The sequence below is a fragment of the Cyclobacterium plantarum genome (genome assembly GCF_011290685.1).
GTDB lineage: Bacteria > Bacteroidota > Bacteroidia > Cytophagales > Cyclobacteriaceae > Cyclobacterium > Cyclobacterium plantarum.
This window is the reverse complement of sequence record NZ_JAANYN010000004.1, coordinates 1-57671: the sequence shown is the minus strand read 5'-3', so window position 1 is coordinate 57671 and position 57671 is coordinate 1. Positions and strand designations below refer to the sequence as shown.

The 57671-nt window shown below is 43.3% G+C and carries 52 protein-coding genes and 1 pseudogene (1 of these 53 running past the window's edge); 6 read left to right on the top strand and 47 right to left on the bottom strand.

The window, feature by feature from the left end:
* The 3 genes from G9Q97_RS10545 to G9Q97_RS10535 all read left to right on the top strand — a co-directional run.
* A protein-coding gene (locus tag G9Q97_RS10545; RefSeq protein WP_166146631.1) for a heparinase II/III family protein crosses the window boundary here: on the top strand, nt 1-3445 show its 3' portion. The gene continues 497 nt to the left of window position 1, outside the view; only the last 3445 of its 3942 coding nucleotides appear in the window; its start codon lies beyond the left edge, outside the window; its stop codon occupies nt 3443-3445.
* A 27-nt stretch (nt 3446-3472) separates the two neighbouring features.
* The gene (locus G9Q97_RS10540) at nt 3473-5710 is read left to right on the top strand and encodes a hypothetical protein (protein ID WP_166146629.1); all 2238 of its coding nucleotides are present in this window, start codon (nt 3473-3475) and stop codon (nt 5708-5710) included.
* A gap of 489 nt (nt 5711-6199) precedes the next feature.
* Entirely contained in the window at nt 6200-6589 is a 390-nt protein-coding gene (locus G9Q97_RS10535) for a hypothetical protein (protein WP_166146627.1), read from the top strand.
* Here the strand turns inward: G9Q97_RS10535 and G9Q97_RS10530 are convergent.
* Both G9Q97_RS10530 and G9Q97_RS10525 read right to left on the bottom strand, forming a co-directional pair.
* On the bottom strand, nt 6579-7502 hold the full coding sequence (locus G9Q97_RS10530) for an ROK family protein (RefSeq protein ID WP_166146625.1): 924 nt from the start codon (nt 7500-7502) through the stop codon (nt 6579-6581). The genes G9Q97_RS10535 and G9Q97_RS10530 overlap by 11 nt on opposite strands.
* Nucleotides 7503-7649: 147 nt before the next feature.
* The gene (locus tag G9Q97_RS10525) at nt 7650-8477 is read right to left on the bottom strand and encodes a CvfB family protein (RefSeq protein ID WP_166146623.1); all 828 of its coding nucleotides are present in this window, start codon (nt 8475-8477) and stop codon (nt 7650-7652) included.
* A 310-nt stretch (nt 8478-8787) separates the two neighbouring features.
* Between G9Q97_RS10525 and G9Q97_RS10520 the strand changes: the two genes are divergently transcribed.
* From G9Q97_RS10520 to G9Q97_RS10510, 3 genes are all read left to right on the top strand, one after another.
* A complete protein-coding gene (locus tag G9Q97_RS10520; protein ID WP_166146621.1) occupies nt 8788-10218 on the top strand; it encodes an alanine/glycine:cation symporter family protein in 1431 nt (476 codons plus the stop codon).
* A 311-nt stretch (nt 10219-10529) separates the two neighbouring features.
* Nucleotides 10530-12827: an acyl-CoA dehydrogenase family protein gene (locus G9Q97_RS10515; protein ID WP_166146619.1), complete on the top strand. Its 2298-nt coding sequence runs from the start codon at nt 10530-10532 to the stop codon at nt 12825-12827.
* Between the two features lie 9 nt (nt 12828-12836).
* Nucleotides 12837-14606, top strand: a complete 1770-nt coding sequence (locus G9Q97_RS10510) for an SLC13 family permease (RefSeq protein ID WP_166146617.1) — start codon at nt 12837-12839, stop codon at nt 14604-14606.
* 100 nt (nt 14607-14706) lie between these two features.
* On the opposite strand, the gene G9Q97_RS10505 is transcribed toward G9Q97_RS10510, so the two are convergent.
* From G9Q97_RS10505 to G9Q97_RS10290, 45 genes and pseudogenes are all read right to left on the bottom strand, one after another.
* Complete coding sequence (locus G9Q97_RS10505; protein WP_166146616.1) at nt 14707-16170, bottom strand: arylsulfatase; 1464 nt, start codon at nt 16168-16170, stop codon at nt 14707-14709.
* Between the two features lie 203 nt (nt 16171-16373).
* Nucleotides 16374-16754: a nuclear transport factor 2 family protein gene (locus G9Q97_RS10500; RefSeq protein ID WP_166146614.1), complete on the bottom strand. Its 381-nt coding sequence runs from the start codon at nt 16752-16754 to the stop codon at nt 16374-16376.
* Nucleotides 16755-17159: 405 nt separating this feature from the next.
* Nucleotides 17160-17879, bottom strand: a complete 720-nt coding sequence (locus G9Q97_RS10495) for a Spy/CpxP family protein refolding chaperone (RefSeq protein WP_166146612.1) — start codon at nt 17877-17879, stop codon at nt 17160-17162.
* A gap of 15 nt (nt 17880-17894) precedes the next feature.
* On the bottom strand, nt 17895-18221 hold the full coding sequence (locus G9Q97_RS10490; RefSeq protein WP_166146610.1) for a hypothetical protein: 327 nt from the start codon (nt 18219-18221) through the stop codon (nt 17895-17897).
* Nucleotides 18205-18696 carry an RNA polymerase sigma factor gene (locus G9Q97_RS10485; RefSeq protein ID WP_166146609.1) on the bottom strand — a complete coding sequence of 164 codons (492 nt, stop codon included), beginning with the start codon at nt 18694-18696 and terminating at the stop codon, nt 18205-18207. The genes G9Q97_RS10490 and G9Q97_RS10485 overlap by 17 nt, the downstream gene beginning before the upstream one ends.
* 294 nt (nt 18697-18990) lie before the next feature.
* Nucleotides 18991-20460, bottom strand: coding sequence for a DUF3570 domain-containing protein (locus G9Q97_RS10480; protein ID WP_166146607.1), 1470 nt, complete (start codon nt 20458-20460; stop codon nt 18991-18993).
* A gap of 159 nt (nt 20461-20619) precedes the next feature.
* The gene (locus G9Q97_RS10475; protein ID WP_166146605.1) at nt 20620-20832 is read right to left on the bottom strand and encodes a DUF4266 domain-containing protein; all 213 of its coding nucleotides are present in this window, start codon (nt 20830-20832) and stop codon (nt 20620-20622) included.
* Entirely contained in the window at nt 20822-21805 is a 984-nt protein-coding gene (locus G9Q97_RS10470) for an FAD:protein FMN transferase (protein ID WP_166146603.1), read from the bottom strand. Before G9Q97_RS10470 ends, G9Q97_RS10475 begins: the two co-directional genes overlap by 11 nt.
* Before the next feature lie 3 nt (nt 21806-21808).
* On the bottom strand, nt 21809-22198 hold the full coding sequence (locus G9Q97_RS10465; RefSeq protein WP_317168747.1) for a thioredoxin family protein: 390 nt from the start codon (nt 22196-22198) through the stop codon (nt 21809-21811).
* A gap of 94 nt (nt 22199-22292) precedes the next feature.
* Nucleotides 22293-23483, bottom strand: a complete 1191-nt coding sequence (locus tag G9Q97_RS10460) for an efflux RND transporter periplasmic adaptor subunit (RefSeq protein ID WP_166146599.1) — start codon at nt 23481-23483, stop codon at nt 22293-22295.
* A 1-nt stretch (nt 23484) separates the two neighbouring features.
* Nucleotides 23485-27816 carry a CusA/CzcA family heavy metal efflux RND transporter gene (locus G9Q97_RS10455; protein WP_166146597.1) on the bottom strand — a complete coding sequence of 1444 codons (4332 nt, stop codon included), beginning with the start codon at nt 27814-27816 and terminating at the stop codon, nt 23485-23487.
* A gap of 93 nt (nt 27817-27909) precedes the next feature.
* The gene (locus G9Q97_RS25210) at nt 27910-28032 is read right to left on the bottom strand and encodes a hypothetical protein (RefSeq protein WP_262889470.1); all 123 of its coding nucleotides are present in this window, start codon (nt 28030-28032) and stop codon (nt 27910-27912) included.
* 14 nt (nt 28033-28046) lie between these two features.
* Nucleotides 28047-28232: a VIT1/CCC1 transporter family protein gene (locus tag G9Q97_RS25385; protein ID WP_394352988.1), complete on the bottom strand. Its 186-nt coding sequence runs from the start codon at nt 28230-28232 to the stop codon at nt 28047-28049.
* Nucleotides 28233-28433: 201 nt separating this feature from the next.
* Complete coding sequence (locus G9Q97_RS10445; protein ID WP_166146595.1) at nt 28434-29804, bottom strand: sensor histidine kinase; 1371 nt, start codon at nt 29802-29804, stop codon at nt 28434-28436.
* A complete protein-coding gene (locus G9Q97_RS10440; protein ID WP_166146593.1) occupies nt 29801-30469 on the bottom strand; it encodes a response regulator transcription factor in 669 nt (222 codons plus the stop codon). Before G9Q97_RS10440 ends, G9Q97_RS10445 begins: the two co-directional genes overlap by 4 nt.
* 80 nt (nt 30470-30549) lie before the next feature.
* Nucleotides 30550-31089, bottom strand: coding sequence for a PH domain-containing protein (locus tag G9Q97_RS10435; protein WP_166146591.1), 540 nt, complete (start codon nt 31087-31089; stop codon nt 30550-30552).
* Between the two features lie 135 nt (nt 31090-31224).
* Entirely contained in the window at nt 31225-32853 is a 1629-nt protein-coding gene (locus tag G9Q97_RS10430; RefSeq protein ID WP_166146589.1) for a phage tail sheath family protein, read from the bottom strand.
* 94 nt (nt 32854-32947) lie between these two features.
* Entirely contained in the window at nt 32948-33424 is a 477-nt protein-coding gene (locus tag G9Q97_RS10425) for a DinB family protein (protein WP_166146587.1), read from the bottom strand.
* Nucleotides 33425-33462: 38 nt separating this feature from the next.
* The gene (locus G9Q97_RS10420; RefSeq protein ID WP_166146585.1) at nt 33463-33726 is read right to left on the bottom strand and encodes a hypothetical protein; all 264 of its coding nucleotides are present in this window, start codon (nt 33724-33726) and stop codon (nt 33463-33465) included.
* Nucleotides 33727-34125: 399 nt separating this feature from the next.
* On the bottom strand, nt 34126-34542 hold the full coding sequence (locus tag G9Q97_RS10415) for a VOC family protein (protein WP_166146584.1): 417 nt from the start codon (nt 34540-34542) through the stop codon (nt 34126-34128).
* Between the two features lie 237 nt (nt 34543-34779).
* Nucleotides 34780-35259, bottom strand: coding sequence for a hypothetical protein (locus tag G9Q97_RS10410; RefSeq protein ID WP_166146582.1), 480 nt, complete (start codon nt 35257-35259; stop codon nt 34780-34782).
* A 279-nt stretch (nt 35260-35538) separates the two neighbouring features.
* Complete coding sequence (locus tag G9Q97_RS10405; protein WP_166146580.1) at nt 35539-36120, bottom strand: GDYXXLXY domain-containing protein; 582 nt, start codon at nt 36118-36120, stop codon at nt 35539-35541.
* Nucleotides 36113-37396, bottom strand: coding sequence for a DUF2157 domain-containing protein (locus tag G9Q97_RS10400; protein WP_166146578.1), 1284 nt, complete (start codon nt 37394-37396; stop codon nt 36113-36115). Before G9Q97_RS10400 ends, G9Q97_RS10405 begins: the two co-directional genes overlap by 8 nt.
* A 140-nt stretch (nt 37397-37536) precedes the next feature.
* On the bottom strand, nt 37537-37929 hold the full coding sequence (locus tag G9Q97_RS10395) for a PIN domain-containing protein (protein ID WP_317168746.1): 393 nt from the start codon (nt 37927-37929) through the stop codon (nt 37537-37539).
* A 23-nt stretch (nt 37930-37952) separates the two neighbouring features.
* On the bottom strand, nt 37953-40292 hold the full coding sequence (locus G9Q97_RS10390) for a beta-N-acetylhexosaminidase family protein (RefSeq protein ID WP_166146576.1): 2340 nt from the start codon (nt 40290-40292) through the stop codon (nt 37953-37955).
* Between the two features lie 352 nt (nt 40293-40644).
* Nucleotides 40645-41145, bottom strand: a complete 501-nt coding sequence (locus G9Q97_RS10385) for a pyridoxamine 5'-phosphate oxidase family protein (protein WP_166146574.1) — start codon at nt 41143-41145, stop codon at nt 40645-40647.
* 307 nt (nt 41146-41452) lie between these two features.
* Nucleotides 41453-42508, bottom strand: coding sequence for a linear amide C-N hydrolase (locus tag G9Q97_RS10380; RefSeq protein ID WP_166146572.1), 1056 nt, complete (start codon nt 42506-42508; stop codon nt 41453-41455).
* A gap of 213 nt (nt 42509-42721) precedes the next feature.
* Nucleotides 42722-43099, bottom strand: coding sequence for a DoxX family membrane protein (locus G9Q97_RS10375; RefSeq protein ID WP_166146570.1), 378 nt, complete (start codon nt 43097-43099; stop codon nt 42722-42724).
* A gap of 119 nt (nt 43100-43218) precedes the next feature.
* Complete coding sequence (locus G9Q97_RS10370; RefSeq protein WP_166146568.1) at nt 43219-43728, bottom strand: SRPBCC family protein; 510 nt, start codon at nt 43726-43728, stop codon at nt 43219-43221.
* Nucleotides 43725-44045, bottom strand: a complete 321-nt coding sequence (locus G9Q97_RS10365; protein WP_166146566.1) for an ArsR/SmtB family transcription factor — start codon at nt 44043-44045, stop codon at nt 43725-43727. The genes G9Q97_RS10370 and G9Q97_RS10365 overlap by 4 nt, the downstream gene beginning before the upstream one ends.
* Nucleotides 44046-44047: 2 nt before the next feature.
* Nucleotides 44048-44614: a dihydrofolate reductase family protein gene (locus G9Q97_RS10360; RefSeq protein ID WP_166146564.1), complete on the bottom strand. Its 567-nt coding sequence runs from the start codon at nt 44612-44614 to the stop codon at nt 44048-44050.
* Nucleotides 44615-44968: 354 nt separating this feature from the next.
* Nucleotides 44969-45769 (bottom strand): TPM domain-containing protein, encoded by an 801-nt coding sequence (locus tag G9Q97_RS10355; protein WP_166146562.1) that lies wholly within the window; start codon nt 45767-45769, stop codon nt 44969-44971.
* A gap of 6 nt (nt 45770-45775) precedes the next feature.
* The gene (locus G9Q97_RS10350) at nt 45776-46210 is read right to left on the bottom strand and encodes a TPM domain-containing protein (RefSeq protein ID WP_166146560.1); all 435 of its coding nucleotides are present in this window, start codon (nt 46208-46210) and stop codon (nt 45776-45778) included.
* Nucleotides 46211-46221: 11 nt separating this feature from the next.
* On the bottom strand, nt 46222-46812 hold the full coding sequence (locus G9Q97_RS10345; protein ID WP_166146558.1) for a LemA family protein: 591 nt from the start codon (nt 46810-46812) through the stop codon (nt 46222-46224).
* A 280-nt stretch (nt 46813-47092) separates the two neighbouring features.
* A pseudogene (locus tag G9Q97_RS10340) lies at nt 47093-47538 on the bottom strand (phage tail protein).
* A gap of 81 nt (nt 47539-47619) precedes the next feature.
* On the bottom strand, nt 47620-48873 hold the full coding sequence (locus G9Q97_RS10335) for an APC family permease (protein WP_166146556.1): 1254 nt from the start codon (nt 48871-48873) through the stop codon (nt 47620-47622).
* A gap of 837 nt (nt 48874-49710) precedes the next feature.
* A complete protein-coding gene (locus tag G9Q97_RS10330) occupies nt 49711-49947 on the bottom strand; it encodes a DUF2442 domain-containing protein (RefSeq protein WP_166146555.1) in 237 nt (78 codons plus the stop codon).
* 152 nt (nt 49948-50099) lie between these two features.
* Entirely contained in the window at nt 50100-50504 is a 405-nt protein-coding gene (locus tag G9Q97_RS10325) for a PIN domain-containing protein (protein WP_166146553.1), read from the bottom strand.
* A 3-nt stretch (nt 50505-50507) separates the two neighbouring features.
* On the bottom strand, nt 50508-50747 hold the full coding sequence (locus tag G9Q97_RS10320; RefSeq protein WP_014773442.1) for a hypothetical protein: 240 nt from the start codon (nt 50745-50747) through the stop codon (nt 50508-50510).
* A gap of 498 nt (nt 50748-51245) precedes the next feature.
* Complete coding sequence (locus tag G9Q97_RS10315) at nt 51246-52058, bottom strand: DUF3658 domain-containing protein (RefSeq protein WP_166146552.1); 813 nt, start codon at nt 52056-52058, stop codon at nt 51246-51248.
* A 312-nt stretch (nt 52059-52370) separates the two neighbouring features.
* Nucleotides 52371-52679: a putative quinol monooxygenase gene (locus G9Q97_RS10310; RefSeq protein WP_166146550.1), complete on the bottom strand. Its 309-nt coding sequence runs from the start codon at nt 52677-52679 to the stop codon at nt 52371-52373.
* Between the two features lie 77 nt (nt 52680-52756).
* Complete coding sequence (locus tag G9Q97_RS10305) at nt 52757-54028, bottom strand: mandelate racemase/muconate lactonizing enzyme family protein (protein ID WP_166146548.1); 1272 nt, start codon at nt 54026-54028, stop codon at nt 52757-52759.
* A 3-nt stretch (nt 54029-54031) separates the two neighbouring features.
* Nucleotides 54032-54976 carry an SMP-30/gluconolactonase/LRE family protein gene (locus tag G9Q97_RS10300; protein ID WP_166146546.1) on the bottom strand — a complete coding sequence of 315 codons (945 nt, stop codon included), beginning with the start codon at nt 54974-54976 and terminating at the stop codon, nt 54032-54034.
* Nucleotides 54977-55066: 90 nt separating this feature from the next.
* On the bottom strand, nt 55067-56104 hold the full coding sequence (gene cydB, locus G9Q97_RS10295; protein WP_166146544.1) for a cytochrome d ubiquinol oxidase subunit II: 1038 nt from the start codon (nt 56102-56104) through the stop codon (nt 55067-55069).
* Between the two features lie 6 nt (nt 56105-56110).
* Nucleotides 56111-57493, bottom strand: a complete 1383-nt coding sequence (locus tag G9Q97_RS10290; RefSeq protein ID WP_166146542.1) for a cytochrome ubiquinol oxidase subunit I — start codon at nt 57491-57493, stop codon at nt 56111-56113.
* Nucleotides 57494-57671 lie beyond the last annotated feature (178 nt).

The window sequence follows — 57671 nt, the reverse complement described above, 5'->3', positions numbered from 1 at the left end:
CTATGAGGACTGGCATGAGGAAGACATCAAAGCATTTGAACAGCTGATGCTGACCGTTTATTATCCTTATATCCGCGATTTTTTTACAGAAGCCAATGGCAATTGGGATGCTGCCATGATCCATACCATGCTTTGCATAGGCATCTTCACCGACAGACCTGATATTTTTCAGCGGGCAGCCGAACGCTTTTACTGGGGTCCTAACAACGGCGGCATAACCAAATACATTTACCCTACAGGTCAGATCCAGGAATCCACCAGAGACTGGCCCCATGTGCAACTGGGCCTGGGCGAATTGGCCAAGGCGGCACAGGTAGCATGGACCCAGGGCATGGATTTTTATCAGGTGGCAGACCGAAGGCTAGCCCTGGGCTTTGAATATACGTCAAAGTACATGCTGGGAGAGGATGTACCAGTATATGGATCCATTTCTTCCAGAGGAAGGGGGGAGTTCAGAGATATTTACGAGTCCGTTTACCAGCATTACACCAGTATCAAAAAGATGGAGATGCCCTATTCCGGTAAAGCTATTGAGAAAACCCGGCCATCTACTTCCTGGTATTTCCTGATATCCCAGAGGGCTCCATCCTCCTCCGCGATACATACAAGCTTCAATGATCCGCTGGAAAATGCCCGTACGCTTACCGGAGCGATGAAAAATCCGGACCAAAATATCAAGGAGCAGGACCTGGTTGTCAGCCCCGGAGAATCCATTCAGAAGGCTTTGGATCAAGTGGCCGGCACAGGAAGAAAAGTTTTTTTACAAGCAGGTGTCTACCCATTGGAATCAACATTACTTATCCCCGGGGAAACCCATTTGGAAGGCCTGGGGGAAGCTACCATATTGATCCTTGAAAAGGGCAAATCGGGATTGACCATGGGCAACAAAGACCCGGAGATAAACAATGTAGTCATCCGGCATTTGGTGTTGGAAGGAGCTGAATCGGTAGATCCCGGGACTGACCCCAACCAGGGCCGGAGGAAAAGGGCCCGGCAGTCGGCTTTAAGACGGGAAGGTTTGGTTTTTTCGGCAGAAAAAGAAGGGCAAATGCAAAACATCCAATTAGCTCATGTCACGGTAAGGAACTTTACCAAGCATGGCGTTTCCATCCGTGGAGCCAAAGATGTAAAGCTTATCCAATGTGATTTCAGCGACAATGGTTCCAATGTAGTTCCCGGAAAGGGACTGCACCATAACCTTCACCTGACAAGGGTAGAAAATGTTCAAGTTACCGATGGAAGGTTTAGTAATTCTCCCTGGGGTACCGGCATCCACCTTTCTTTTGGGCTGAATGTTACGCTTAGTGGAAATGAAGCCGCCAGAAACAAACTTCATGGTATTCATGTCACAGAGACCAAAAACCTCTTGGTGGAGAACAACCTCCTTGAAGGAAATGATCATCATGGCTTGTTTCTGGACCATTGGATGGCAGGTACAAATGAATTTGAGGTAAAAAATAATACGAGCAGAAATAATGGAGGTGAAGGCATCCGCAATTCAGATGAAAATCAGGGAACCATAGGATATAACTTATCCTTAGACAATAAATCCGATGAGGTCTATGGAAAATCCACCCGGGCTTTCCACCAAAAATTTCAACAGCTTTATCCCCTAATGAAATTTGATGAGGGAATCCGGGTAAAACATCCTGATAGTACCGGCAATCCATTGGTAGCCACCCGGCAAATGCTACAGTATTACAGAGAAAGAGACCGAGTGAAACACCCTGTTGACAGACAACAAATGAAAGAGCCGGAATTCAAAGCCAGTGAAAAGGAGATGGAAACCGCCAACAATGCCCTGGCCCATATTATGGTGGGGCAGCCTGCCTATCCCTCCTTTTTTGTGGGGGAAGACATTGATTGGGCAAGCCGGCCCGTAAGTGATAACGAATGGGTTTGGCAATTGAACCGCATGAGCTTTTGGGAAGCCATGGCAAAGGCCTATTGGCATACAGGTGAGGAAAAGTATGCCAGAGAATGGGTCCTTCAAATGATGGATTGGGTAGAAAAAAACCCAAGGGATGAAGCACATCAATTTGCCTGGAGGTCCATCGAAGCGGGTATCCGTGGCCACAGGTGGACCAACCTTTTCCAGTATTTCCTGGACTCCCCTTCCTTTACCCCCGAAGCGCTGGTAAGCTTTATGCTTGCTGTCCACGAACATGCCGATTACCTCATGAGCAAATACTCTGCAGGCAGCAATTGGGCGCTGATGGAGGCAGAAGGCCTGGCTTTTATTGCCATGAGCTTTCCAGAATTTAAAGCATCAGAGCTTTGGTTACAAGAAGCAGTAAACAGATTCAACCAGGAAATCGAAAACCAGGTGTATCCTGATGGCCTCCAAAGGGAGTTGGCTTTCGGTTACCATATGGGCAGTATCCGCTGGTTTTTACGCAGTTATGAAATGGCCAAAATGAATAATCTTGGCCACCTATTTTCTGATGATTACCTCCGGTTAATAGAAAAAATGTTTGAGGTCCCCATGAAACTTGCCTTCCCGGACGGTACCACGCCCCAATTTGGAGATGCCTGGACCGGAAAGCCAGGTCAATATTACGACCGGCTGAAGGAATGGGCCGAATTATTCGATCGTCCTGACATTCTGTATGTAGCCAGCGAAGGTCAACAAGGCGAAAAACCTGATGCAACCGCTTTTGCTTTTCGGGAAAGTGGCCTGTATTCCATGCGAAGCAGTTGGGATAAGGAAGCCATTTGTATGGTTTTAAAGTGTGGGCCTGATGGCGGCGGCCACAGCCAACCCGATAATGGCACCTTTGAACTGTATGCCGGGGGACGCAACCTTACCCCCGATTCAGGAAGCTTTATTTACAGTGGAGATCCTGATAACCGGTCCTGGTTCCGGCAAACAAAAGTCCATCAAACACTTACACTGGATGGTGCAAATGCCGCATACGCTCCCCAATTATTACTTTGGCAACCGGGTGAAAAACACGATATTCTGGTAGTAGAAAACCAGAGTTATCCCGAACTGGCTCACCGCAGGGCCGTAATATTCGTCAATAAGTCATTTTTTATCCTTATCGATGAGGCTATAGGAAAAGCCACAGGCCAATTGGACCTCAATTTTCAATTGGCACCGGGACCAGCTGATATGAGTCGCACTACCCTGTCTGCCAATACGAATTTTGAGCAGGGCTATAACCTTGCTATCCAAGCCCTTTCCCAGGATGGACTTTCACTCGCAGAGGCGAAAGGTCAGGTTTCTTTTGTTTACACAAAAAAAGAACCCCGGCCCGCTTTTTCATTCCAGATGGAGAAAACAAAAAGCAATAAAAGGTTCATCACCAGCCTGATTCCGTACCAAATGGAAAAGCCGGAAGTACAAGTTGAAATTTTGAATGGATCCCGCCCGGGAGCCAGAAACATGCGTCTCAGCGTTAAGTATCAAGGTAAAAGTGAGGTCATCCAATTTCAATTTTAAAAAACAAATCCTGAAAAAAATCAAGCCATGAAAAAATATCTTTGGTATAAAGTTGTCTTTTTGTTCTCTCTTTTTTGCTTTAGTCTGACTGAGATTTATGCCCAGGAAACAAGGCTTCCCGAACTACCCTTTCACCTGACGGCAAAACCCTGGCAGGCCTCCCTTCAAGATAAATCTGCCTTTTTAGATGCCATTGCAGCCACCTGTCAGGTTGTAGCCCGACACCAGGATGCATCAGGGGCCATAATCGACCCTTACCTGAATAGGGAGCACCAATATGCCACCCCCTATTTTGCTTTTGCGGTTGGGGTATTGCTGAAAGCAGGAAGAGGAGAAGGTTTAAAAGAAGCAGGCATCCTTGCCATGGAGCACAGCACCGGCAATTTTGCTGCGGGAACAAAGTCCATTCCCGATGAGCATGGAGAATTCTTTATCAGCCCTTTGGCCCATGCCCTGGAGCTTTACCGACCCCATATTTCTTCCGATAAATACCAATTATGGGAAGATCGCATGAAGACACCACTGGCTGTGGTCATGCAGAACTTTGATGGGAGGATCAATAACTGGAGGACCTATGCCATGAAAGGGGAATGGAGCCGTGTAAAATTGGGTTTGGTCGATAGAGATCAGGCAGTAGATTTTATCGAAACAGCCTGGCATGAGCTTTCTCAGCGTGTAAGGATAATGAGTGACAAGTGGAATTTATACCAGGATTGGAGCAGTGACCCCCAATCCCTGGCTGTGGAGGCGGTAGGCCGGGGCAATCTGATTGGTCTGGTAATGGAAGGCTATGATGGTCCGTCTGCCGGAGAAATGAAATCTGCTATCCGGAGAGGTACACATACCAGCCTGCTGCTCCAGGCCCCGGATGGGCAGGCACCCGCCAACGGCCGGACGGATAACCATATCTTCAACGATGTGCTGTACCAGTTGGCTTTCGAAAGCCTGGCAGAAGATGCGCTGCGTGAAGGGGATAGCCTGTTGGCAGGCCAATACAGACGGGCAGCCAATCTGGCTTTCAACAGTATTTTGAGGTGGCAAAGAACTGATCAACCCTGGGAAGGGTCTTTTTATATCACCAAAAATCATTTTGAACCGGGATTGAGGGTAGGCTACCAACCTGCAAGTCAATGGGGAAACTATACAGGAGCCACGATCCAGCATCTTTCTGAGGCCTGGTTGAGCAGGCAATCGGATATTTCAGAAGAACCGGCTCCAACTGAAATTGGAGGTTATGCCCTGGAAACAGACGATAAATTTGGAGCCTTCTTTGCCAATGCGGGGGGGCTGCAGGTGGTGGCCAACCTGCGTGGTGCGAGCATTCCCAAGTATAACCTGAGCTGGACCCCTTTAGGAGTAATCAGGTTTAGCAAATCGGGATGGGATGCCAGACTGGGGCCTTCAGATGGGGAGCATGACCTGAAAGCCGGTACCCGCTACATGATGAAAACGGGCAGTGGAGATACCCTGGACACTTACAGGAGATTAAGCGGGGTGACATTCGGACCGGAATGGGTGGAAAGGGACCATTGGGTTAGGATCGCTGATCTGGCGGCCAATTATCAGGCCATACCCGAAATACACTTTGTTCATCCCCTGTTGGTTAAATTCACCTTGCATTATTCCTATGTCACCGGCAGGGGTGGCCCTTATTTCAAACAACATTTTACCGTCACTCCTGATCTGGTCGTAAGTCGTCTGAGCAGTCCTCAATCCTTACCCTACGGCCTGACCGTACCCCTTCTGGAAAATGACGGAAGACCGCTCCAAACCGGAGTGAACGAAAAGATGGTTTATACCGGATTCGAGCAGGATGGAGACCGGCAGTATTTTATCAGCCTGAACAAGGAGGCACAGATCCATTCCGATGCGGAGGCCATCCGAAGCACCTATGGCTGGCTTAAGCCGGTAAGGTTTGAAAGCGAGGAACCTTCAGTAGACCTGATGGTTTATCCCAAATCCCCAGAAAATCCCGATGCGAAAGATTTGCTGGCCTCCTTTTCCTGGACTGAAGGTGGCTTTTCCACGGCCTTGGCAGAAATTGGGGAAAAATCCTATATCGGGCTCACTGCGGCCGGAGGTGAAGGCAAGGAAATGGATCTGGATGGAGATGGCGTAGCCGATGTAAGCTTCAATACCAGCTGCCAATTTGTGCTTCAGCTGGAAAACAACAAAGTGATCCGGGCAGAAGCAGACAGGGAAGTAATCCTGAATTATCAGGGGAAGGAATACCATCTTCCTGCCTCTCAACCTATAGACTTATAACAGGAATCTCCTCCTGACTTTGGTCAGGACAGGCCTCACGCTCTTTGCAAAGGGAGATTTGGTTCACAACGGGATTAAGCTTTATGGTTCAGGATTGAAACACCCATTGGCCTGGTGCTTTTTATAACATCAGCCTCAGGACCTCCAAAGATTCCCCTCTTAAAAGGACATTATGAATTTTCATTGTTGAAAGTTGACATTTTTGGCTTAGCATCTGTTTACCCTTTGAGGGATACTAAGTCGACCGATATAGTAGTCGTGAAATTTAGCCCATGGTAAAGGGTCAACCATCTACATAAGCCTGCCATAGTCACGAACCCGTATACTTTACCCCGAAAATGGCTACACTACAAGGAACCATTGTAAAAAATCTGTGCTAATCTGGGTATATCTGTGGTGCACCTTTTGCTAGTTCTGAAAAAAAATCCCAAACTATCTGCTTACTTTTGGCGTTCAGAATGCATCAACGGCTTTGGAAAAAAATCAACTATGAAATACCCCTGTTCCTTTTTAATTTTTACTTTTTTATACACAATTTACCTTTCCTCCTGCACAAGCAAACTGGATGCAGGAAATATGGATCTGGAAGCCTGGAAAAAAGACAGGAACGGGTGTCTTGGGTTAAGGATAAAAGATGTTGAAGAATTGCAACGGATAAAAAACACCTTTCTGGCTAGTTACAATCAGGAAATCATCAAGACTTTTGGCCGACCAGACAGAGTTGAGCTAGTGGATAAAAGCCAAAGTTTTTTTATCTATTTTCTTGAACCCTCAGACAAATGTGGGGTAAAACCAGAAAAAGAACCCCTGAAGGTTCTTTTTCGCCTAAATGCCATTAGCAAAGTGAGTGAAGTGACCATTACCTCGCTTAATCCATAAAACACAAAGCTGCTGCTCCAAGGGTCCCGGCATCATTTTCCAATGTCGCACGCTGCATCTTCAAATCAGAGAGATAGTAAGGACTTAAATATTTATGAATGCATTTTTCCATACTGGGAAGGATGAAGGGAAGTGCTGCGGAAATTCCTCCTCCGAAATAAATTTCATTTACGTCAAGGATCCGGATGGTGGACACGATGGCTTCTCCCATGATTTCTCCCACCTCAGCAAAAGTTTTCAGAGCAACTCCATTGCCCTTGTTGGCTGCAGCTACCAGTACATGCATGCCCAATTCCACTTGGGATAATTCTCCCGCATCATTGGGAAAAGCATCCAGCATGCGCTTTGCGATATTCAGGATACCGTTCCGGCCTATCAGGGGTTCGAGGCGGCTATTTCCTCTCGACAACATGTGCCCCATTTCCATGGCATTTCCCCTTACGCCCTTAAAAACCTCTCCATCAATGATAAGAGCACTTCCTATACCGGTACCCAAAGTAATGAATAAGTAACTATCAGAGTTATCGCCTGTGCCAAAATGCAATTCACCAACTGCTGCAGCACTGGCATCATTTTCCAAATGAAAGATGATGTCTGGAAATTTTTCCAATAAAGCTCCTTTCAGGTTGAAACCATTTAATTCTCCAATGGCAGGAATTTCAAGGGTGGTGGTGCGGTCCTTGCTGACCAATCCGGGAAGACCAATTCCGACATGCCTTACCTCAGGATATTTTTTCAGGTATTTCCCTACGGTTTCCACAAATCCCAAATTAAACCCTTGGGGGTGCTTTCTTAGTGAAGCTGTTTCTTCCTTAGCAAATTGAATGATGTTTCCTTTGGTATTGACCAGTCCTATTTTTACATGGGTACCTCCTACATCAATTCCTAAAAAATTTTCCGTTTTCTTATCCATTATAATTTTTTCAATTTAAAGGTATCATATTCTTCCCGAGGGGAATTTCATCTATTACCAAATTGGTAGGTTTGGTAAAAATATAGGTTTTTCTTCTAATTTCGCTATTTAACCCGATAAAGGAATAAATAAAACGGATATTCTGACCTAGACCAAATATATGCCATCTTCTTTGATAATGATTTTTTTCTTCTTGTACAACTGGCCTATACATTGCTTGAATTGCTTCTTGCTCATAGCCAGTGTTTCCTGAATGACCTCCGGTTTGGATTTATCATTCAATGGTAAAAAGGCATTTTTCTCCAGAATTTCCAGAATGGCGGCTGCTCCTTCTTCAAATTTTTGTCTGCCTATTGGTGTCAATTGCAAATCAATCTTACCATCTTCCCGGACTTTCTTTACAAAAGCCCTTACTTTATCACCAGCCTCAAGGGGCTTAAAGGTTTCATTGCCATAAATTAATCCCTCATAAAACCCGTTGATCAGCGCCTTAAACCCCAAATCCGTTTTGTCAAATACCAGGGCATCCACTTCCTGGCCCACTTCAAAAATACTGGTATCAGACAAAATAAAATCTTCGTATTTACTCACTCCCAGCAATCGGTTGGTTTTGTGGTCTATACAGACCATGACCAGTACTTTATCGCCTTTGCTGACTTTTTGGTGCATTTCTGAGTTGGGAAGCAGCAAATCTTTTTCCAGACCCCAATCCAGGAAAGCGCCAATACCTGTTACCTCCTTGACTTCCAAAACCGCAAACTGATCTAATAATGCCAGGGGCCTATCCGTAACGGCCACCGGTCTGTCTTCGCTATCGGTGTAGACAAAAACTTCAAGAATATCCCCTTCTTTTTCAGTACCACCTAAATAGCGTTTGGGAATCAATACTTCCGTTTGGTCGCTTAACATTAAATAGGCACCATTGTCCGTAAACCGGTTGATGGGCAGTTGGTTGATTTTTCCTAATTCCTTCATGTTGTTTTTCCGTAGGGATTCCTATCATTTCACCATAAATCCTGCACAAATGTAATGATTTTTACAGTTTCGCCCGGGTTTAAAAAAAGTGACAAAAAAGAGCATGCTTACAATAAAAAAAATGGATCTCTATACTGTGCCCATAGATAAGCAAACACTATTTCAAATAATGCTTTGCGGAAAAGACTATTTTCAAAAAAGTTGCCATTTTTTTAAATTATCAGATAATTTTTGAGGTCAAAATGAGAATTAAGCATAATTTGGTTTTCTTTGTGATCAGAAATTGACTTGACCTTAGCCAAAACTTTACATGGAGCCTATTATTTATGCCATCAACGATATCATCTGGAGCAATGCACTGATTGTCCTTTGTTTGGCTGCCGGAGTATATTTTTCCATTATTACCAAATTTCTTCAAATCAGGTATTTCCGGGAAATGATCAAGCTTTTGTTTGGGGGGGAGTCTTCTGAAAAAGGGGTTAGTTCCTTTCAGGCCTTTGCCATCGCCATCTCCGGAAGAGTAGGCACCGGAAACATTGCCGGAGTGGCCACTGCGATTGCCATGGGAGGTCCGGGAGCTATTTTCTGGATGTGGATCATCGCATTCCTGGGTAGTGCTTCAGCCTTCATTGAGGCCACACTCGGTCAGATGTTCAAGGAAATCAAGGGAGGCCAATACCGGGGAGGTCCGGCGTTCTACATCGAAAAAGGCCTTGGCATCAGATGGTATGCCATGCTTTTTGCTTTTGCCACCATTCTCAGCACTGCATTTTTCCTGCCTGGGGTTCAAAGCAACAGCATAGCCCTGAGCGTGGAAAATGCTTTCCAAATTCCGGTATGGGTAACGGGATTGGTAATTTGTTTTTTTCTGGCCCTGATCATTTTCGGAGGTGTTAAAAGAATAGGAAAAGTAGCCCAGATCGTTGTACCCTTTATGGCCGCCGCTTATATCCTGATGGCTGTGATCATTATGGCACTTAACTTTACAGAAATTCCAGGGGTAATCAAACTGATCATTTCTTCGGCATTTAATATGGATGCTACTTTTGGAGGAATATTTGGCATGGCCATTTCCTGGGGAATCAAAAGAGGGATTTACAGCAATGAGGCCGGTCAGGGAACAGCCCCACATGCAGCCGCAGCCGCAGAGGTAAGCCACCCTGTCAAGCAGGGCCTGGTTCAGGCTTTTTCTGTTTATGTGGACACCCTGTTTATCTGTACTGCCACCGCTTTCATGATTCTCTTTACGGGACAATACAATGTGATCAATCCCGAGGGCGGCTTCCTTGTTGAAAATTTGCCCGGTGTACCGATTGGTCCTGAATTCACACAATTTGCTATTAGTGAACATTTTCCTAATCTGGGGCCAGGCTTTATTGCCATTGCCCTGGCATTTTTTGCCTTTACCACCATCATGGCTTATTACTATATTGCAGAGACCAATCTGAGTTTTTTACAAAGAGACAACAATCAAAAGTGGCCCCTGTTCTTACTGAGGGCACTGATTTTGGTTGCCACCTTTTACGGCACCATTCGTACAGCGGCCCTGGCCTGGACCCTGGGTGATATCGGTGTGGGCATGATGGCCTGGTTGAACATTATCGCTATTTTTCTATTGAGAAAGCCTGCCATGGCAGCTTTGAGGGACTACATGGAACAAAGGAAAAAAGGACTGGATCCCACCTTCAATTCCGACACCCTGAATGTGGAGAATACAGAGGAATGGGATAAGATCGATTAATTTTGAATTCATTCCTCATGAATTAGGAGTTTGAATTACCTTCCTTCAATTTCGAACTTTCAACCCGAAGTATGCAAAAGGGATTCTATACAAGAGCGTACAAGGATTGTAGCCTGAGCCCAAGACAAAATAAATCTCTTGGTGCAGATTTTTGGCGGAGCTTCCAAACCCCCTGTTTTTATTGCAATTTCAACCTTTCCCAATACGGAATAACTAAAACACAATCCAGGTTTAACTTTTGGTAAGATATTTGAATTGCTTAGAATTATTTTCTTATCTTTTTAAGAATAATAAAAACCAAAACCAAAGGCATGCAACAAACCCTCTCTCAACCCAGTCCAGGTAGTCTTTTATTGTTACCTATATTATACGTGGTATGGTCTGACACCCTTATCAGCGATCAGGAACTGACAGCTTTAAGGCGATTTTTAAAAGAAATTGATTGGCTCAGTGATGCGGACCGGAATTACCTGAAAGAAAAATTAAGCCCTCAATCACCACCTGACCGGGAGGAGTTGGAATCATGGTGGCAAACCATCAAAGGAGCGGTGCAGGAAAACAAGACCTATCCGGATCTTTCATCTATTGGCATGGATTTGCTTTCAAAAGATGCCCCTGAGGAAGCACATACTTTTCCTTTGGAAAAGGTGAAAAGCGAGTTGGCAACCTTGGAAAAACAGCTGGGCATAGTCGGTAAATCCGCAGCCCTTATTTTTAAATCGGAACACCATAATATTTCCACCAGCTACCAAACCCAACAAGGGTTTGATGTAGGGAAACTGACTTCCATTTTGGATGGAAACAGAAAGCCACTTATCGATGAATTGAAAGCCTTTATTGCCACAAAAGAATTTGATTATGTCCAACCTGATGATTTAGAAAAATACAGAAATCAGGTATTGAACTGGTGTAAGATTTTGGCTGATGAGGGATACGGTGCCATAGGATTTCCGGAAGCCTACGGTGGTAAAGATGACATGGAGGGCTATTTTACGGTAATGGAGACGCTTAGCTACAGGGATTTGAGCATGGTGATCAAATTTGGAGTTCAATTTGGGCTTTGGGGCATGAGCATCCTGTCCCTGGGAACCAAAAGACACCACGATCGGTACCTCAGCAGCATAGGCAAGCTTGAACTTCCCGGATGTTTTGCCATGACGGAAACAAACCACGGATCCAATGTTAAAGGCATTGAAACAACAGCTGTCTATGACCATGAAGCCCGGACATTCACAATTCATACACCACATATTAATGCACGGAAAGAGTATATCGGCAATGCAGCCATGCATGGCAGAATGGCAACGGTTTTTGCCAAGTTGATTATCGGTGGTAAAGATTATGGCGTCAGCACCTTTGTAGTACCCCTTAGAGACCAGCAAGGAAATATTCTCCCGGGAATTGATATTGAGGATTGTGGCAGAAAAATGGGCCTCAACGGGGTAGACAATGGGTTGATTTCCTTTAATCAAGTGGTCATACCAAAGGAAAACATGCTGGACCGGTTTTCTTCCGTAGACGAACATGGTAAATTTCAAAGCTCCATCGCAGGGGATAACAAACGTTTTTTCACCATGCTTGGCACCCTTGTGGGCGGAAGAATAGGCATACCCAGATCGGCAAACGCTGCTTCAAAAACGGGCCTGACCATTGCTGTCAGGTACGGGGACAAACGCCGGCAATTTGGTCCTGAGGGAGGGGAGGAAATACCCATTCTCAATTACCGCATGCACCAGCGCAGACTAATTCCCTTATTGGCCAAAACCTATGCCTGTCATTTTGCCCTGGAGTACGTTACGGCCAGGTTTTTAGGGCGCAAAGAGGAGGAAATGCAGGAAATCGAGGCTCTGGCTGCAGGAATGAAGGCTTATGTGACCTGGCACAATACCGCCACCTTGCAGGAATGCCGGGAAGCCTGCGGAGGGAAGGGATACTTGTCGGAGAACCGGATCGATGCTTTAAAAAATGATACTGACATCTATACCACCTTCGAGGGAGACAACACTGTATTGCTGCAGTTGGTGGCCAAAAGCCGTTTGAGTGCCTACAAGGAGCAATTTGAGAACATGAATATTTTTACGATCATCAATTATGTTGCCGCAAAAACAAAGACTAGTATCACGGAAAAAAATCCGCTGATTATCCGGAATACCGATGAACAGCACCTCTTGGATCCTGACTTCCACCTTAGTGCTTTCGAATACCGGGAAAGCAGCATTCTGGATTCGGCTGCAAAAAGGCTGAAAAGGCTCATGGATGAAGGAATGGATCCCTTTGATGCAGTCAATGTATCCCAGCACCATTTGCTTACCCTTGGGGAGGCCTTTATTGAAAGGGTCGTGCTTGAAAAATTCCAGGAAAAAATAACCAGCGAAAGCGACCCCGAGATTAAAAAAGTGCTGAAAAAACTTTGTGACCTATTCGCCTTATACCAAATGGAACAACACAAGGGTTGGTATCTGGAACAAGGCTATATGGAAGGCGTGAAAACAAAGGCCATTAGAAAGATGGTCAATCAACTTTGCTGGGAAATACGAAAAGATGCTGTGCCCCTGGTCAATGCCTTTAACATACCCGATTCATGCCTTTCAGCGCCCATAGCCATGTAATTCTAATTTATGGAGGAAATTATTGTATTTGCCGTTCTGGGCCTTTCCCTGATCTTTTTTATTTGGGGTAAATTAAGGTATGATCTGGTGGCACTACTTGCCCTGATCATCCTGGCCATACTTGGTTTAATTCCTTTTGAGAAGGCATTTCTTGGTTTTGGTCATCCTGCGGTGGTCACTGTAGCGGCGGTTTTAATTGTCAGTAAAAGTTTGGAAAATTCCGGAATAGTCAACCTCATAGTGCGGGTAATGGACCGCGTAGGTAGCAATATGACCCTTCAGGTGGCATCCATGTCCGGAATTGTGGCTCTATTATCAGGTTTCATGAACAATGTGGGTGCCTTGGCAATATTCATGCCTGTGGCGATTCAAATAGCCAGAAAAAATGATTATCCGCCTTCTCTGGTATTGATGCCCATTGCTTTTTCCTCCTTGCTTGGTGGAATGACCACCCTTATCGGAACCCCTCCCAACATTATAATTGCCGCTTTCCGGTCCACCAACGGAGGACCAGCATTCGATATGTTTGATTTTGCACCCGTAGGTGCTAGCCTGGCTGTTGCCGGAGTTATTTTTATATCATTGGTGGGCTGGCGATTGCTCCCTACCAGGAGGTCGAAACAATCCGGTGAGGACTTATTCCAGATAAAAAACTATATCACAGAAGTTAGGGTCACTGCCGATTCTGATTTAGTCAGTAAAAACATTCATCAACTTACAAACAATAAAGACTTTGATATCAAGGTTCTGGGAATCGTCCGTAAGAAAGAAAGGATCCATGCTCCCGGACCCTACCACATGTTTAAGGAGGATGATATCCTTATCCTGGAATCCAGTACCGAAGACCTGAAAGAATTGATCAGCAGCGCCAAACTTGACATGGTTGGGCATGAAGATTTTATAGATTCAGTCAAAGAAAAGACGGAAATCACCATCACAGAGGGGATCATTCAAGCAGATTCCCCTTTAGTAGGCCAAACGGCTGCCAACCTACACATGCGATCCAGATATGATGTAAATTTGCTGGCATTATCCCGGGGAGACAGAACCATCATCAAAAGAATAGATCATGAGGTTTTCCGTTCAGGTGACGTATTGATGCTGCAAATGAGAGAGCAGAGTTTGTCTGAAACACTCGAAGAAATGAAATGTCTGCCTTTGGCCAGCAGAAGTCTGGACATAGGAAAACCAAAAAAAACTTTTTTGGCCATCGGCATATTTGTACTGGCGATCGGTGCGGCAGTGGGAGGTTGGTTACCAGTGGAAATAGCATTTACTTTAGCGGCAATGTCCATGGTATTTACCAAAATCCTACCTTTAAAGGATTTTTACAACAGTATTGATTGGCCTGTCATTGTTCTACTGGGTGCCATGATTCCGGTTGGGGAGGCTTTTGAGACCAGCGGAGCTGCCGGTTCAGTAACAAAACTGATGTTGGTATATTCGGACACCTTCCCTGCCTGGTCAATGTTGGTGGTCATTATGCTGACCACCATGTTACTTTCCGCTTTGATCAATAATGCCGCTACGGTAGTATTGATGGCTCCTATTGGTCTGCAGATCGCCTATAGCATGGAGCTTTCAGCTGATCCCTTTTTGATGAGTATAGCAGTTGGTGCATCCTCCTCTTTCCTAACGCCCATTGGTCACCAATCCAATACATTGGTTATGGGCCCCGGAGGATATCGGTTTTCAGACTACATGAAGCCAGGATTACCTTTAACCTTCCTGATTCTGGCTTTGGGAGTACCCCTGATCCTTTGGATTTGGCCACTATAAGGGTCAGAAAGAATACTTCAGGGGCCCAATAAAGGCTATCAAAAGTTTTCAAAGTTCTGGAACCCAAGCCGACCTTCGGATGATGAAGCCAGGAATTTTTTCATTCTGCGGCAATTTCCGACGCGTACAATTTAAAAACCGGATTGGGTCGGTGGCTGGACTCCATTAATGCTTTCAGTTCTTTTACCCGCTCCGGATGCTGAGCGGCAAGGTTGTTTTGTTCTCCGGGATCTTCGGCCAGGTTGTACAATTCAATGGGAGGATTCGGATCTTTATTCAGGTTGAGCCGTATGGCTTTCCAATCACCTTTTCGTATGGCTTGTTTTCCCCCCTGTTCGATAAACTCCCAATAGAGGTACTCGTGTTTGGTTTGCTTCCCTGGTTTTCCCAAAAGCGTAGGAGCAAACGAAACACCATCGGTATTGTCAGGTACTGCTGCTCCGGTAAGGTCCCCGATTGTGGCATACATATCCCAAAAAGAAGAAGGATGATCGCTGCTACCCGGCGCTATTTTCCCGGGCCAGTTGGCAATCATGGGTACACGGATGCCTCCTTCATAAAGATCCCGCTTGTAACCCCGGTATGGGCCATTGCTATTGAAAAAATCGGGATCCGCTCCTCCTTCCTTATGAGGTCCGTTATCCGAGGTGAATACCACCAGGGTATTTTCTCTCAGGCCCAGCTGATCCAGTTTTTCCAGGATCTCTCCTACCTGCCTGTCCAGCAGTTCGACCATGGCCACAAAAGCTGCCCTGGGGTTTTCTTGTGACATATAACCTCCTATTTTATAGGTAGGTCCTTCGTCCACGCCCTTATAGGGTGTTTCTTCATACCGTCCGAGATGTTTTTCCATCTGTTCCTCTGGAGCAATCAATTCTGCATGGGGAATGATGCTGGGTACATATAGAAAAAAGGGATTGTTTTGGTTGTCCTCAATAAATTTTAAGGTCTGTTCGTGGATCAGGTTGGGCGCATAAAGCCCCAGGTTTTTACCGGCGTTTTCTTCCAGCACCACCGAGTCCTGATTGTGCCAAAGGTGATAGGGATAGTAATTGTGTCCCATACGCTGGCAATTGTACCCATAAAAAATATCTACTCCCTGATTGTTTGGATCTCCTTCCGAACCTGGATATCCCAGGCCCCATTTACCAAAGGCTCCGGTGGTGTAGCCAGCGTCTTTTAGCGATTCAAAAACTGTAAAAACGGAATCCGGCAATGGGTATTGCCCTTCCGGTTGGATTTCGTAATTCCCCCTTACCGGGGCATGACCGGTATGCAAGCCGGAAACCAAAGTGCTTCTGGAGGGAGCGCAAACGGTAGATCCCGAGTAGTGCTGGGTAAAGAACATTCCTTCTTCGGCAAGTCTGTCCAGATTAGGGGTTTCCATGTACTCCTGCCCGGTAAATCCCAAATCCCCGTAGCCCAGGTCATCGGCCAGGATGTAGATGATATTTGGTTTGGTAGTTTGAGATGCCTCATCCTGCAGGGATTTATCCCCCGATCCCGAAGAACAGGAATAAAGCCCAATGGCCAGAAAAAGGCCTAAACATGTGGAGTTTTGCATGATTGAATATTATAGGAAAGGTTAAAGTGGAAACTTAGCAATAATTTTCCGAAAAAGGAAAGACAGCTTTCGGTTGAATCAAACAAAGGTGACAGGCGATCATCATGTTTATTCAAACGGCTTCCGGGAGCACTTTTAGCGGACAGGGGAAAAATGCTTGCTCCAGCATTTGCCATTGGCTGAAATCCCGGATTTAGGATGACTTAACTTTTATCTGTTAATCGTATAATTTTACCATCGGCAAATGCGAATATGGATGTTCCCCTCATTTCCAGGCTGTCTCCTGCTTTCATTCCGTTTGGCAGGTCGATAGCTAAAATCGCTTTATAGCTTATAGAAATTTTTACCGTTGCTTCCAAAAAATCCCAGGTCTCTATTTGTTGATTTCTGCATTCAAAATATGCTTTGGCTGCTGTTGCCTGTTGGACAAATTGCTTTAATCCTTCGGTCCTCAGGTCTACTTTTCCATCGGTGATATTTTCGAATATGATGTTTTCATCCATGTTTTGAACCATTCCTTCAATGTCAAAATGGTTATAGGCATGGACGTAATTTTCAATTATTTTCTTACGCTGGAATGTCATATCTCTTCTGTTTTAAGGAGAAAATTAACCATTCCTATTAAATCGATGTAGCACTATTCAATAATTTTTTTTTGGTTTTAATATATTTGTAATAAGAATTACAGGAATCAAAGAGATTTAAATCACTTTCCTTACCAGGTATTAAAAATTTATAGTTGGGGGCTATTTTACTCAGCTAATTTTAACGATCAGCATAGCGAAAAAATATGATGCGCTTTGGCTTCATTTACAACCCGCTTATATGATCCACTTTACTCTTTTTGTCCTTGTGGACTTTATCAAGTGATTCCTGGGATTGGATAGGGTCCAAACCTTCGTTCGTATCTCCATCCAGCATGGCATATTTGAGGTGTGCGAAATGGAAGCGGCAAATACCCAAAGGTCTATAATGTTCTACTTCTCAAATTACTCCTGCATGTCTTTTTTTAAGGTGATAATTACCACTCCGTATTTCGCTTTTTCACCATATTTATCGGTCGCCCATTTGTCTTTCAGGACCGACACACCTGAAATCTCCTCCGGATTTATTTTATTCATATCTTCTACCTGAACCATTCCGTCAATTGTTGAAATTAACACCAACGGACTGTTCTCCAAATCTCCTGAAACGCTCAATTTTACGTTTGGACTTCTGGTGGCATCACCAACTGATTTGCTTTCAGCACCATTCACAATATCCAATGGCCCAACAGTCAGTGGCTTATCGGAAAAATCATATTTATCAATATCACTGACACCTTTCAGTTCCGAAAGCTCCTTTTGCTGGGTTTCGCTGAGTTCATTTTTAATGGCAACCAAAGTGGATAACTTCCTTTTCTTTAAATTATTTTCCAGGTTTAATACTATATCCAATTGCCTGGAGACTGCCTCAGGATCGGGATTGGTTTCGCTCAACATTTTCTTTAACTTGGCAGAAGCTACATCCAGCTCCAACTTGCTTTTAAAGAATTCTTTGGAACTTTGGTTGTGTATTTTTTTGATTTTTTCTAACTGTTGGTCAGTAAGGGAAATGGCAAAACTGTTCTGCAATACGAGGTTGGAAGAATACAGGTTTTCCTGAAATATATCCTGTGCATTGAGGGCACCTGAGCATAGTATTAGCCCAATTATCAATAGCTTTTTCATATAGGTCAAATTTTGTTAGAAATCAGTCAAAAGGGAAGAAGTCGGGGAATCCCAGGATTCCAATTCGGTAGTGGATTCAATTTTAAACTGAAGCTCATTGTTTTGTCCTTCTTCCAGGGTAATGATGATCAGGTCGTGATCCAAGGTTTGAATGGGTTTATCTCTAGTGTAAAACCAAGCCATTAAAATCAATGAAGCCGCAATTCCTATGGGAATCAAACTCCATGATTTAAATTTCCTGATTTTTGGAAATTGGGGAGCCTCAATTGCCGAATCCTTTGCTTTCATTTCGCTAAAGAAATCCTGCAGGTCCTGGTCTTCGGAATTATCTATTGTTTTCATGCAGTGTCTTTTTTAAGATAAGCGCTTTGAGATTTCTTTTTCCTCTGTCATAATGAGTCCTGACTGAACCGATACTGATTTCCATGATCTCAGCGGCTTTTTCCAAGGTAAGATTGTGATAGAAAACCAATAGTAAAACCTCCCTTTGTCTTTCTGTCAGCTTTTCGATCAATTCTTCATGTGAAGCAGTATCGATTTCTTGCTCTGTTTCTGCCACATCAAATTCCGCTTCTAGTGAATAGGTGTTTTTCACCTTCTTTTTCCATTCCAAAGCAGTAAACCGTATTACAGAAAACAGCCAGGTTTTGATTTGGGACTTTTCTTTATAGATGGCTTTCCCTTCGAGAATTTTCAAATAAACCTGTTGCAACACATCCTTGGCCAGATCTTCATCAAATGAGCAGCACTGTCTTGACCAGTGGTAAGCTTCTTGGTGAAATTCTTTAAGGAGGTTTTCCAGTTGCCGTTTTTTCATTCTTATCCTTTAGTGTCTAAAAGTTAGTTTTATATGACAGGGGATACTCCTTTTTTAAAAAGGTTTTTTACAAATGTTTTTAAAACCGTGATGCCTCTTAAAAAAGCACCGATGATGGCCGCTGGGAAGTTCTTCCAAATTTAGTATCTAAATCCACCTTTTAATCATTCTAATGCATATTAGGTTTAAATAATACTCGTCCTCCAAGGTGCTAAAAAATCCTGTTTTTCAATTCGATGATAGCCTGTTTGAAAATCGATTTTCTGAATTTCAATAGCTACTAATGGTAAACGTTTAATCTGTCAGTACAAAACTAGCCCCAAGAGATACTATAGCTGCTTTCAAACCCGTGTTGCGCGCATAATTACTGTAATCAATAGTAAGTCCCTTTAAACCGAATTTCCACAGATGAGCTGATGTAAAAATATCTGTGTATTTCATACCGAACCCAACCTGATTGGCATTGTACGTTGAAAGGTCAAAATCAGATGTATAGTAAGCATTGCTGGAAACTAACTTTTCAAAAGGAGCGAAGTAGGTAGCCGCAGTCTGATTATAAAAGCGATAACTTGGATAGAAGGAGAAATTCTGTCCAAGTTTAATTGCCAATTCCAAATTAATAGTATGTGACCGAATGCCCCAATCATCCAGGTAATAACGATAATAACTTCTTAATACCAGGAATTCATTCACATACTGATTAATCCTTACTCCTATCGGTAATTTAAAACGCGTATCAGGAAGCCTCTCAATGTCATCTGCCAATTGAAAAACATCTTTATTTTTTGGCTCGGTATAAAACGGAATACTCTCGGCGTTTCCGATATAAAAATTATCCTTATCGGCAAAATAGACGCGCTGCATTGGATTGGACAACCACCCGGTTTGATAGGTGATGTCCGAAAAAACTGAAAACTGCGTCGTTTTACTCAAGATTTGTAAAAAACCTATGGAAAAAGTATAGGTATTTCGTTTATTGTTTTCAACCAGGCTGGTTTTAAAAGGCCTCCAGGCATCAACGGAAAATTTATTTATTGCCGTACCATTTTCGTTTAAAATAGTTACTCCTTCAAAAAAATCAGCATTTAAGTCTCCATTTTCCTTTATATAGGTCTTTATTTCTGTTGGATATTCTGGTCGCCAGGTATCTAAGTAAATGGCGGTATTCAGACTTAATTCGGAATTTTTTTGGTTGAATAGGCGAACAAATCCTACTCCTGCACCAAATGAAGTATAATCGTATTCATTTGCAAAATTCAAATTTGCTGAATAAATGGAATTTCTGTCCTCAGAAGAATAACTGTAACTAGCGTTAACAGCTGCCCAGGTGTCTTTTCTTGAAGCACCGGATGAAGCAGCCCAGGGAGTACCCGTGTTTTCACCGTTTTCCATTCCCTTATCTTCATGGTCATCGTCGTCCTCGTCATCATCCTCGTCTTGGCCTCTGGAAGCCCCTGAAAAGGGATTCAGGTTACTAGACGATGCAGAGGTGTAGGCAGAAACGGTACCGTTTATTCGCAACACATCATCATCATTAAGTGGAATTGAAATATGGATGTCTGTTGCCAGGTCCGTGAGTTCTTCAGTGCCGATGCCGCCCGTTACTGCTGCATTTTTTCCGTCCTGCGCGTAGAAGCTGGTAAGTATATCCATTTCAACGCTTTCAAGAACGCGTTTCTTAAAAACAGAAGTACTGTCTTTATCATTTTGCGCCAGGGCCAAAAATGGAAGCATACAAAGAAGAAGGAACCCAACTATTTTCATTTTTTTAAATTTTTCTTCAGCGGTCATAACTTGTCCCGTACCAAAGGTCGGGATAGCCTGTCCCAACTCTCATGAGATTCTCCCCTGCTTTATAATTATCTCCGAATGTGACGTTCTCCTCATGCCATAAGCAGGCTCGATTTCGTAATAAAAAGCCGTTCAATTACACCCACAGCCACCTCCGGATTTTCCCCCGTTAGCGCCAGACGCGCCCTCCCGATAGACCTGAAAACTGGTTTCAAATTTTCTCGACTTTCGATCAACCAATTCCATGTCCGGATCATTGATATTTACTTTTTCATATGATTTTACTGCTATGCAAGCATTCATGCCAAGCAATACTATAGAGACAAAAAGGATTTTATTCTTCATTGATTTTAATATGTTCTGATTTGTGAATATTCCCCTGATCGTCTATGATGATGCAGGCTACGTTGGGCAACTGATTGATCCGGTCAATGCCAACCTCTTTTCCCATGACGAAAACAGAAGTGGCCAGTGCATCTGTCAGTTCGGCACTGGGTGCAAAGACCGTCACACTGATAATACCGGTGGCCGGATATCCGGTTTGGGGATTGATGATATGGGAATACCGTACCTTGTCAAATTCCACAAACTTTTCGTAATCGCCGCTAGTGACTACTGCCCCCTGTTTGAGTGGCAATTCAGCAAAGGCAATGTTCTTGTTCATCGGATTGGTAATGGCTACCTTCCAATCGCTACCATCGGGCTTTTTACCCCAGGTATTCATGTCACCGGAAGCATTGATAATCCCGGCAATCGCTCCTTTACCCATCAATAGTTGTTTGGCTTTATCTGCCGCGTAGCCTTTGCCAATAGCACCAAAGCCTATTTTCATTCCCTTTTGACTGAGAAAAACAGTTTGCTTTCCAGAATCAAGGATAATTTTCTCAAACCCAACCATTTCTACCGACGCCTTCACCTCTTCGGCAGTAGGCATTTGAATCATACTGCCATCAAACTTCCAAATTCGGTCCATGGAAGCATAACTGATGTCAAAAGCCCCATCCGTGAGTTCAGATACGGCAATGGACCGGGTTATTAAATCAAACAATTCTTTGTTTACTTTAATAGGTTTAATTCCTGCGTTTGCATTGATTGCCGAGGTTTGAGAATTTGGGTCCCAAGAGGATATTAGCCGTTCAATCCGGGTGATTTCAGCAATAGCAGTGTCCAGAAATACTTCAGCTTCTTCCTCATTAGCTGCTACTACAGTTAAGTCAAAGCGACTTCCCATTAATAGGGTCGTTCGGTGAAAAACCTGCTGGGCACTGGTTACCTGAACCATGGATGCGAACAGGGTAATTAAAAACAACCGTCCCATTCCTTAGGGATTAAAACTGTTTAAATGGCTGATATACTCCTTAGGGCTCATTTTTTTATAGCCCGTTTTCCCCAATACTCCAGCCTTTTTATCCAATACTACTACCAGTGGGAAATAGCCATTAGGGTTGTACTTTTCGGCTAATTCCCCATTCTTGATTGCCTGTGCTTCTGATAATTGATTGGTCTTTTTCCGGGGAAAATCCGCGCGCAACATGACATAGTTTTCCTTGGCATAAGTCTGAAAATCGGCTGATTGCCATATCTCCTTATCCAACTTGATGCAAGGTGCACACCAGTCCGAACCCGAAAAAACCAAAACGATCTTTCGGTCAGTTTCAAGGGCCAATTTTTGGGCATCTTTCAGGTCTAATTGCCATTCCTGTGCACTCACTGTTGATACCCGAGCTAATATTAGCAATAGGCCAACTAAATAATTCCTGGTTTTCATAGTCATTTACCTAAGTGAAAATATCCTTTACACATCACTATTCTTTAATAAGATTAAATGTTCCGTTAAGAAGGAATTTGGTGGTTTCATCCAGACCCGGGGAATCTAAGATTTCAACATGGCTACTATTGGAAAGGCCAGTTTTGACTTCCCTTTTAATTAGCGTATAGCCTGTTTCCGGACTATTTTGAAGTGTTAAAACATAAAAGTATCCCTCGATTTCAACCAACGCATCTTTGGGCAATGCCCATTTTTCTTCTGAGGTAGTATAAATAACCGCTTCGACATACATACCGGGATTGAATCTTTCCGCAAGTTTTTCGTCCACTAAATGCCCATGAATCCCCAAAGTCCTTTCTTCCGGGTCAATGGTTTTACTGATTAAGTAAATGAATGCTTCATATTCTTTACTATTGTCTTCCTGAATCCTGAAACGAATGGGTTGTCCAACACTTATTTTTGCCAGGTCCTTCTCAAACACGTTCATTTCCAGGTGAACGTGGTCTGTATTGACTATGGTAACGGCCATTTGTGATGGAGTCAGGAAAGCCCCCTTTGAAATGGCCACTTCCGTCACATACCCACTTATAGGAGATCGTACAGAAAGGCTGGTGCGGATGTTTTCTATGGTGAAGGTACTGGGATCGATGTTCATAAGCGCCAATTTTTTGCCTAAAGATGCTACTCTGGCTCTCGTAACCGTGTAGTCAGATTCAGCTTTAAGAAATTTCTTTTGAGAACTGATACTGTCCTGAACCAGGTTTTTCTGTCGCTCATAGTCCGATTGGAGATAGGCCAATTGCCCCTTTGCTTCCAGAAAATCCTGTTGAATCTGTACATAATCCGGATTTTCGAGAACGAAAAGCTCTTGCCCTTTTTTCACACTTTGGCCTGGCAATAAACGGATTTCTTTCACCGTCCCACCAAAATAACTGCTTACCGCGGCACGGTTTTCGGGCGGTACATCAATCATGCCTTTGGCTTTTACCACTTCATGGAAGGGCACCTTTTCCATGGTTCCCAAAGTCATGTTGGAGGACTGAAATTGAGTTGTAGAAATCTCATAAGTTTCCACCCCAGACGATTCCTGGGCAACATTGGAAGCCACTTCCGGATCCGAACTGGAAGAACAGGAAGAAAGCCCAACGATAACCGAAATGATCCAGAAGCCAAAGGCAGGCCGGTTTATAGGGTGATTACTTCTGGTTTTTAGGTATGCGAAGTTCATATTAATTCATTAAGTAGTTCGCTTCCAGTACTGTCATGTTGTACTGAAAAAGGGTGCTCAAATAGTTTGTTTCAATCGTTGTTGCATTTTCCAGCAATTGGACGTACTGGAGAAAATCAATTTCACCGTTTTGAAAGGCTTTTGTGGCATGGATAAGGGTTTCTTCGGAAAGCTTTTTCCCTGACATGTGGTAATAGTTGATCCCCTCTTCATATTTTCTCAAGTCTGAACGAAGCGACCGATATTGCGAAATCAGCTGCATTTTATAATTTTCGGATTGGGATTCCAGAATGGAAGCCCCCGTTTTAGCAGCGTCTATTTTAGACTTTTGTGCACCAAACCATAATGGTATCCCAATACCTACCTGAAAGCCTGGATAGGTTTGAATCCCTGTTCCGCTATTGATACCCCTGAAAACAGAAGCTTTCAAATCTGGCAGCAGTTGCTGTTTTTCCAGATTAATTTTTCTGTCGGCAAGTGTTAAAGCATCCGAATAGTATTGAAGTGCAGGATGGCTTAGTGTATCCATCGGTTTTAATTCCAACCGGGTAAGTGATTGACTGATGGCCGTGTATTCCGAGCTTGATTGAAGCCATTTGTTCAACCTAATGCGCGCTTTTTGGCGGCTCTCCTGAATCTGCCGTAGCTGGATAGAAATTTCCTTACTTTTAGTCTCAGCGGTTAATTTCTCCAGGTAATTGGACTCTCCTTGCTCAAATTTCCTATTAGCAGCATGCTCAAAGGTATTGTACAGACTATCCAGGTAGCTGAAATTAGTAAGCATCTCCTGCCAATAGACGATTTCGTGGTAGGCTTTCAACACCTCCTTGGTTACCAGATAGTTATCCATGGCATTTTGGTCAGTAGCCAATTGGATTTCACCTTTCATCACATTCCGCTGTGAACCGTAAACAGTGGGGAATTTTATTGATTGACTAATTCCCCAAACATTGAGCGCCAAATCATTGGGGGCTATATTGTTCTCATCTTTATTATAATAAAACTCCGTTTTACCAATGTCAATGGCACTTCCCAACAATTGCTTACTTTGCTCTACCCGTTGATAAGATGCTTGTAAACCCCTATTATTTTCTAAGGCAATTTCCACTGCCTGATTGGCCGAAATTTTTTCACCCTGACCGTATCCAAATGCAGGAAGGCCTAGAAAAAGCAAGATCACCATGCCTTGTACTGTTGACTTTACTTTTGGAAAATGCCCTTTCCTATCAAACAAAGCGTAAAGAACGGGTAATACCACCAAGGTAAGTGCGGTTGCTGATATTAGTCCTCCTACCACTACGGTAGCCAAGGGCCTTTGCACCTCTGCTCCGGCGGAAGTGGAAATGGCCATGGGCAAAAAACCCAATGCTGCGGCCGATGCCGTGAGTAGTACCGGTCGTAACCGGTTCCTGGTACCCATCAAAATCCGTCTGTTGATGTCCTGGATGCCCTGCGCCTTTAGGTCTTTAAACTCTTCAATCAGGACGATCCCATTCAGTACAGCGATCCCAAAGAGTGCGATAAATCCAACCCCTGCTGAAATACTGAATGGCATATCCCTAATGTACAACAGGATGACCCCACCCACGGCTGACATGGGAATGGCACTGTAAATTATAAGGGCTTCTTTCACCGAATTAAAGGCAAAATAGAGAAGGATAAATATTAAAATAAGGGCTATGGGTACTGCCACCATTAAACGGTCTCTGGCAGTTCTCAGGTTTTCAAACTGACCTCCATATTCCACCGTGTAGCCAATTGGTAAATCAATCTTGCTATTGATGACCTGCTGCACGTCTTTCACCACCGATTCTAAATCCCGGCCCCGTACGTTTACCCCAACCACAATCCTCCGTTTCGTATCGTCTCTCGAAATTTTAGCTGGCCCCGTGGTATAACTGACAGTTGCAAATTCACTGAGAGGAACCTGGTTTCCATTTGGTAGCTGGACGGTCGCCATTTCAATATCCTCCAAATCCCGGTGGTGTTCCTGATCAAAACGAACCACTAAATCAAATTGCTTTTCACCTTCAAATACGGTTCCGGCAGCTTTCCCGGCAAAACCCATGGTGATGATGCTGTTGAGTTCATTCACATTCATCCCATATTTTGCAATCATTTGCCGGTTATAATTCACCGACATCTGTGGGAGACCCGCCACTTTCTCGACGATAATATCGGCTGCACCTTCGATATGTTGAATGGCCTTTTCCACCTCCAGGGCCTTGTTGTAAAGAATGTCCAGGTCCTCACCAAAAATTTTAATGGCCAAATCGGCACGCACTCCGGTGATCAATTCATTGAAGCGCATTTCGATAGGTTGGGTAAACTCAAAGTCCACCCCTGGGATTTCGGCTGAAAGTGCTTCCTTAAATTTATTAGCTAACTGGTCCTTGCTTTCGGCTGAAACCCATTCGCCTTTTGGAATCAGTTTGATTATAACATCACTTTCTTCCATAGACATGGGGTCCGTGGGTACTTCGGCCGCTCCAATCCTACTCACAACCTGCTTTACCTCAGGAAATTGCAAAAGGATCTTTTCCATACGGGTAGTGGCTTTAATCGTATTGGTTAAGGAAGTGCCTGTTTTAAGTACGGGTTGGATAACAAAATCACCTTCGTCCAGTGTAGGTACAAATTCACCTCCCATGCGACTAAAGAGAATGCCAACTACAATCATCAAGGCAGCTGATAAGCTCAAAACGATTTTTTTCTCCCGAAGTGCCCAGGCCATGGTTGGTCTGTACTTGTTTTCCAAAAAAGTGATGAGGCGGGAGGAAATTGTTTTTTTGTCAGGGTCAGATGGCTTAATAAACAAAGAAGCCATTACGGGTACGTAAGTAAAACACATGATCATCGCTCCAATCAATGCAAACGAAAATACCATGGCCATTGGCCTGAACATTTTTCCTTCCACGCCCACCAACGAGAGAATGGGAATGAACACAATGATGATAATAAGCTGACCAAATACAGCAGAGTGCATCATTTTGCTGGCACCATGATGGGTAATTTTATCTATGTAATTTTGTTTTTCTCCTTTGGGCAATGCCATCAATGTGGACCTCTCTGCCGTTATTTTGTAGGCTATGAATTCTACTATAATCACCGCACCATCTATGATAATTCCAAAGTCAATGGCTCCCAGACTCATCAGGTTGGCATCCACTCCGAAGATATACATGAGGGATAAAGCAAAAAGCAAACACATTGGAATGACGGATGCTACCACCAGGCCGGACCGTATATTGCCAAGCAGCAGCACCACGACAAAAATCACGATTAAACAACCTAAAATCAGATTTTCGGCTATAGTAAAGGTAGTTTTACCGATAAGCTCACTTCGCTCCAAAAAGGGATTGATACGGATACCCTGAGGTAGGGCAGCCGATATCTCGGCAACTCTTTCTTTTACTGCCTCTATGGTTGCTTTTGAGTTGGCTCCTTTGAGCATCATCACTTGCCCCAACACTTTTTCTCCTTCTCCATTGCCCGTTATGGCACCAAATCGGGTGGCATGTCCAAAACCTACGGTCGCGACGTCTTTAATAAAAACGGGGGTACCTTTTCGGTTTTCAACCACGATGTTTTCTATATCTTCCAGGGAGCTTACCATGCCTTCCCCTCTGATAAAATAAGTTTGGTTGGTTTTTTCAATGTAGCCCCCTCCGGCCACGCTATTGTTTTTTTCCAATGCCGAAAAGGCCTGGGAAATAGAGATATTCAAACTCCGGAGTTTTTCCGGATTGAGCGCCACTTCGTACTGTTTGAGATGACCGCCCCAGGTATTTACCTCTACCACTCCCGGTATGCCGGAAAGTCGACGCCTGACCACCCAATCTTGTATGGTACGCATATCCGCTAATGAATACCGGTCACGATGTGCCGAATCCACCTCAATGACATACTGATAAATCTCACCCAGGCCAGTGGTGATAGGCCCCATGAAAGGTTTTCCAAATCCGGCAGGAATTTTATCTTCGGCTGCCTTTATTTTTTCAGCGATGAGTTGTCGGGGAAGATAGGTGCCAATTTTATCATCAAAAACCACCGTTACCACGGAGAGCCCAAACTTAGAAATGGATCTTATTTCTTTCACATTGGGCAGGTTGGCCATTTCCAACTCTACCGGATAGGTAAGGAATTTCTCCACGTCTTCAGTAGCCAAATTTCGCGACGTGGTGATGATTTGCACCTGATTGTTGGTGACATCCGGAACAGCTCCAATGGGAATCTCAGTAAGGGAATAAATTCCAAAAGCGATCACTCCGGCTGAGAATAAAAGCACGATCAGTTTGTGGTGAATACTGTATTGTATGATCTTCTCTAACATTGATGGGCTGCATTTGGTATTACTTACCAAATGTAGCCGACCAGTCCTAAAGCCTTTCTCAAGACTTTCTTAAGATTGGCTTAAGAATGGTATTTATTTTAGTCCTTCTCCCAGGAAGTAGCCAACTAAAGCGGAAATACCCATGGCCACCGTGCCCCAAAAAGTAATTCTAATAATGGCTTTGGTGATATTGGACCCTCCAGCCTTCGCTGCCAATACACCTAGTAGTATTAGAAAAAGGAGCGCGAATCCATATAAATAATAATCGGATCCCTCAAATCACTTGCTGCAGCTACGCCGATTGCAAGACTTGCAGTTGACAAGATACCATCATTAGCAGCCAAGACAGCTGCCCTAAGCCAGTTACTTCTATGAATGTAGTGATTGTCCAGGTAATTGTTTTTCGGATTTCTCATCATGCGATCCATTTACGGTGACAGAGAAGGTAGTTTTTTTGGATTTCCACGGATTTATTCTTTCATGTGTCTATAATTGTTTCCTAATGGTCACCCCGATTAGTCGGGGCAGGCTATGGAATCTTTGACAATTAAAATAATCATTGCCCTGTGTGTTTAATGATGATTTTAATCCTGTCGATTTCATCCAGACAAATTAAGTTAAAAAGTAATCATCACATTGGTGCCCTGACCGTAGGTGCTGCTAACATTCAATTCAGCTTGAATGGCATTGGCACATTTCTTTGCTATAGCCAGTCCCAGACCATTTCCCTGAATTTGCCTGTGATTTAAGGCATCAGATCGATAGAAACTGTCGTAAATATTGTTTAAATCCTCCTCTTTAATTCCGATTCCTTCATCCGTAACATTACAGATGATTCGACCGCCGACATAATCCACACCGATACTTATCGTCCCCCCATTATTCGAATATTTAATAGCATTGTTAAGGATATTGTCCACGATGATATTGCTGTAGAAATGAGGCAAAAGTGCTTTTTCGGATTGATTGATGCTTAGGTTTATTTTCAATTTTTTCTCTTTGATCAGGTTTTTAAACCGCGATATAGATTCTTCAAGGAGCGTTGAAATAGGGATAAAGGAATCCTTTTTGCTTCCTGCAGATGTTTCTAAGCGGGCCAACATCAGGAGTTGCTCCAAGGTGGCCGTCATTCGGTCTATTTCTTCAAGACTGTAAAGTATCTTTTCTTCGTACTCCTGTTGGGATCTTGGCTTCCTGATCAGCACCTCCAGGGTACCCCGCAAGGTGGCAAGTGGGGTCCTGAGTTCATGAGATGCATCCGAAGTAAATTGCTTTTCCTTTTCAATGGCCTTTTCAATACGCTTCAGTAAGTCATTGAAGCTGGAAGAAAGGAAGAAAATTTCATCCTGATTTTTAGGCAATGTTACTCTTTCATTCAGGTTGTTTTGAGTGATATGGGTGATGGTACGTGTCATTTCCTGAATAGGACTCATACTTCTTCCAGCTAAAAATCGGGATACATAATACAAGCCTATCAAAATCACGAAATAGGAAGCTAATAATACATTTCTTAATCTTGTAATGACAGAAAAGGCAGATTCGGAGGAAATGGCCGCAATAATATATCCTCTAGTTTCGCCTTTATCTTTTATTGGCAATTGAACTTGCCTTATCAGTTTATCCGTGAGTTCGGCATTATAATGCCCTCCATCCGTGTCCCCCTTAAAAATTAAAAAATCTTGCTTCAGGTTGGGAGATCTATCCATTACCAATCCCTGTTTGTCATTCAACTGAATAAATACTGGGTTTACCTGGGTCTCTGTATGCTCACGCTCTCGCCATTCTTCCTTATTGATAAATTGAATGCTATCCTCAACGAATTCTATTTCGTTCAGATGTTTTTCTGCTTCATAGGATAAGTCATTGTCCAGGTTTTGTATTACTGTGCTCTTGACAATCAAAAAGATGGTGCCAAAAACAACTGCCATGATGATGGCTGTCGCCACCATATAATGCAGGGCTATTCTATTTTTGAAGCTTAGGTTCATATTTCTTTTGCGATGTAACCTACACCACGGATGGTCTGAATGTAATTTTCTTCATCGGATAATGAAAGTTTCTTTCGCAATGCGTTGATGTATACGTCGATAACACCCGAATTGTATTCGAAGTGGATATCCCACACACTTTCGATAATGCGGCTTCTTCGGCATACTTTGCCTTTGTTGCGGATGAGGTATTCCAATAATGCAAATTCCTTCTGGGTGAGATTAATTTCTTCCTTTCCTTTAAAAACCTGATGGGTTTCCGTATTTAACGTAATGATTCCCAAGGTAAAAAGAGAGTGCTCCCCCATCTTTGGCCTTAATTGCACTTTGATTCGCTCCAAAATTTCTTCAAAATGAAAGGGCTTTTTAATGTAATCATTTGCCCCAGACTGCAAACCAAATAAGGTTTCGTCAAGCGTGTCCTTGGCGGTAAGGAAAATGACAGGAGTGGTTGGAAATTCTTTCCTAAACTGCCTGCAAATTTCAATCCCGCTTAATCCCGGGAGCATCCAGTCTAACAAAAGGATATCGTATTCTCCTGATAAAGCCAACCTAAGGCCCGATTTACCCTCATCGGCCACATCCACTGCAAAAGACTCTTCCTCTAATCCTTGCTTGAGAAAAGCCGCAATTCCCTGCTCGTCTTCAACTATCAAAATTCTCATCTACCAAATATCGATTTTACCCGCTTAAGTATCCATTAAATGAATCTTAAGAAATGCTTAAAATTCCAACCAGCTGCTTTTTACTGCAAGGTTATTCTTTCATATATTTCCTTCTTCCAAAGCTCTGGCTCATAAACGACCAATTGATATTCCTTACCGGCTTTCGTCCGGATAACGAGACGCGCATTTCCCCATTTATTCACCATTCTCTTTTCGATCCCGATGATCGATGTGAAGTCTATATCCGTTTGTCCCCGTTGGATATTCAATTGGTGAGACTTAAAAATAACTCTTTTATTTGTCAAAAACAGCTTTCCTCCAACACCTTCCAGCCTTTTAAATAAGGTAGCGGGTGCCTCCTTTTCAATTTTTTCCATTACCTCCAGCATCGGATTAATGTTTGTACCCATTTTGGCGAATACTTTTCCAGCTAATCCATTAAAAAGGTAAGGAAATACCAGACTAAAAGTAATACCGAAAAACAGCCCCCTGAACAATAAACTTTGCAGCGAATCCATCTCTTGCGCTTCGGAAAAATAGTCCATTGCCCAAATTGCAAGGGTGTATAATACTCCCATTTGAAAAGCAAGCACCAAGCGATATTTCCAATCTGTTCTCAATTTCTATTGTCATTTACTATCGTTCACATGCGCTATCATCAACCCTCTGGGTGGTGTTTTGGCCAAGCTTGCTTTCAAGTAGCCTTTTTAGATGGAACGGGCTCCAGTTTGCTTCAATCCAGCCATCAGGATCCTTTAAGCCTTTTGCATGGCTTGCTCAAAGGTGATTTCAATAAATTCAGCTGGTCGGATCACAGCGACCAAAACCCTTACCCGCATGATCCCTTTTGAAATATCCTCAACTGTCATCGTTTCTTCCAAGCCCACCCGTACCGAGAAAGCGTCCGATGAGCTGGCTCCGGCCAAAGCTCCCATTTTCCACTGCTGTGTCAGGTAATTTTCCACCATGGATTTGACAGTAATCCAGGTAGCAGCCTGATTGGGTTCAAAGGTGTAGGCTTTGACGGCTAACACCATCGACTGTTCGAGCACAATCACCGTCCGACGCACAGGAATGTAACGCCAGTCGTTGCTGTTTCCATCCAATGTGCGCGCCCCCCATACCAGCACGCCTTCTCCCAGAAAGGAGCGTATGGCATTGACCGCTTTTCCGTCCAAGGGGGTATTGAGGTATTCCTGCTCTTCTGTGGAAATGGGTACAGATGGAGCAATGACGGAATTCAAGGAAAGATTGGCGGGGGCTTTCCAAACCCCACTCGTGGAATCCACCAACGTGTACAACCCGGCCATTGCGGCCGCAGGTGGCAGTTGATTCAGGTATTTTTGCAGAAATCCCATTAATGCTTTATACGACTGACTCATCGCCAAAAGCGTGCGGTGCAGGTTAGCGGGAGATAATTTGCCGGAAGTATCCGGGGCATCGTCCCAGCTATTCACGACAGCTGATGTATAATCGGGAAGTTGTTTTACCAGGGATAAAACCCGCTCCTTTCGAACGGCTTCGCCTTTTGATTCATTTTCGGGATGATCGGTTAGCGCAAGTTCTCCACTGATCATTTCAACCAGCAGTGCCAGGCTATCATCCGTCAGATTTTGAAATGACAATTCTGATTCCTGCACAATCGTTGTTTCCAACCAGGGATAATAGGCCGCTGCATAACTTAGTGATTCGGTTCCTACCCCTTCCCTGAACCGATCCACTACGGACTTCCCGCCCGCAGGATTTTGAAAGGCTTTGTAGCCTTGATACACATCCAAAATGGCCATCCGGTTGCCCATCTGCCCGCAATGGGCGATTACCTTTCGGCACAGGCTATAAAATGCCTCGGCTGTATCCAGAGATACGGCATCGGGAAGCAGTACCAGGGTGGGTTCAGGTTCATTTTCCAGCCTACGGAGTCCGTCTGCGAGCCTTTCTTCCCTAATCTGATCCTTATAATCACCCACAGAAATGATATAGCAAGCTCCCCCACCATTCTGAAAAAAGAATCGCATAGCTTCATACAGCCTGAAGACGGTTCCGACCCGACTCACAGAATAGGCTTCCTTGTCACCTATCAGGTCCAGGTGCATATCAAACTTAGCTAGCTTTTCACCCCTTTCCTCTTTTTTGTCCGCTTCACTTCGGGATTTCTCCCCTTCCCCAGTAGCTTTACGCATTCGAAACCGATAGTCTGCCGGACCACCAAACCACCGCTCAAATTCCCTTAACGAGCTGATCCGGAGGAGGCCGTCTGCACCCGCAGCCGGAATTTTTTCAGTATACCCTATAAATGCAGGAATTGCTGTTGCAACTTCCACCACTGAAGAGGGGAAAGCGTTTTCCTCTACAATGTATACCCCAGGTTTTTTAATTTTTTCCATTAGTTTAAGGTTAAGTGCAGGCCAAGTTACCCATTTTAACCATTAAGCAGGTAAATATCAGGTGTGGAAATATGCTTGATTTTCCTTATTTAAGCTAACTTTTAAAAACCCTTTTGTGGTAAAGTAATTGACCGGTGTGGTAGGAATGGTGATTGGCCATGATGATGATCTCCCGAAATATCGTATAATCCGGAACATGGGCAATCGGGGCAAATAGGTTGATTGAATTGTCCTCAATCAATCGGATCAATGTGTTGCGGTCAGCCATAAAACCTACAATGGATTCATTCCAGGTTTTAGTATCCGTTTCAGCATTTGGCCAATAGTCATCCGGCCATTTCATTTCCCGGTAGTTGGGATTTTGAATAAAGTCGATGATATCCCGCTGAGCGAGGCGCATGTGTTCCACCAGGTCCCAGGGGGAATGGGGAATTCCAGCCACCTTTCTATTGATGGCATCCAAGGGAAAATCGACCACAACCTGATCGAAAGTAATATGGGCTTTCACACCGCTCAGTGACTCGATCAGGTGTTGGCGCAGGACTTGTGTTTCGGCATTGTTTAAGGGCATAAGAAATAAACTTAGTTCGATTAATCAGAAACGTAGACCTAAATACCGCTGTACTCAAAATCTCCCTGGAATAGTGAATGGGACCCAAAAACATCCAAATCTGTAACATATGCATGTCCTTCTATCTGATAGGAGCCTCCGGTAGGGAAGCTTTCCAAGTTGTTTTCAAGTTTTAAGAGCTCATCTTCATTGATTTTCTTTAAAGAAGTACTGGTTACCTTAAGATTTTTTACCCTGTTATAACGGAGGAGTAAAAATACAAATCCAATTATACCAATAGGAACAGCAATCCATACTGACATCAATAACCGTGCATTTGCAAGAATGGTAATAACAACAAGAGAGCTCACAAAAAATATTGCCCTAGAAAAAGAAAGCCTTTGCAATACTTTCTCTAAATAGTGTATTGATTTGCTGTATTTGTCGATATTTGATTGAAAAATCTTCACAAGTATAATACGGAGATAAGAAAGTCATGGCATATATTCAGCTACCTTTTGGAGGAGGATTGGCATGTATAAGGAACATGACATTATTTGGGAACTTAAATTAAGGATTTAGGATGATATATCTCCTGGTTTTAGAAACTTTATTCGTTCGGGATTATTAAATAGATCGGCTGAAAAGGTTATTTTTCCCGGTTCTCCTGCATTTCAAACCGTCAGCATGCTTGGCTATTGGCAATTGACTTTTTATTACTTCTACATATTGTCGCTGTAAAGCAGATTGAATTTGTGACCGTCTGGATCGGTGAAAACGCACACGTAAAATCCATTTTTATCGTAAAATTCTTTCCTGTCTTTGTTAGAGTTAAATAGAATAGTTCCACCTGCTCTTTCTATTTCGGTTATCCAAGTGTCAAATTCATTCTTACTTTCAGCTGAAAGGGAAAACATAATCTCATTTCCTTGACTCAAATCAGATATTTCCCCTTCCAGACTTGTTTTTAATTTTTCCTTTTCAAAAAAGTGAATTACAAAATCACCACTACCAAACAGGAAGCTCACAAGGTTTTCTGTAGGATTGCCATTTAACTTAAATCCTAACGACAGGTAAAATTCTTGTGTCCTATCGATGTCTTTTACTCCAAGATTTGCCCAAATTTTTTTAGGTTTCATATTGATGCAATTTTTTATTAAGTATGGGTTAATAAATTAATTGTTATTCCATTGGGGTCCTTTACAAAAAAGCGTATGACTCCCCAATTTTCGTTTGTAATCAGGGTACACAAGTTCAATTTTTTGGCTTTTGGCTCTTTCATTTAAATTGTCAACATCCGAAACTTCAACGGATAAAAATATTGCCGAATTATCTAAAGGTTTGTTTTTGTCGTTACTGAAAATTGATATATAGTTTTACAGTGCCGCCTCTTTTTTTGCACGCCTCAGACACCAATTCGCCGGTGTAGTGAGGGTGTTTTCTATTAAGTCTGTATATTTCTCACTCAGGTTCTTTTTTTGGGAATATATTTCTTCATTGTCGGCAATACGCGCAAGTTCAAATTTATGCGCCAGTGATTCATATTGCTTGCTCAACCTTATACACTCCTGTTGGTGACTGTCAAATTGAAGGCCGGTATGTAAACCTGAAACAATGGAAGAAAGTAACAATATCGTAGAACAAATTATCTTCCAATTATCTGGATTTACCCATCCACTATCCACAAAAATAGTTACGCCCAAAAAGGCAGGCAAAACCACCCCGATAATTATGGCAAACCACCTGAATGGGGTAACTACATTTAACCATTTTTCGTAGGCGGCTTTTTGAATAAGACAATCCCTCTGCTTATTGGCAAAGTAATTTTGAATTTCCATTAGTTGATTAGTATCCATAATTATGCGTCAAAAATAAATATTGAATAATCCAAAACTAAATAAAATTTCCCAAAAAGGTGATATTCAACCATTTCCTTATAATATAAATATCAAAAATGCTTTTGGATCCAAGCAAAAGTCCTGATAAAATTACCGGTTTGCCATTGGGGGATTGATTGTACATTGTAAAGTAGATACCATTTTGATCTTCCCTTGATTAATTTGCTAAAAATTAATTATTGAATTTAGACCACAATCCAACGCCCTGCCAAAAGGAAGTCGAGTGCCAGTAAAAGACTATTTTTGATTTTTCCGCTTATTTAATACAATTTCCTCTATAGGGACTTCATTGATCAATACTTCTTTTAAAACAGCCTCTCCCTCTTTGATTCCAACTACCGCATAGGCTGTCTGGGTTGAGTCCACTTGTGATTCGAGGTAGGCCAATTCAGCATCATACGCCTTAGATTCTTCCATGTAATACCTGTCGAATGGGTATTCAATAGTTAGCATGTTCGTCCCATTATCCGTGACCCAGCCCACCCTGGCCTTCAAAAAATCCTGATTGTCAGCCGGGTATTCCTTCGAAAGACCATGGGCTTTTGCAAAACCGTCCTTGTCTGTTGTCAGAATTACAAAAATCCTTTCGCCAGGCAGCCAATCCGCTTCGCTTTGAATCTCAACCACCGCTTCTTCGTAATAAAGCGCTATGAATTTCCCCCTAAATGGGTCATTGGGATCAATTGGCTGGGTTTTGAATTTATATTCCTTCCCTGAATGCAATATGTCTTCCCTGTCAAGTATCATTTTGGCCGGCACATAAAGCTGCAAGAGGGCAAGTAAAACAAATACAGGCAATGTTTTCTTTTTGTTAGCCATTTGGATTTCTCTTTTTAAGCATCCAGTAATTTGTTGCCATAAAGCCAATGCCAACGGACACAAATAAGCCCCCTCTTATGATAAAGCTTAAATTTGTATCAAAGAACCTACAAACCACCAAAGCAGCAATAATTAGCAAACCCAGGTTCAAAATCCCCAAGTTGTTCCGCCTGGCACCATCTCTGATGGTTAACATACCAATTGCAAAAACAAGTATATTGACCAGCACTACTGACAGGGAGGAAGATAGCCCAATAATGAAAATGACAATGAACAACAAAAAAACTACCCCTATTGGCTTAATGTCCGTCAGGGAGCTGTTTTTCAGGTTAATTACAAGGAGGCCAATTCCTGATAGGGTGAGTAGAAAAGCTGCCAGAAATTCAGGTGATGTGAATACTTCATTCCATGGAAAATCTTCTTTCCTCAAGTGCTCCCAGAACCAATCAAAACTAAATGTTAGCAGCATTACAATGGTCCCAACCAAACCCAACACCTTGTACCCATTGTTTGCCGGCCTTTGCCGGGTAAAAAAATCCAATTCCCCTATTAAATAAATTAACCCAAAAAGGCTGAAATAGGCAGGGACCATAAGTTCATCTGTTTGGCCTGCAACAGTCCCCAGCGCAATTACCACAGAAAGCGGAATGATCCAATTGTGGAAAACCATGAAATTACTTTCGGGATTTGTCTTGCTCAACAGGTTATAATGAGGAAGGATGGTCAGTAGTAGTATCCAGTAGGAATAAGATTCGGTTGCAGGGTATGTCCAATAGCTCGTCTCAGCCGCATAGCAGGTAATTCCTATCAGGTAAAGTAATGAAGCGATGGAAGATTTCATCACATATATCAATGGGAGGCAAAGCAGCATCCAGGTGAGCAGGAATAAGCCCAAATCTCCCGGCATGTGGTATATTTGACTAACGAGCGAAATGCTTGCTCCAACAGCAAAAAACAAAAAAGCAGTACCGCTTTCTCTCCAGGCGACACTTTCTGGTTTTTTAATTAACACGAATCCACACAGTACCTGTCCAATGAGCAGTGGAAGAAAGGCCCAACATGTTTTTGCGGTTCGTGAAAATTCATCCCAGTTGTGCGCCAGTAATAAGATAATTCCAAGTCCCACCAATATGGCACCTAATATCCCAAAAACGACGAATAGCCGATTGGTTGACTGTCCTCCTTTTTCCCCATAATAATCCCGGATTTTGCCTGCTGTTTCGGGAGAAATCACGCCAGCATTTATAAGTTCGGGAATGTCTTTTACCAGGTTCATCTTCTAGTTATATTTCCATATCGTTACATCATCTTGCAACAACGGATGCTTCAAACATAAATACGACGATTTTAATTACCTCTCAGTTTATGAATGGGCTGCCCGACAATCAACGATAGAAGCATAGCAGACAGTCTGTATTAGCTTTCTCTTGACTTTAAATAATTTCCCGGAGTAAATACTGCGATTTCCGCCTTTGAATAATCTTTTACATTGCGGGTAAGTATCGCCTCTATTCCCTCTATTGTCAAAGCAGTGGAGTATTGAATTGAATCTTCAAAATCCTTAAAATTATTTTTTAATGCTTGAACGATTTCAATACGGGTTGTTCCTGCTATTTGAATCATTGCTGTGAGTTCCTCAATTATGAGTATGGCTCTTTTGTGGTCCAGGTATTTCCTTACAATGTAATAAATGTTATTAATACTAACCCCTGAAATGAAAAGCTGAAACTTACCTCGTTCATTTAAATCAAAAATTTCACTTGCCGGATTCGCAAATGGATCTCGATCCGTGAAAAAATCGATTACCACATCTGAAATGGTTCACTTACCATTTATTGTTTGATCACCCAAACGTCCGTTACCCGTGACTGCTGCCGCCAGTTCAGGTGCTCCTCATCGGGTTTGTCAAAACTTATTTTTAGTTTGCCTTCGCTGATCAGCTCCCTTGGAAGTGGGAATTCCTTAAATTCCTCATAGCCCTTCTCGTACCTGGTAGGTGTAAGCCGTTGTCCATTGGCCCGCAAAAGGGCCTCACCAAAGCCTGATACGCGGATCAGGTAATCGGATTCAGGATCCAACTCATCGTAGTCCAGGGTGGGCGTAAACTGAAAGAGCTGGGTAGAAAGCCGCTTACGGCTGGTCCCGTTGTTTTCCCATAAAAAGCCGATGGCATCATCGGTTTTGGAGGTTACGTGCCGGGCATCTGCACTTGAGATATTGTCGTAAAAGCTCCCTTCTCCCGGGTATTCATAGGTTCGGATAAAGTCCAACCGGGCCAATTTTTCCGCTTCAGATTCAAAATTGCGTATTTTATCAAATTCGTCTTCCAGCCACCAACGGTTGTTGAGCGGGTAATCGATAAAATCCAAAATCGCACCCCTTTCTGCACCACTTGCCCGGTACTTTTCCACACTGGTTTGCGCCCCAACGCTCTGGAAAAGCATTTCTCCGTAAGTGAGCACCTTTTCCTTCAGGTCCTGAGAAACGGGCTCTGTATCTGCTTTTTGCAGTTGTTGCAGGGCCTCGAACATGGCCTGATCAGCTCCAATGGAATCTGCCTGGGCCAGGATTTCGTAGGCTTCAGCCTCCAGGCTTTTTTCGAAGGCCAGCCGGTCCCGTATATAGGCATCGTAATAGGCCCGCATCAGCAATTGCTGCCAGCGCCAATTGCCGGACAGCTGGGGGTAAGCAACTTCAAGCCTCTTCCACAAAGCCAGGGTTTTTTCAATAGCTGGATTCTCCAAAATGGGACCATCCCAATTTTCTTCCAAGGCGAATATTCCCCTGGCGGCCTCCTCTCCTACCTCAGCACCAAAGAAAAAACGGGTATATTCCGCAAGGATGGTGGCAGGGTCTTTCCCCGGATCCCATCCCAATTGGCTCCATATGACTTTGTTTACATCGTCATGGGTACCATCGGAATACGTAATAAAACCATCAGTATGGGGGCTGTCCCTTTGAAAAAGCCGTTTGTACATCTCTGGCTGGGGGTTGCAGGGTTCCCTTCCCAGGGTCAGGGCAAAGGCCTGATCCCAGTTTTCCACGGGATAGTGACAGCGAACGGTATGGGTAATATCGGGATAAAACCTGTGCATGTATTTTTCCGGCAAAAGTTCCCTTTCAAGGGCTATTGGCGGACTGCTGGGGCCATATACCACCCCTTTCAGCCAATCTGGGCTATGCTTCTCCAGGTAATCAAAAAAATAGCTTACCTTCTCTTTGTTAAAACCCTGCAAAGAAACCCAAATGCCCGCTTCCGGATGGTATTCTTTCAGAATCTTTGACAGATCCTCCAGGTAAGGTATCAGATCGGAAGGGTGGTTTTCGCCCGGGTCTCCTCCCGGAACAAATACCGCATTTAATCGCGGACAACGGGCGTAAAAGTCTTTCTGTTTCTCCAGGCCCTCCTGATATGCCCCTGGCTCGCTGAGGTCCCGGGGTGCCGGCGTCCAAACCCAATAATCAGCACCGTATTTTTCACATATTTTGCTCAACTCCACTTCCATGACTTGCGGGTCCACCTTGAAATGCGGGCTGGAATTCACTTTCTGAAAGGGAATGTTTTCAAACGCATTGGCCCCAAAGAGCACCTGTTCCCTGAAATGCTGGTCAAATTGCCCCACTGTCCAGGCATCCCAGGAGTTGGCGGTATTCCGGTAACCAAACTGGTGGCCGCGAAGCGCATATTGAGGGGATTCAGAAAATTCAAAGCCTGCATCCAAATTGATTTTTCCCTTGCTCAGTCGGGCCGTTCGCAGCAGTTTGCCAATCCCATAAAAGATTCCTCGGGCATCTGCGCCTATCACCCACAGGGTGTTCCCGGCCTCGCTGGATTCATGAAAGATCCGGTAACCTTCTTTTTGCCGTTCCGGAGCACCGGAGCCCTTCCGGAACGGAATGGCTTTTCCAAAGAGGCTGGTACCTGAAGCCAGGACGAGGGCAATGCGGGTATTTGAATCCCATTCACGGTTCACTTTCAACGAAGTTCCGGTGCGTTTTTCGATTTCTTCTACAAGAATAGTTCCGGCGGTTTCCTTCAAGGGTGAGGTGATTTGGGGCGAAATCAGAATGATAGCCTCTGAAAAGTCCAGGGTTTTTTGGTCTTCGGCTGAGCAAGACAGCAGTGTTGCCGAAATCATGCACAAAAGCCAAATGGTGAGTTTATTTTCCATGAGGTAAAAGTAATTTCGTTGGTATTTAAATCGTGTTTCAGTGTTCTTGGCTAAGGAAGTCCTCACCAATGTGCACCCCAATAAATAATACGCCAGAGTCAACAAATCCTACCAAGGATGAAGCGTAATTTTTTTGTAAAAAAACCATTAAGGTTACACCCGGTTGAAAGTAACCAACGGCCGGTAATATTCAAAATATGAATGGACGGTATTATACAGGATTGAAAGAATGGATAAAAAAATTGATCATTTACCCTCATAGGGCAGAAAATTTCCAATACCGCTTTTGTGGAACAAAAAAGCCTCAGGAAATCATTCCAAAGGCTTTGTTATACCTGTAAGTATCCTATTGCTATTCCGTTCCAAATTTTTCATTCTCACCCAAATTGGGGGTTTCCGACTTTATCAGGCTTGATTTGGCAATCTCAAAAAGCTGGACCAGCTTGTTGTTTTTTGAATCCCAGTGCTCGCCTTTGTTAATTTTTACCACAAGCATTCCCAGGTCGGGGTCTTTTTTCCCGTTTTTAAACCAGGCAGCTACCCATGGATTCCAATACCGATCGATTAAATTCTGATCTTCAGAAATTTTGGCTTTACCAGAAAGGGAAACATATACATTGTCTTTCGGGTTGCTAAAGGTCAGACAGATATCCCTGTCCTGCTCAATTTCAAAGGCTTTGGCATCACTTTTCGGTGTATAAAAAAATAAGCTCCCGTCATACGCATCCTGTACGAGACTCATTGGACGAGCCCGCATAACTCCGTCTTCATTTTCGTCTTGTGTGACGAGCATACCTACTTTTATATCTTTGATAAGGTCCCAAATTAATTTTTTGTGTTCCGGGCTTGACATGTTTGCTAAGTTTTTTTGTTCTTATTTAAAACAATGTAAAATGAATTGTTTTAAGCACCATCTCTTGGGCTTTCGGTAACAATTAGTGCAAATCACATTCCAAAAACCATATTGGGATAGCCTATTATAGATTTATACTTCAGGTATATTGCGGCATTTAATTTGATATTTTTAACCGTACAGTTGAAAAGTTTACAAAAGGGATTCACGCTGAAATATTACAGCTGAACCTAAATCGGGACCGGGTTGGGTAACAAAAAACCAAGTGCCCAATGTGGTAAACAGAAAATTAGATTGCCTGGCACTGTTACAATCCGATAAAGCGGAAAGGTGCTGATTTTTTAAAGTAATCTGAAGTCTCTCCCGAGTAGGTCTGGTTATTGGATAAATCCAGTTTGCGTACCGGAGCCTTTTCGCTGAAATCGATTTTTTTCAGATCCACCCAAAAGGCATTTGGCGTCAAGGCTGTTTCGAAATAGTAGACCAGGTTTTTCTGATCGGCTACCATCCGCCAGCGTGTAGTGGACAGATTCGGATAACCCTCTATTTCAAAACCATAAGGTACAGAAACGTTCCGGATTACACTAAAAACACTGGCCACCGCTACGCGGGTATTATCCGTCTGAGGGATTGAATTGAGAAAGAACGAGGCACGAACAAAACGGTCGGAGGAAGTCACCGATCCCGGCAAAAACGTCTTGCCTGGAATGTTTTCCCAATACTTGCCAATGGCCATTTGCTGCTCGTAGGGAGGATCATTGGTCATTAGCTGATAGGAAGCATCATGGTGGATGACCAGTTTTCCCGCAATGTATTCCAATATGGCACTGTCGCCTGTGGCATCGGAAATAGACAGGTGTACTGTAGTGAATTTATCCGTGCCCGGAATAAAATCCGAAACGATGGCAAAGTCGGCATCCCTCATTTCTGCTACAGCCTCTGCTACAGTAGCGAAGTTATCTAAAACATACTGTGCCCAAAGGGAAATGGCCAGTCCCTTTGTGTCTCCTTCCTTATTGAAGGTAGGATAAGTAGACTCCACCAGCCAGAGCATATTGGCCACAAGTCCCTTCTCGTTCATGCCATCGGTGGTGGAAATGTCCCAGGAACTAACCGCAAGGCTGCCGTATTTGGACACCCATTCGATGGAGTTTTTACCCACTTCCCCACTCCGCTTCATGCCACGGGGAAAAATCCACTGATTGGCCGGAATTTCCAAAGAAAAATCCATGGTCCTTCCCGTGAGAACGGTGTTGTTGGGACCCTTGTACACCACACGGGTACAGGTTTGGGATTCAGGAATAAATCCAAAGCTGGCCAGCAAGGTCAGAGAGAAGTAAAGGATTTTTTTTCGCAAAATCATTTTATAAAAGTTTATTATCTGAATTTTATCTGTTTTAGCCCAGCATGCTGATTCCCTTGGATAGGTCAACTTTGGTGTCTATGGATATTTATTGTAAACAATCAGTCTTCCAATAGGTACGCATGACCAAAATAGGGAATTTCAAAAGGATTATGTTGATTAAATTACATTTTTTAAATCAATTATTTAATATACAATGGTGAAAAAGAAAATTTACTTTAATAAATTGAGGTATTTGCTCCGGTTTTCAAATATTATCCAAAGAAGAATTGCCCAAATTATTAGTGCTATTACAAGCCCTTCTGGTGCCACAAAAATGTGCGTAAGCAGGATACCCACCATTACCGGAAATACCACCAAAGCTCCCAACGCTCTTGTTTTTGGGAAGAAAATTAGGAGTCCTCCCAAAACCTCTGCAAATCCTATCAGCGGCATTAGCCATTCGATTTCTATAAGGGCCAAATTATCTTTGACCAGGGCTTCTGGCAAGCCTTCAGGCACCGGCACATAATTGAAAAATTTGTTCAATCCTCCGTTCATTAATAATAGTCCAAAGAGGATAGCAATTACATTGTACGCTTTTTGTTTCATGTGTTTGTAATTTTCTCTAAGTTGCCACATGGAATCTCGCATGTTGGATAATCATTCCTCCGTGTGTCGCTTGCGACATGCTCGATTTCATCTTTTTTTAGGGTTTATTTGTATAATTTTTAGCGTAAGCTGATTTGAGAGGCAATATACTGGTCTAAATTTTGGAGACCAGCCGTGAAACCTTCTTTGAAACCCATTTCAATTATTTTTTCAAGGTCCTCCAAAGAATCGAATGTCAACCGAATATTGACAAGGGTCTGTTCGCCATATTGCTCAAAATTATTTTCCCATTTATTTCGTGGAAGCGTCGTATCTATTTTACCTGCTGAATCACAAAAACCATCGAAAGCAGAAAATGATTTTTGATGTTCAATACTGAGGTAATCGACTCTCCCCCAGTGTTCTTCATTTTCCGGGCTTACCATTGCATAAAGCCAATGCCCCCCCTCTTTAAAATCCATAGATTTCGTTTTGGCAATCCATGGCTTGGGTGCCCACCATTGGTCAAGAATTTCTGCTTTCGTCCAGGCGGACCAAACCAGATCGACAGGTGCATGGAATGATCTTGTGACATGGATCTGTTGATTTGGTTTGTCAACCTCGAAATTGAATAAAATCGATTTGCTCATTTTTTCTTTAATTTTATTTGCTCCAACACCTCATCCAGCTGGTTGAATCTTTGGCCAATCAATTGCTTGAATTGCTTAAGCCAGTCTTCTACTGCTGCCATTTTTTCGACATTGAGGTGATAATGAATTTCCCTGCCTTGTTGCTCCTGCCTAACAATATCACATTCGGCAAGGATTCTTAAATGTTTTGAAACTGCCTGTCTGCTGCTGTCAAAATGTTCTGCTATCGCATTGGGAGTCAAAGCACCCACTGTCAAAAGCATGATTATTGCCCGGCGTGTTGGGTCCGCTATCGCTTGAAACACATCTCTTCGCATGATTAACCGGTCTGATATACCAGGACAACTATTCCACAGGCAAATTGCCGGGAAGCGAGCAAATTCAACTTTTGCCTTGCTTCTGCTTCCTTGAAAATTGACATCCCTTTGCCAATGATCGCCGGATTTACGAATAAATACATTTCATCAATCAATTTTTCTTTGATCAAAAATGAAACGAATTTGCCCCCGCCATATACAATCATTTCATTGCCGGCTTGCTGTTTAAGTGCCTTAATCGCTTCCACAAAATCCCCATTCTCTACGACTGTGTTTTCCCATTTAGATTTTGTCAATGTTTTGCTGAAGACAATTTTATGTGTTTCCGAAAACTTAATCCCTGCTTCCCGCTCAGGGTTCTCCTGGTCATTAGCAACGGCTTCCCAATGAGGAATAAAACCCTCTGCTAAATGCCTGCCAAGTAAAATGGCATCAACAGGTTGTAACAATCCGTCGACATAGCTTTTTAAGTCATCAGACCAATTTATTGTCATCCAATCCATTTCTCCCTTCTCTCCTGAAATAAATCCGTCAACGGTTAGCTGCACTTGTAATTTTAATTTCCTCATGAAAATTGTTAAATGAATCTTGAAACTACATGGTTGCAAATATATACGCAACTATTCAGTTTCGCAATTTTTTATTGTATTTTTTTCAAGGTGATTCCTGTTGATAATCAGGAAGCTGATCTGATTTTGCAGGAAAGGACCGGTTGTTGTTGTTAAGGATGATCCAAACCGGGAACTGAGTTCTAAAAAAGTTCGTACGAATTCAGGTTGCTAATCCTTTCCTAAGTAGATGGGGAAATTTATGGATAGGTACCTAACCCTAGTCAGAAGAATATATCAAAGGGATTATCACATTTTACCGTATAGCTATTTGAAAACTGGGCAATAAAATCCAGCTGAGTGATGTTGCAAAAGCTACCAGCTTCCGCCTGCACCTCCACCGCCAAAGCTACCGCCTCCGAATCCACCGAAGGATCCTCCTCCACCGCCGCCAAAGCCGCCGCTTCCTGAGGAGAAGTCGCCAAACTTACCGCGGTTGCCTCCAAGCATACTGGCAAGCATCATGGTAGTGAAGAAATCCACACCACCACGTTTTCCACCCATGTGGTTGTTGTTGTCTTTTCGGTTTTTGATCAGGCTCAAAATCACAAAGCCGATGGCGAAAATCAATAAAAATGGCAACAGGCCCCCTGGCCGGTCTGATGAGCTTAACTGCTCGGCATCATACTCACCTGAAGCCAGCTTAAAGATCATGTCCGTGGCCTGGTCCAGGCCTGTAAAGTAGTCTTCCTTCCGGAAGTTGGGCACAATAAGCTGTTCGACTATCCGCTTGGCCAGGGCATCCGGAATCGCTCCTTCCATGCCATATCCAGTTGCAATAAACACTTTCCTGTCTTTCATGGCCGCAAGGATCAGGATGCCATTGTCCTTGTCTTTTCTGCCTATCCCCCATTTGTCTCCCAATTGAAACGCATAATCACTGATCGCATAGGGCCCTACGGAATTGATCATTACGATACTGACCTGCGAAGAGGTGCTGTCATTGTAGGCCAAAAGCTTACTTTCCAGCTGCCTCACCTCCTGGTCTGAAAGGGTTTCCGAAAAATCATTTACCAGGCGGGGAGGGTTTGGTTTTTCGGGAAAATCTCCCTGCGCCCAGCCGGAAAGTGAAAGGGATGCTAAAAGTAATAAAGTGAAAAGCTGTCTTTTGATCATAATGTTCTATTCGAAGGATATATCGTTGGGTAGTTCGTTGATGTCTCCTTTTTGGTCGTAAGGAAAATGTTGCTGAAGCTGCTGGCCGGACATTTCTATGCCTTTTCTAAGCCCCTCGGTAAATGCCCGGTTTTTGAAATGAATCACCATTTCCTCCTTGATATTTTCCCAGAAATGTTCAGGAACCACCTGATTTATGCCGGCATCTCCCAGGATGGCAAATTTATGGTCTTCTGCAGCAAGATAGAAAAGCACTGCGTTGCGGTACTTGGTTTTGTGCATCTTGAGTTTTTCAAACACCTGTGCCGCCCGGTCGAGTACATCTCCTTTGCAATGGCTTTCGATGTGCACCTGGATTTCTCCGGAAGTTTCCTTTTCTGCATTCCGGATAGCCTCCGTAATTATGGCCCGGTCTGCAGTACTGAATAATTTTTCGGCCATGAGATTTTTATTTAAAATTCTACCGTTGGGGCATTTTCAGCACCTGCTGCGGCTTCGAAATAGCCCTTGGTCTCAAATCCGTACCAACCGGCAAAAACATTATTAGGAAAGGTTCTGAGATTGGCATTGTAGCCCTGAACAGATTGGTTGAAGTTTCTTCTAGCTACAGCAATCCTGTTTTCCGTGCCTTCGAGTTGCGCTTGCAATTCCAGAAAATTCTGATTGGCTTTCAGGTCAGGATATCTTTCCACTGCCACAAGCAGTCTGCTGAGCGATCCGCTCAGTTGGTCTTGTGCTTCCTGGAATCGTGCGATATTTTCAGGGGTAAGGTCATCTGCCTGCAAATTGATGGAAGTTGCCTTTGCCCTCGCTTCGATTACTCCTGTCAGGGTTTCTTGTTCAAAATCGGCATAACCCTTTACTGTATTCACCAAATTGGGGATCAGGTCGGCCCGGCGCTGGTATTGGGTTTCCACTTCAGCCCATTGGCCGTTGACGGTTTCTTCGGTTTGCACAAAGGTATTGTACACGCCTACAGCTTTGCTGTACACAAATATGCCAATCAGGAGAATGATTCCAATGGGAATTAATATTTTTTTCATAGTTCAAATATGGATGTTTTAAAAAACAATGCAGGTATTTGACGTAAAGTTAAGCCGGAGGGTTGTGAAAACCGATCATTTTCACGGATTTCAAATGCCATTTAGGGACCGGAAGGTGGAATAGATGAATGCAAATCCTTTCACCTCAAAATTTCGAACATCCGAATGGGTAAAGATCGAAGCAATTGCAACTACCGCCATTGTTCTTTCCTGCGTTTCATTTATTAGTTGGCTCCCATTGATAGAACAAACCTGGCAAGACTATAGCAAGTAAAGGTTGCTATTTATTTACAATCGTAATTCCTTCATGCGCCAACTCCAAAGTTTCTACCGAAACCTCATTTCCATCGGATTTTAAATCATTACCAGCAATTTTTGTGGGCCTACATCCAGCAGACGCCAGGTCATGGTTGGGCTACCTTGCTCATCTATCAATTGAATGACTACCGTTTCTAGCTTGATTGTATTCATTTTTATGGCATCAAACCAGGTAAAGAAATCATTATCCTTACGAAGAACGCCCTTTTTGAGCGTTACCGCCCCGTACCCTACTCTTCCAGGCATTTTGATCATTGAAAATTGCCGGGATCGAAATTCCATCCGTTGATTTTCCATATCTAAGCAGGCAATTTCTTGAAACACCGCTATATTTTCCTGAGCATCGAATGTAACGGTAAAGTTAAATTTAGGTTCTGGCCATTCATTATCCTGGGTTTCTTCTGACATGATCGCAGAATTTAAGATTACAAGGTTATCTAACTGTTGGATTTAGTGTCTCTCTTTTCCTATGCAACCTGCCATAAACCCTTACTTAATCTTCTTCAAAATATAAGGCCTGAATACAAATAAAGAAACAGAAATTACTATTAGCCCTATTAAAGAAAAAGGAATTTTTTCAATTTTCTCAATAATATCCGCTACAATTGCAAGCCCGCAAAGTATTGACCCTGTGAAACAAATCCATTTATATTTGGCTTGTTGATGAAAAGCAATGAAATTCACGGTTCCAAATGTGAACAGAAAAATAATACTTGCTGCATCAACCAAACTACTAAGACTTCCAATGATAGCGAGGGCTGAGGCCAATGCTGCTATTATGAGTATGGCATAGTAAGGAATGTTTTCGTCATTCTCCTTAACAAATAAGTGTGGCAAATCTTTTTTCTCAGCTACATTTTCCATTAATCTTGCTGTTGAGAATAACGTAGCATTTATTGCTGAACCTGTTGAAAATGCTGCAGCGATGGTAACAATGACGAGTCCAATCGTCCCCATAGCCATTTTTCCGGCGATGGATAGTGCGACTTCCTTTTTTTCAATGATTGTATCTGCACCCACAATCATGGTGGTTCCGAGGGTTACTAATACGTAAATGAAAATTACTGTTAGAACTGACCATATAGTAGCTTTGGGGAGTGTTTTGTCCGGATTTTTTAAATCATTATAATCATAGGATAAAAGCTGAAAACCCTCATAAGCCATAAAAATCGTACCTGCTCCCATAATAGCTGCGTGCCAAGGTTTTGGACTAACCCCTTTGGTTAATTGTTCTGGCATCCATTCTGCTAATCCATAGACTGCGAGCCCCAACAAAACGAGTAATTTGCCATAAACTGTGATGATTTCAAATGTCGAAGTATTGCTTACTCCCTTTAAGTTAATAAATGTAAGTAAGGCAATGATTGCAACGCCCAATACTCTGGGCAGCCAGGAACCTAATTCAAAAATGTGCGCCACATAATGTCCAAAAGTGAAAGCATACACAGAAAGTGTTAAGATGTAGCCTAAAATTAAAATCCAGGAGAGACTACCTGCAAATCCTTGATGATTGATTTTCCTTAAGAATGTGAACGCACCACCACCTTCACCATATTTGATAGAGAGTTGGTTGTAACTATGGGCGGATACTAATGCAATAAGACCTGCAATTACGAAACTCAACCAGGCCCATTCTCCTGCAGACTGAATAATAACACCCAAAACTGAAAATATCCCGCCTCCAACCATACCTCCGACTGCCATTGCCCAGGTAGCATTAAAATTCATTTTGTCATCAGCCATTTCCTATTATCCTTTGCAAAATTCATATAAAAATTTATTCCGGAAGCTGAGGTGGGAGAATAAGGCACCCACCATCTTCTCAACTTCCAAATCCGATGATCGAATTAACTATTTCGGCGCAAAAATCAAGCCTGAACGGTTCCTTTCTCACATAAAGAATGTGTGGATCTTGGAAAACCTGTATATCCATCAATGGCAAAAATTTATTTTTTGTCCAGGATCTTGGGTAGGTCAGGAACTTCCAAAATTTTGACTGGAGCGAAAGGCTGATTATACTCTTTCCCAAATAAACAACCAAGCCGCTATCTTTTATATTGAATCAAGGTGATTCATGAAACGATGTTGGTAACATGCATTCTTAAAACCTGTTCCAACTATGATTTGCAGCCCTTGCGCTTGGTTTCTGGTCAATAAACCTCTCGATAGTGGAACGCATTTTTTCCCACTGCAAAAAGTACAGCCTGAAACCACCCGCTTTCCAGCTTAAAAAAACAAAGATCCGAAAAACCCTGGAATTCAGGGCAAGAATGTGCAGGCCGGAGAGTTCGTGATGCCACCCAAAAGCATCCTGTTTTTGACCTTTTCTAACCTATAACTCAACTACAGGGACGAAAATAGCCGACAAAATATGGCTGGTTACGGAGGGTGGAAATGGCAAAATGGATGACCTGTACCGGATCAACCCGGATTGGGCCCTGCGCTTATTTGCCAAAAAATGAAAGACCGCCGAGGCTTTAAAAACCTCAGGGGTCCGGTTAAGAAATACCTACAACGCACTTACCCTTTAAAGCCGAGTCAGAATGCTTGTATATTAGGAACAGGCTCAATTATTTTGGTTTAATTTAATAATCCATTAACTGAGAGATCTTCATCTAGGCTTTCCCAGTGAATTCCAATTCCTCCTCCGTTTAACCTCCAATTAGTTAACTGTTCTTTTGACGCTTGCCGAAGTTTGGGAAACCATTCAATTGGAGCACCGATTTCTCTTCCATCTTCCAATAAGACATAAAGCATTTCTTCCGTAAACCAGACTTTTTTGGCTCTATTGATTTTTTTATCTGTTAAAGTACTCATGCCACTTATTTAGGATTAACGCTATACCTTTCTACTGAAAAAGGAGACCCAAACCAACGATCAACTTAAAAACTGCTACTTTTAAAATCTCCCGGCACCATAAAAACAAAAGGGGAAAACCATTCCCTATAATACCTCTAATTACAGGGAAGTTATTTTCTTTCAGCCCAGTTTTCTAGTTTTAGGTTTTCAATATGCCGGAAGTCTTTAATGTTGTCGGTTACTAAAATAATTTCATTTGCTTGTGCAGTAACACCAATTATCAAGTCAAATTCATCATGCATAGGTGTTCCTTTTTTTCGAAGCAAGACTTTGATATTTGCATACTGGTCTACTATCCCAAAAATTGGAATGATGGTTAGTCCCTTAACAAATTTATCAACCGCTATGTGAGATTTTTTGGGATCATCGCTATTTTCTGCTCCGTATTTCAGTTCAAAAACTGTTATTTCAGAGATGAAACAATTCTCAAGACCTTTTTCCTTGATGATTTCGTCTAGATGGAGTTCCCCTCTTAAAAAAAATACACATGTACTTGTGTCAAGCAAATATTGCATATTTTAAATTTTCAAGTCTTTTGATCTGAATTTCCTGCTTTCCCTAATATCTTTTATGATTTCTTCGGCTGGCTTTTCTGAAACAAATCCTCCGAAAGAACTAAAAAAATCCTTTTCATTAGACTTTCTTCCTTTCCTAATAGATTTTGCGAGCCGTTCCAGCAACTCTAATTTGCTTACAGAACTCAAGCTTTCAAAAAGCTCAGAATAAGTTTCAATGATATGGCGTTCTGCATGTGTCATAGTCTAAATTTTAATAAATATATGAAATTACATTATAAAACTGATTTCCATTCTACTTGGTTCTTCTTCAACTTCCCTGTAACGCTTAGTGTAGTAGCCGTGCCGGATTTATAAGCACTTCTCTTTCCTCTAGCATCAAAGATAGTAAAAATAGCAAACTTTCGGTCACCGCTTCAGCAGGCATGGATACTACACAGTGTATGGGCTGTAATTTTTCTTCACTTTAGAATCGCTTTAGTCAATTTCGTCTATGTCTTTTCTACCTTTTTAATGAATAGTCAATGTAAAAAAAAGGTTTCAAACGTTTTATATATCTTCCATTGCCAGCCTGATTAGCTCATCCCAGTGTTCATCAGTCACCAAAGGTGCCTGGGGAATGCTTCTACCTCAGACTTGGGAATTCAAAACAATGCCTTATTTGACGGCTTTACATAAGACATAAAAAAGTATCTCCCCAATGATATTTGATATATTAAATTTTAGGAAGTTACTTATTTTTTATTCAGCTTTCTTGGGCAATCTAATAAGATACTCTCTAATGTCATGTATGTTTCCTTCTGCTTCCGCTTCATGTGATTGCACCATTTCTCTGAACCTCCAAAAAAAGAAGTGATCACTAACTGCAAATCCTGTATCAACTAGTACATGCCCAACTATACGAATTGGGTTTTGAAATTCCGTAGACATATAAGCTTTCAAGTAATGATCAAAATAATTTTCGTCCTTTGTAATAAAGTTATCTTTGCCGTCTAAAATTCGCAATGTACCCTTTTGTTTCACAAGTGAAATCCATAGATCTTGCCAATATTTTCGCTTCTTTAAATCTAATGGATAAAAAGATTTCGCTACAGTACCACAATCTTCAGAGTGAACGACTGTCAGATGACTCGGCGTCCATTGCTTTCCATTTCGATGTGGCAATTGGATATTATTAAAGTCTGTCATTTCTATACGTATGTTTATATTTCGTAATTCATAAAGTAATCTTGCAGTTCCAAGAATATCAGTAATAAAATTACCAGACCATATGTATAAAATGCTACTGGGAGTTAAAGTATGTTTTAAATATTCAATTTTCAATATATCTTGCTGCCATTGGTAGGTATGACATACTTCAATCATAGATGTAAAATTGGTATTAAACCATTCCTGCCTATGATATTTTCCTTCAAATTCATGTAGATTATATAATGGCCCTATTTGTAGATAATCCTTCAGAGAAACTATTTTCCCAATATATGGCCTAAGTTCTATATTGCATTTTAGTTGTTCTTGGTGTCCAAATACTATGTGGGTTTGGTTTTTTTCCATCTAATTTAATATTCAACTATAAATTCTATATCATGTACCTTATCCATCTTAATCCAAAAACTATGGAACCCGCTATATGACTTGACAACTCAACCGGATAATCTCAATAAAGCTAGTCTCTTCAACTCCTATAGCGGAACCGAGTTAATCGGTTGCAACGAATTGCCCATAACACCTGTATTAAGCTATGCCTTGGAAGGAGAGTTGCATGTATACGGAATATGTAACCCAGCGCATTCCTTGGTTTCGTTCAATAAATTAAGCATTTCGGAGATTGAAGCAAAAAAACAAACCGGTTTTTCCCATGCCAGCTTAGATCCCCGCACCGCCAAGAAGCTCCAGCTCCTGCCCTTTGGCTGGCGGACCGTCCAGTAAGGGCATGGCCTGGCTGATCAGCTCCCGTACTCCCTCCACTTTCAGGGATTGGTCGTGGTCGGCTTTGCTGTCCCAGATTTCGGTAATGTACACGGAATGGGGGTCGTCCGGATTTTGACCGATTACATATAGCCTGCATCCTTTAGCGGTAGCCACCAATTCGGACGCTTGCAGTAAAATCGCTGCAAGGGCTTCCTGATGCCCGGGCTTTGCGGTCAATTTGCCATTCAATAGGTATTTGTTCATGTTTTATGGATTAGCGTTGATTGTTCTAAATAGTGACTAAAACCTTGCTTTACTTTTTTCCCGGCAGACCTACCGGATTACCCGGTTACCACCCGGTGCGCTGCCACAAATTCCGGATCCAGGGTAACGCCCAGGCCCGGGCCCGTAGGAACGGTGACTTTACCGCCCTCACTGCTAAGGCTGGAGGTAGGACTATCCAGGGGAATTTCATTGTTAAACCCCTTGAATTCATGAAAGGGTCCGGCATTGGCAACGGCCGACACAAAATGCATCATGTACAGGTAGCCCAGGCCCGAACCGGAAATGTGCGGGGTACAGGGTTTTCCTTTCAGCGCGGCCATCTTCGCTACTTTCATGGAACGCACCATGCCCCCAAAATAAAAAATATCTGGCTGCACGATATCCAGGGCATCCTCCTTGATCAGCCAGCGAAAACCATGCATGCTGGGTTCCTGCTCCCCACCGGCTACCGGAATCGTTATCGCTTTGGTGACTTCCCGGGTTTCTTCATACCAGTCAAACGGCACGGGCTCCTCGTAAAAATCATAGGCATATTCTTCCATGAGTTTACCAATGCGTATGGCCTCCTCAGGGGTATAGGAACCGTTGGAATCGGCATAAATCACTATCTCCGAACCGAAACGTTCCCTGACCAGAGGAATTAGCGCTTCTGTCCTGCCTGGCGGAAAATCCCTGTTGTGACTCATCCGGCCACCCACCTTGAATTTCAGAGCCCGGGCCTCGGTTTCCCGCACATGCTTTTCAATCAGGTCAATGGATTCCTCCGCCGATTTTCCCCGGTAATTATTGGCCTGGTAGACGGCAATCTCCGGATGGTAAATGGTTTCCGCCAGCAGAGCGCCCATGCTTTTGCCAGCCAATTTTCCCAACAAATCCAGAACGGCAAACTCCAGCGTAGCCAAGGGCACCCAGAAGGCCAGATTTTGCAGTTTGTAATTGCTCTGGTACACATACACCTCTTCCAAAAGCTTTTCCCAGTCCCGGGCATCCTTGCCGATAAAAAAGGGCTGAATGCGGTTGACAAAAATGGGGTACAGGTGCTTCATCTGCATGTTATTGCTTACCGACAGTCCCTCGGCACCCGATTTGGAGCGAACGCGACAGATAAAGTTATCTCCCTTGCGCAGCAATTCTACCGTCTCAATCCAGACCGGGTCCTTCAGTTCTTCCAGTCGTAATACCGGTTCGGTCAACACCCGGTCCAGGGCTTCCTCCTGCCAGTGCAATGCTTCCAACGCCTTGCCAGTAGATCTGGTAGAAAAGGCTGTCATCCCCGCTACCGCAGCCAGGGCAGAACGCTTGATAAACTTTCTCCTATTGGCTTTCATGGTTTACTCCTTTCCGGCCACCTTTAATTCCACCGCATACAGGCCAGTCCTGGCGGTTACAAAAAGCGTTTTCCCATCCGCACCCCCAAAGGCCAGATTGGAAGGCGTTTCCGGAAAGCGGATGGTACCCAAATGCCGGCCGTTCGGGGCAAAAACAAGTACTCCTCCGGGTCCGGTAGCAAAAATATTTCCCTTTTGGTCCACCTTGATGCCGTCCGGATTTCCCGTTCCCTCAAGGCCCGAAGCGTTGAAAAACAAAATTCCCTTGCCCACTTTACCACCCTTGCTGACCGGGTACTGCATGTACTTTTTGGGTTGATCGGAATTGGCTACGTAAAGTGTTCGCTCATCCGGTGACAGGGCCAGCCCGTTGGGTCGAAACAGGTCATCTGCAATCAGTGTCAACTTTCCCTTGTAAAAGCGGTATACTCCATTGTACCCAAGGGTATCCGTAGCACCGGATGGGAGTCCATAAGGGGGGTCAGTAAAATAGATGGCTCCATTGCTGTGTACAATCAAATCATTCGGGCTGTTGAGCGATGTACCTTTGTATTCCGTTACTACTGCCTCATAATCTCCGTCCGAACTGAGCCGGGCAATCTTTCTGCCGCTGTGCTCGGCCATCAGCAAGTTCCCTGCTGCATCGTAGGTGAGGCCATTGGAGTTATTGCTTGGCTCCCGAAAGACGTTCACCGGCTCTCCGGGACTCCAACGATAGATGGTATTGGCGGGAATATCGCTAAACAGCAAATGACCTTCCTCCTTGTTCCAGACGGGCCCCTCGGTAAACCGAAAGCCATCTGCCAATTTCTTTACCTCCACGTCCTCGGCTACCAGATCCAGAAAGGCCTGGTCTTTGACATCCAGGTCTTGACCAATTGCTGGGAGAAGAAAAAGAAAGAAAAGAGCAGAAAAACTGATTTTGCGGAGGCGGGACGTTATCTTCATGGTTTTTGGGTTTACTGGTTCATTAGGAAATATACAGGAATCCAACTAAAAGGCAAAGGCCTACCGCTCAAATCATCCGGAAAATTGCCTTCAATAACTCATCTCATCGATCTTGACCTTGCCGCGAAAGGTGAGGTAGACAAAGGTCGTATACCCAATTACCAGCGGGGTACCTATAGCTGCAAAGGTCAGCATGATGCCCAGAGACTTGTCCGAAGCAGCGGCATTATAGACGGTGATGTTATATTTGGGATCCAGGGTAGACACCAGCAGGTTGGGATACAATTCGATCGCTACCAACACCAGCAACAAACTAATCGTCAGGGAAGAAAAAAAGAAAGCCTGCCCGTATTTCTTTTTACTCGACAAGCGGGGTACATTGGCTATGCTCAAAAACACCAGGAGTGGAACAATAAATAAAACGGGTTGATTTCTGAAGGTATCTGAAAGATGCGGAATAAAAATCAGCGTATACAGGGAGGTGATACCAAAGCTCACCATAAAGAAAATCATGCCCTTTTTTAGTAAAACGGTAAGTTTGGCGTACATCCTACCTTCTGTTTTCAATAGCAGGTAGATGGCGCCATGGCTCATCATCAGCGCCAGTGTAGAAATACCTACCATCAGTGCAAATGGATTCAGGAAGGTAAAAAAACCAGCACCCTCGTATTCAAAATTCTCTCCTATGGGCAAGCCCAGCAACACATTTCCCAGCACGATGCCCAGCAAAAAAGGTAAAATGAAGCTGGATACGGAATAAGAGATGTCCCACATTTTTCGCCACCAGGCCATTTCCTCTTTGCCGCGAAATTCAATGGACACGGCCCGAAAAATGATGAACATCAAAAACAGCATAAAGGGAATGTACATGCCGGAAAGCAAGGTAGCATACATTACCGGAAATCCGGCAAAAAGGGCTCCTCCACCAATAACCAGCCAAACCTCATTGCCATCCCATACCGGCCCAATGGCATTCAGTGCCAGGCGTCTGCTTTTTTCCTTTTTAAAAAACAAATGCCAGGCTCCTGCTCCAAAATCAAATCCATCCAGAATGGCATATCCCGAAAACAAGCCTCCTACCACCAGAAACCAAAGTGTGGGATAATCGATACCGGCTAATGTTTCCATCTGATCTTAGTTAGGTTTTGAAAATGATTGGGCCACTTCCCTTTGAAACGGAAGGTCATCGTCTTCCTGTTCTCCATAGGGCCCGTGCTTGATCTTTTTATTCAATAAATATAAAAATAAGAGCAACAACAGGCTATAGATAAAGAAAAACATGATCAAGGAAAAGAGCACCTGATTTTCCGTCACCGATTTACTCAGCGCATCGCTGGTACGCAATAGGCCATATACCACCCAGGGTTGCCGGCCCATTTCTGCCGCAAACCAACCTACCTGATTGGCTATCTGGGGCAGGATCACCGAAAAGGAAAAAACCCAGAGCAGGCCTTTACTTTCAAACAAGTCACCCCTGATCCACTTGTAGCAGGCAAATAAAGTCAGTGCAATCAAAAACATTCCTATGGATACCATGATGTGGTAGAACTGGAAAACGGCGTTGATCTGGGAGGGCCTGTCTTCTTCCGGGAAGGCATTGAGGCCGGTAACCGGTGTATCAAAGCGGTAATCCAAAAGAAATGAAAGCCCTCCGGGCACCTTTATTCCCCATACCTGTTGCGATTCTTTGTCTACCCATCCAAACAAATACATGTCTCCTGGAGCGTCCGCTTCAAAATGTCCTTCAAATGCCGCCAATTTAGCAGGCTGATTCACTGCCACGCCGTTTGCCGAACTGTGACCGGAAACCAATTGAGACAGGGAAAAAATGGTAGCTACGACCAGGGCGATGTGGAACGCTTTTTTGGAGATATCCACAAAGCGGCCTTTGCGTAAGTAATAGGCATGCACACTTAAAACCAGAAACGCTCCAGCCAGAAAGGCACCCTGCCAGGTATGAATCAACCGGTCCATACTGGAAGGGTTAAATACCATTTCCCAGAAATCGGTGATCTCAGCCCTGGCTTCCATCCCCTCTCCCACCACATGGAAACCGGCTGGGGTTTGCTGCCAACTATTGGCAATAACGATCCAAACCGCTGAAAACATAGACCCTAAAAAGACGCCCATGGTGGCTACCCAGTGCACCCAGGGCTTTACCCTGTTCCAGCCAAACAGCAACACCCCCAGAAAACCGCTTTCCAGGGCAAAAGCAAAAATGCCTTCTGCCGCCAGTGCACTTCCAAATACATCGCCTACATAGCGGGAATAAGTGGCCCAGTTGGTCCCAAACTCAAATTCCATTACAATTCCGGTCGCCACGCCAATGCCGAAAGTCAGGGCAAAAATCCGGGTCCAGAATTTGGCCAGGATTTCATATTCTTTATTTCCCGTTTTCAAATACAAGGACTCCATGATCACCATGATCAGTCCCAGGCCAATACTAAGGGGCGGGTAGATGTAATGGAACGCGATCGTAAATGCGAATTGAATCCTTGATAAAATCTCTACGTCCATAACCGTCAACGGTTAGTGAAATGGAAAAACGTATTCCAATTTCTAAATCCGGGTCAGCCAATCAATTCCACCCGGCATCCTAAATACCTGAGTTCGATTATTAAATTCTACGAAATCCGACGATTTAGGGATGCCCATGTATAAATCTGATTAATTATGAAAGGGATTTGAATAATTA

Excerpts from the sequence above, each read along its gene's own strand:
- G9Q97_RS10360 (WP_166146564.1), bottom strand. The coding sequence starts at position 44,614 with ATGAGGAAATTAAAATTACAAGTGCAGCTAACCGTTGACGGATTTATT.
- G9Q97_RS10430 (WP_166146589.1), bottom strand. The coding sequence starts at position 32,853 with ATGGAAAAAATTAAAAAACCTGGGGTATACATTGTAGAGGAAAACGCT.
- G9Q97_RS10330 (WP_166146555.1), bottom strand. The coding sequence starts at position 49,947 with ATGAGTACTTTAACAGATAAAAAAATCAATAGAGCCAAAAAAGTCTGG.
- G9Q97_RS10365 (WP_166146566.1), bottom strand. The coding sequence starts at position 44,045 with ATGCGAAGAGATGTGTTTCAAGCGATAGCGGACCCAACACGCCGGGCA.
- G9Q97_RS10490 (WP_166146610.1), bottom strand. The coding sequence starts at position 18,221 with ATGAAAACAATAGATAATTCCGAAGACCAGGACCTGCAGGATTTCTTT.
- G9Q97_RS10485 (WP_166146609.1), bottom strand. The coding sequence starts at position 18,696 with ATGAAAAAACGGCAACTGGAAAACCTCCTTAAAGAATTTCACCAAGAA.
- G9Q97_RS10325 (WP_166146553.1), bottom strand. The coding sequence starts at position 50,504 with ATGCAATATTTGCTTGACACAAGTACATGTGTATTTTTTTTAAGAGGG.
- G9Q97_RS10425 (WP_166146587.1), bottom strand. The coding sequence starts at position 33,424 with ATGCCCTTAAACAATGCCGAAACACAAGTCCTGCGCCAACACCTGATC.
- G9Q97_RS10415 (WP_166146584.1), bottom strand. The coding sequence starts at position 34,542 with ATGAAACCTAAAAAAATTTGGGCAAATCTTGGAGTAAAAGACATCGAT.
- G9Q97_RS10410 (WP_166146582.1), bottom strand. The coding sequence starts at position 35,259 with ATGGATACTAATCAACTAATGGAAATTCAAAATTACTTTGCCAATAAG.
- G9Q97_RS10405 (WP_166146580.1), bottom strand. The coding sequence starts at position 36,120 with ATGGCTAACAAAAAGAAAACATTGCCTGTATTTGTTTTACTTGCCCTC.
- G9Q97_RS10315 (WP_166146552.1), bottom strand. The coding sequence starts at position 52,058 with ATGGAAAAAAACCAAACCCACATAGTATTTGGACACCAAGAACAACTA.
- G9Q97_RS10495 (WP_166146612.1), bottom strand. The coding sequence starts at position 17,879 with ATGAAAAAGCTATTGATAATTGGGCTAATACTATGCTCAGGTGCCCTC.
- G9Q97_RS10385 (WP_166146574.1), bottom strand. The coding sequence starts at position 41,145 with ATGTCAAGCCCGGAACACAAAAAATTAATTTGGGACCTTATCAAAGAT.
- G9Q97_RS10520 (WP_166146621.1), top strand. The coding sequence starts at position 8,788 with ATGGAGCCTATTATTTATGCCATCAACGATATCATCTGGAGCAATGCA.
- G9Q97_RS25385 (WP_394352988.1), bottom strand. The coding sequence starts at position 28,232 with ATGAGAAATCCGAAAAACAATTACCTGGACAATCACTACATTCATAGA.
- G9Q97_RS10515 (WP_166146619.1), top strand. The coding sequence starts at position 10,530 with ATGCAACAAACCCTCTCTCAACCCAGTCCAGGTAGTCTTTTATTGTTA.
- G9Q97_RS10290 (WP_166146542.1), bottom strand. The coding sequence starts at position 57,493 with ATGGACGTAGAGATTTTATCAAGGATTCAATTCGCATTTACGATCGCG.
- G9Q97_RS10300 (WP_166146546.1), bottom strand. The coding sequence starts at position 54,976 with ATGAAGATAACGTCCCGCCTCCGCAAAATCAGTTTTTCTGCTCTTTTC.
- G9Q97_RS10525 (WP_166146623.1), bottom strand. The coding sequence starts at position 8,477 with ATGAAGGAATTAGGAAAAATCAACCAACTGCCCATCAACCGGTTTACG.
- G9Q97_RS10350 (WP_166146560.1), bottom strand. The coding sequence starts at position 46,210 with ATGGCCGAAAAATTATTCAGTACTGCAGACCGGGCCATAATTACGGAG.
- G9Q97_RS10440 (WP_166146593.1), bottom strand. The coding sequence starts at position 30,469 with ATGAGAATTTTGATAGTTGAAGACGAGCAGGGAATTGCGGCTTTTCTC.
- G9Q97_RS10455 (WP_166146597.1), bottom strand. The coding sequence starts at position 27,816 with ATGTTAGAGAAGATCATACAATACAGTATTCACCACAAACTGATCGTG.
- cydB (WP_166146544.1), bottom strand. The coding sequence starts at position 56,104 with ATGGAAACATTAGCCGGTATCGATTATCCCACACTTTGGTTTCTGGTG.
- G9Q97_RS10505 (WP_166146616.1), bottom strand. The coding sequence starts at position 16,170 with ATGCAAAACTCCACATGTTTAGGCCTTTTTCTGGCCATTGGGCTTTAT.
- G9Q97_RS10380 (WP_166146572.1), bottom strand. The coding sequence starts at position 42,508 with ATGATTTTGCGAAAAAAAATCCTTTACTTCTCTCTGACCTTGCTGGCC.
- G9Q97_RS10445 (WP_166146595.1), bottom strand. The coding sequence starts at position 29,804 with ATGAACCTAAGCTTCAAAAATAGAATAGCCCTGCATTATATGGTGGCG.
- G9Q97_RS10500 (WP_166146614.1), bottom strand. The coding sequence starts at position 16,754 with ATGACATTCCAGCGTAAGAAAATAATTGAAAATTACGTCCATGCCTAT.
- G9Q97_RS10305 (WP_166146548.1), bottom strand. The coding sequence starts at position 54,028 with ATGAAAGCCAATAGGAGAAAGTTTATCAAGCGTTCTGCCCTGGCTGCG.
- G9Q97_RS10420 (WP_166146585.1), bottom strand. The coding sequence starts at position 33,726 with ATGTCAGTATGGATTGCTGTTCCTATTGGTATAATTGGATTTGTATTT.
- G9Q97_RS10400 (WP_166146578.1), bottom strand. The coding sequence starts at position 37,396 with ATGAACCTGGTAAAAGACATTCCCGAACTTATAAATGCTGGCGTGATT.
- G9Q97_RS10310 (WP_166146550.1), bottom strand. The coding sequence starts at position 52,679 with ATGAACAAATACCTATTGAATGGCAAATTGACCGCAAAGCCCGGGCAT.
- G9Q97_RS10370 (WP_166146568.1), bottom strand. The coding sequence starts at position 43,728 with ATGAGCAAATCGATTTTATTCAATTTCGAGGTTGACAAACCAAATCAA.
- G9Q97_RS10345 (WP_166146558.1), bottom strand. The coding sequence starts at position 46,812 with ATGAAAAAAATATTAATTCCCATTGGAATCATTCTCCTGATTGGCATA.
- G9Q97_RS10335 (WP_166146556.1), bottom strand. The coding sequence starts at position 48,873 with ATGGCTGATGACAAAATGAATTTTAATGCTACCTGGGCAATGGCAGTC.
- G9Q97_RS10355 (WP_166146562.1), bottom strand. The coding sequence starts at position 45,769 with ATGATCAAAAGACAGCTTTTCACTTTATTACTTTTAGCATCCCTTTCA.
- G9Q97_RS10475 (WP_166146605.1), bottom strand. The coding sequence starts at position 20,832 with ATGAAGAATAAAATCCTTTTTGTCTCTATAGTATTGCTTGGCATGAAT.
- G9Q97_RS10320 (WP_014773442.1), bottom strand. The coding sequence starts at position 50,747 with ATGACACATGCAGAACGCCATATCATTGAAACTTATTCTGAGCTTTTT.
- G9Q97_RS10510 (WP_166146617.1), top strand. The coding sequence starts at position 12,837 with ATGGAGGAAATTATTGTATTTGCCGTTCTGGGCCTTTCCCTGATCTTT.
- G9Q97_RS10470 (WP_166146603.1), bottom strand. The coding sequence starts at position 21,805 with ATGGGACGGTTGTTTTTAATTACCCTGTTCGCATCCATGGTTCAGGTA.
- G9Q97_RS10460 (WP_166146599.1), bottom strand. The coding sequence starts at position 23,483 with ATGAACTTCGCATACCTAAAAACCAGAAGTAATCACCCTATAAACCGG.
- G9Q97_RS10390 (WP_166146576.1), bottom strand. The coding sequence starts at position 40,292 with ATGGAAAATAAACTCACCATTTGGCTTTTGTGCATGATTTCGGCAACA.
- G9Q97_RS10530 (WP_166146625.1), bottom strand. The coding sequence starts at position 7,502 with ATGGATAAGAAAACGGAAAATTTTTTAGGAATTGATGTAGGAGGTACC.
- G9Q97_RS10375 (WP_166146570.1), bottom strand. The coding sequence starts at position 43,099 with ATGAAACAAAAAGCGTACAATGTAATTGCTATCCTCTTTGGACTATTA.
- G9Q97_RS10540 (WP_166146629.1), top strand. The coding sequence starts at position 3,473 with ATGAAAAAATATCTTTGGTATAAAGTTGTCTTTTTGTTCTCTCTTTTT.
- G9Q97_RS10480 (WP_166146607.1), bottom strand. The coding sequence starts at position 20,460 with ATGAAAATAGTTGGGTTCCTTCTTCTTTGTATGCTTCCATTTTTGGCC.
- G9Q97_RS10535 (WP_166146627.1), top strand. The coding sequence starts at position 6,200 with ATGAAATACCCCTGTTCCTTTTTAATTTTTACTTTTTTATACACAATT.